Source organism: Dactylosporangium sp. NPDC000555, from assembly GCF_040300025.1.
Lineage (GTDB): Bacteria > Actinomycetota > Actinomycetes > Mycobacteriales > Micromonosporaceae > Dactylosporangium.
This window is the reverse complement of the sequence record NZ_JBEPDB010000039.1, coordinates 1-57,671: the sequence shown is the minus strand read 5'-3', so window position 1 is coordinate 57,671 and position 57,671 is coordinate 1. Positions and strand designations below refer to the sequence as shown.

52 protein-coding genes (1 of these 52 running past the window's edge) are annotated in these 57,671 nt (G+C 68.8%); 17 read left to right on the top strand and 35 right to left on the bottom strand.

Translation table 11 applies throughout. The features are described 5' to 3' along the window. Positions 1–61 carry the 5' portion of an ABC transporter permease gene (locus ABT297_RS23180; RefSeq protein ID WP_350553070.1) on the bottom strand. Its footprint begins 854 nt before the window's first position, so the window shows 61 of its 915 coding nt (coding positions 1–61); it begins with the start codon at positions 59–61; its stop codon lies off the left edge, out of view. Between the two features lie 17 nt (positions 62–78). Then, positions 79–1,026, bottom strand: coding sequence for an ABC transporter permease (locus ABT297_RS23175; RefSeq protein ID WP_350553068.1), 948 nt, complete (start codon positions 1,024–1,026; stop codon positions 79–81). Positions 1,027–1,196: 170 nt separating this feature from the next. Here ABT297_RS23175 and ABT297_RS23170 point away from each other — a divergent pair, with 170 nt between their 5' ends. Beyond that, positions 1,197–1,901: an IclR family transcriptional regulator gene (locus tag ABT297_RS23170; protein WP_350553066.1), complete on the top strand. Its 705-nt coding sequence runs from the start codon at positions 1,197–1,199 to the stop codon at positions 1,899–1,901. Between the two features lie 32 nt (positions 1,902–1,933). On the opposite strand, the gene ABT297_RS23165 is transcribed toward ABT297_RS23170, so the two are convergent. From ABT297_RS23165 to ABT297_RS23140, 6 genes are all read right to left on the bottom strand, one after another. Next, a complete protein-coding gene (locus ABT297_RS23165; RefSeq protein ID WP_350553102.1) occupies positions 1,934–3,238 on the bottom strand; it encodes an MFS transporter in 1,305 nt (434 codons plus the stop codon). A gap of 40 nt (positions 3,239–3,278) precedes the next feature. Beyond that, complete coding sequence (locus tag ABT297_RS23160) at positions 3,279–4,880, bottom strand: ABC transporter substrate-binding protein (RefSeq protein ID WP_350553064.1); 1,602 nt, start codon at positions 4,878–4,880, stop codon at positions 3,279–3,281. A 147-nt stretch (positions 4,881–5,027) separates the two neighbouring features. Then, positions 5,028–5,801, bottom strand: coding sequence for a FadR/GntR family transcriptional regulator (locus ABT297_RS23155; RefSeq protein ID WP_350553062.1), 774 nt, complete (start codon positions 5,799–5,801; stop codon positions 5,028–5,030). 65 nt (positions 5,802–5,866) lie between these two features. Beyond that, positions 5,867–6,793, bottom strand: coding sequence for an SDR family NAD(P)-dependent oxidoreductase (locus tag ABT297_RS23150; RefSeq protein WP_350553060.1), 927 nt, complete (start codon positions 6,791–6,793; stop codon positions 5,867–5,869). Between the two features lie 58 nt (positions 6,794–6,851). Continuing rightward, the gene (locus tag ABT297_RS23145; RefSeq protein WP_350553059.1) at positions 6,852–7,382 is read right to left on the bottom strand and encodes a nuclear transport factor 2-like protein; all 531 of its coding nucleotides are present in this window, start codon (positions 7,380–7,382) and stop codon (positions 6,852–6,854) included. Between the two features lie 736 nt (positions 7,383–8,118). Then, entirely contained in the window at positions 8,119–9,000 is an 882-nt protein-coding gene (locus ABT297_RS23140) for a LysR family transcriptional regulator (RefSeq protein ID WP_350553058.1), read from the bottom strand. 61 nt (positions 9,001–9,061) lie between these two features. Here ABT297_RS23140 and ABT297_RS23135 point away from each other — a divergent pair, with 61 nt between their 5' ends. Further along, entirely contained in the window at positions 9,062–9,907 is an 846-nt protein-coding gene (locus ABT297_RS23135) for an LLM class F420-dependent oxidoreductase (RefSeq protein WP_350553056.1), read from the top strand. Positions 9,908–9,947: 40 nt separating this feature from the next. Here the strand turns inward: ABT297_RS23135 and ABT297_RS23130 are convergent, their stop codons facing one another. From ABT297_RS23130 to ABT297_RS23100, 7 genes are all read right to left on the bottom strand, one after another. Next, positions 9,948–11,048 carry a Gfo/Idh/MocA family protein gene (locus tag ABT297_RS23130; protein WP_350553054.1) on the bottom strand — a complete coding sequence of 367 codons (1,101 nt, stop codon included), beginning with the start codon at positions 11,046–11,048 and terminating at the stop codon, positions 9,948–9,950. Next, positions 11,033–11,656, bottom strand: a complete 624-nt coding sequence (locus ABT297_RS23125; RefSeq protein WP_350553052.1) for a ThuA domain-containing protein — start codon at positions 11,654–11,656, stop codon at positions 11,033–11,035. Before ABT297_RS23125 ends, ABT297_RS23130 begins: the two co-directional genes overlap by 16 nt. A 174-nt stretch (positions 11,657–11,830) precedes the next feature. Further along, positions 11,831–12,661, bottom strand: coding sequence for an NAD-dependent epimerase/dehydratase family protein (locus ABT297_RS23120; protein WP_350553050.1), 831 nt, complete (start codon positions 12,659–12,661; stop codon positions 11,831–11,833). A 34-nt stretch (positions 12,662–12,695) separates the two neighbouring features. Further along, positions 12,696–16,673, bottom strand: coding sequence for a discoidin domain-containing protein (locus tag ABT297_RS23115; protein WP_350553048.1), 3,978 nt, complete (start codon positions 16,671–16,673; stop codon positions 12,696–12,698). Between the two features lie 67 nt (positions 16,674–16,740). After that, positions 16,741–17,646, bottom strand: coding sequence for a carbohydrate ABC transporter permease (locus ABT297_RS23110; protein ID WP_350553046.1), 906 nt, complete (start codon positions 17,644–17,646; stop codon positions 16,741–16,743). Next, positions 17,643–18,608 carry a carbohydrate ABC transporter permease gene (locus ABT297_RS23105; RefSeq protein ID WP_350553044.1) on the bottom strand — a complete coding sequence of 322 codons (966 nt, stop codon included), beginning with the start codon at positions 18,606–18,608 and terminating at the stop codon, positions 17,643–17,645. The genes ABT297_RS23110 and ABT297_RS23105 overlap by 4 nt, the downstream gene beginning before the upstream one ends. Then, positions 18,608–19,984, bottom strand: a complete 1,377-nt coding sequence (locus ABT297_RS23100; protein WP_350553042.1) for an ABC transporter substrate-binding protein — start codon at positions 19,982–19,984, stop codon at positions 18,608–18,610. Before ABT297_RS23100 ends, ABT297_RS23105 begins: the two co-directional genes overlap by 1 nt. 120 nt (positions 19,985–20,104) lie before the next feature. Between ABT297_RS23100 and ABT297_RS23095 the strand changes: the two genes are divergently transcribed. Beyond that, the gene (locus ABT297_RS23095) at positions 20,105–21,439 is read left to right on the top strand and encodes an enolase C-terminal domain-like protein (RefSeq protein ID WP_350553040.1); all 1,335 of its coding nucleotides are present in this window, start codon (positions 20,105–20,107) and stop codon (positions 21,437–21,439) included. A gap of 44 nt (positions 21,440–21,483) precedes the next feature. Here the strand turns inward: ABT297_RS23095 and ABT297_RS23090 are convergent, their stop codons facing one another. Next, the gene (locus ABT297_RS23090; protein WP_350553038.1) at positions 21,484–22,677 is read right to left on the bottom strand and encodes an ROK family transcriptional regulator; all 1,194 of its coding nucleotides are present in this window, start codon (positions 22,675–22,677) and stop codon (positions 21,484–21,486) included. Positions 22,678–23,037: 360 nt separating this feature from the next. On the opposite strand from ABT297_RS23090, the gene ABT297_RS23085 reads away from it, so the two are divergent. After that, positions 23,038–24,885 carry a sensor histidine kinase gene (locus tag ABT297_RS23085; RefSeq protein ID WP_350553036.1) on the top strand — a complete coding sequence of 616 codons (1,848 nt, stop codon included), beginning with the start codon at positions 23,038–23,040 and terminating at the stop codon, positions 24,883–24,885. A gap of 58 nt (positions 24,886–24,943) precedes the next feature. Here the strand turns inward: ABT297_RS23085 and ABT297_RS23080 are convergent, their stop codons facing one another. The 8 genes from ABT297_RS23080 to ABT297_RS23045 form a co-directional block, all read right to left on the bottom strand. Beyond that, positions 24,944–25,705, bottom strand: coding sequence for a 2-keto-4-pentenoate hydratase (locus ABT297_RS23080; protein ID WP_350553034.1), 762 nt, complete (start codon positions 25,703–25,705; stop codon positions 24,944–24,946). Beyond that, complete coding sequence (gene dmpG / locus ABT297_RS23075) at positions 25,702–26,760, bottom strand: 4-hydroxy-2-oxovalerate aldolase (protein WP_350553032.1); 1,059 nt, start codon at positions 26,758–26,760, stop codon at positions 25,702–25,704. The genes ABT297_RS23080 and dmpG overlap by 4 nt, the downstream gene beginning before the upstream one ends. A gap of 26 nt (positions 26,761–26,786) precedes the next feature. After that, entirely contained in the window at positions 26,787–27,665 is an 879-nt protein-coding gene (locus ABT297_RS23070) for an acetaldehyde dehydrogenase (acetylating) (protein WP_350553030.1), read from the bottom strand. Positions 27,666–27,824: 159 nt separating this feature from the next. Further along, entirely contained in the window at positions 27,825–28,814 is a 990-nt protein-coding gene (locus ABT297_RS23065; protein ID WP_350553028.1) for an ABC transporter ATP-binding protein, read from the bottom strand. Further along, positions 28,811–29,821, bottom strand: coding sequence for an ABC transporter ATP-binding protein (locus tag ABT297_RS23060; RefSeq protein WP_350553026.1), 1,011 nt, complete (start codon positions 29,819–29,821; stop codon positions 28,811–28,813). Before ABT297_RS23060 ends, ABT297_RS23065 begins: the two co-directional genes overlap by 4 nt. A gap of 23 nt (positions 29,822–29,844) precedes the next feature. Next, positions 29,845–30,648 (bottom strand): ABC transporter permease, encoded by an 804-nt coding sequence (locus ABT297_RS23055; RefSeq protein ID WP_350553024.1) that lies wholly within the window; start codon positions 30,646–30,648, stop codon positions 29,845–29,847. Positions 30,649–30,655: 7 nt separating this feature from the next. Continuing rightward, positions 30,656–31,600: an ABC transporter permease gene (locus tag ABT297_RS23050; protein ID WP_350553022.1), complete on the bottom strand. Its 945-nt coding sequence runs from the start codon at positions 31,598–31,600 to the stop codon at positions 30,656–30,658. Between the two features lie 8 nt (positions 31,601–31,608). Beyond that, the gene (locus tag ABT297_RS23045) at positions 31,609–33,126 is read right to left on the bottom strand and encodes an ABC transporter substrate-binding protein (protein ID WP_350553020.1); all 1,518 of its coding nucleotides are present in this window, start codon (positions 33,124–33,126) and stop codon (positions 31,609–31,611) included. Between the two features lie 239 nt (positions 33,127–33,365). Between ABT297_RS23045 and ABT297_RS23040 the strand changes: the two genes are divergently transcribed. The 8 genes from ABT297_RS23040 to ABT297_RS23005 all read left to right on the top strand — a co-directional run bounded on the left by ABT297_RS23040 (position 33,366) and on the right by ABT297_RS23005 (position 41,309). Further along, the gene (locus ABT297_RS23040) at positions 33,366–34,145 is read left to right on the top strand and encodes an IclR family transcriptional regulator (RefSeq protein ID WP_350553018.1); all 780 of its coding nucleotides are present in this window, start codon (positions 33,366–33,368) and stop codon (positions 34,143–34,145) included. Between the two features lie 174 nt (positions 34,146–34,319). Then, the gene (locus tag ABT297_RS23035) at positions 34,320–35,828 is read left to right on the top strand and encodes an MDR family MFS transporter (RefSeq protein ID WP_350553016.1); all 1,509 of its coding nucleotides are present in this window, start codon (positions 34,320–34,322) and stop codon (positions 35,826–35,828) included. A gap of 156 nt (positions 35,829–35,984) precedes the next feature. Then, the gene (gene hsaA, locus ABT297_RS23030) at positions 35,985–37,127 is read left to right on the top strand and encodes a 3-hydroxy-9,10-secoandrosta-1,3,5(10)-triene-9,17-dione monooxygenase oxygenase subunit (protein ID WP_350553014.1); all 1,143 of its coding nucleotides are present in this window, start codon (positions 35,985–35,987) and stop codon (positions 37,125–37,127) included. 38 nt (positions 37,128–37,165) lie between these two features. Then, positions 37,166–38,023 (top strand): alpha/beta fold hydrolase, encoded by an 858-nt coding sequence (locus ABT297_RS23025; RefSeq protein WP_350553012.1) that lies wholly within the window; start codon positions 37,166–37,168, stop codon positions 38,021–38,023. 37 nt (positions 38,024–38,060) lie between these two features. Further along, complete coding sequence (locus tag ABT297_RS23020) at positions 38,061–38,939, top strand: VOC family protein (protein ID WP_350553010.1); 879 nt, start codon at positions 38,061–38,063, stop codon at positions 38,937–38,939. After that, the gene (locus ABT297_RS23015) at positions 38,936–39,814 is read left to right on the top strand and encodes an HpcH/HpaI aldolase family protein (RefSeq protein ID WP_350553008.1); all 879 of its coding nucleotides are present in this window, start codon (positions 38,936–38,938) and stop codon (positions 39,812–39,814) included. Before ABT297_RS23020 ends, ABT297_RS23015 begins: the two co-directional genes overlap by 4 nt. Further along, the gene (locus ABT297_RS23010) at positions 39,811–40,806 is read left to right on the top strand and encodes an amidohydrolase family protein (protein ID WP_350553006.1); all 996 of its coding nucleotides are present in this window, start codon (positions 39,811–39,813) and stop codon (positions 40,804–40,806) included. Before ABT297_RS23015 ends, ABT297_RS23010 begins: the two co-directional genes overlap by 4 nt. After that, complete coding sequence (locus ABT297_RS23005; protein ID WP_350553004.1) at positions 40,803–41,309, top strand: flavin reductase family protein; 507 nt, start codon at positions 40,803–40,805, stop codon at positions 41,307–41,309. Before ABT297_RS23010 ends, ABT297_RS23005 begins: the two co-directional genes overlap by 4 nt. A gap of 83 nt (positions 41,310–41,392) precedes the next feature. Here ABT297_RS23005 and ABT297_RS23000 read toward each other — a convergent pair whose 3' ends face one another. Genes ABT297_RS23000 through ABT297_RS22975 form a run of 6 tightly spaced genes read right to left on the bottom strand, consistent with a single transcriptional unit; the run spans position 41,393 to position 47,944 of the window. Then, the gene (locus ABT297_RS23000) at positions 41,393–42,418 is read right to left on the bottom strand and encodes an aldo/keto reductase (RefSeq protein ID WP_350553002.1); all 1,026 of its coding nucleotides are present in this window, start codon (positions 42,416–42,418) and stop codon (positions 41,393–41,395) included. 38 nt (positions 42,419–42,456) lie between these two features. Further along, on the bottom strand, positions 42,457–43,797 hold the full coding sequence (locus ABT297_RS22995) for a 6-phospho-beta-glucosidase (RefSeq protein ID WP_350553000.1): 1,341 nt from the start codon (positions 43,795–43,797) through the stop codon (positions 42,457–42,459). A 4-nt stretch (positions 43,798–43,801) separates the two neighbouring features. Beyond that, on the bottom strand, positions 43,802–45,115 hold the full coding sequence (locus tag ABT297_RS22990) for an ABC transporter substrate-binding protein (protein ID WP_350552998.1): 1,314 nt from the start codon (positions 45,113–45,115) through the stop codon (positions 43,802–43,804). Positions 45,116–45,126: 11 nt separating this feature from the next. Further along, positions 45,127–45,954: a carbohydrate ABC transporter permease gene (locus ABT297_RS22985; protein WP_350552996.1), complete on the bottom strand. Its 828-nt coding sequence runs from the start codon at positions 45,952–45,954 to the stop codon at positions 45,127–45,129. 5 nt (positions 45,955–45,959) lie between these two features. Beyond that, entirely contained in the window at positions 45,960–46,880 is a 921-nt protein-coding gene (locus ABT297_RS22980) for a carbohydrate ABC transporter permease (RefSeq protein WP_350552994.1), read from the bottom strand. Next, positions 46,880–47,944 carry a carbohydrate kinase family protein gene (locus ABT297_RS22975; protein WP_350552992.1) on the bottom strand — a complete coding sequence of 355 codons (1,065 nt, stop codon included), beginning with the start codon at positions 47,942–47,944 and terminating at the stop codon, positions 46,880–46,882. Before ABT297_RS22975 ends, ABT297_RS22980 begins: the two co-directional genes overlap by 1 nt. A 176-nt stretch (positions 47,945–48,120) precedes the next feature. On the opposite strand from ABT297_RS22975, the gene ABT297_RS22970 reads away from it, so the two are divergent. Further along, entirely contained in the window at positions 48,121–48,474 is a 354-nt protein-coding gene (locus ABT297_RS22970) for a hypothetical protein (protein WP_350552990.1), read from the top strand. Between the two features lie 31 nt (positions 48,475–48,505). Here ABT297_RS22970 and ABT297_RS22965 read toward each other — a convergent pair whose 3' ends face one another. The 4 genes from ABT297_RS22965 to ABT297_RS22950 all read right to left on the bottom strand — a co-directional run bounded on the left by ABT297_RS22965 (position 48,506) and on the right by ABT297_RS22950 (position 52,082). Continuing rightward, a complete protein-coding gene (locus ABT297_RS22965; RefSeq protein WP_350552988.1) occupies positions 48,506–49,417 on the bottom strand; it encodes an NADP-dependent oxidoreductase in 912 nt (303 codons plus the stop codon). Between the two features lie 78 nt (positions 49,418–49,495). Further along, positions 49,496–50,080 carry a MarR family winged helix-turn-helix transcriptional regulator gene (locus ABT297_RS22960; RefSeq protein ID WP_350552986.1) on the bottom strand — a complete coding sequence of 195 codons (585 nt, stop codon included), beginning with the start codon at positions 50,078–50,080 and terminating at the stop codon, positions 49,496–49,498. 61 nt (positions 50,081–50,141) lie between these two features. Beyond that, positions 50,142–50,630: a pyridoxamine 5'-phosphate oxidase family protein gene (locus tag ABT297_RS22955; protein ID WP_350552984.1), complete on the bottom strand. Its 489-nt coding sequence runs from the start codon at positions 50,628–50,630 to the stop codon at positions 50,142–50,144. A gap of 15 nt (positions 50,631–50,645) precedes the next feature. After that, positions 50,646–52,082 (bottom strand): MFS transporter, encoded by a 1,437-nt coding sequence (locus ABT297_RS22950; protein WP_350552982.1) that lies wholly within the window; start codon positions 52,080–52,082, stop codon positions 50,646–50,648. Between the two features lie 98 nt (positions 52,083–52,180). Between ABT297_RS22950 and ABT297_RS22945 the strand changes: the two genes are divergently transcribed. Further along, complete coding sequence (locus ABT297_RS22945) at positions 52,181–52,675, top strand: winged helix-turn-helix transcriptional regulator (protein ID WP_350552980.1); 495 nt, start codon at positions 52,181–52,183, stop codon at positions 52,673–52,675. 70 nt (positions 52,676–52,745) lie between these two features. On the opposite strand, the gene ABT297_RS22940 is transcribed toward ABT297_RS22945, so the two are convergent. Then, positions 52,746–53,489, bottom strand: coding sequence for a DUF8817 family protein (locus ABT297_RS22940; RefSeq protein ID WP_350552978.1), 744 nt, complete (start codon positions 53,487–53,489; stop codon positions 52,746–52,748). A 450-nt stretch (positions 53,490–53,939) separates the two neighbouring features. Between ABT297_RS22940 and ABT297_RS22935 the strand changes: the two genes are divergently transcribed. The 3 genes from ABT297_RS22935 to ABT297_RS22925 are packed head-to-tail and all read left to right on the top strand — an operon-like array spanning position 53,940 to position 56,582. After that, complete coding sequence (locus ABT297_RS22935; RefSeq protein ID WP_350552976.1) at positions 53,940–54,701, top strand: ABC transporter ATP-binding protein; 762 nt, start codon at positions 53,940–53,942, stop codon at positions 54,699–54,701. Next, complete coding sequence (locus tag ABT297_RS22930; RefSeq protein WP_350552974.1) at positions 54,694–55,959, top strand: hypothetical protein; 1,266 nt, start codon at positions 54,694–54,696, stop codon at positions 55,957–55,959. Before ABT297_RS22935 ends, ABT297_RS22930 begins: the two co-directional genes overlap by 8 nt. A 35-nt stretch (positions 55,960–55,994) precedes the next feature. Then, on the top strand, positions 55,995–56,582 hold the full coding sequence (locus ABT297_RS22925; RefSeq protein WP_350552972.1) for a hypothetical protein: 588 nt from the start codon (positions 55,995–55,997) through the stop codon (positions 56,580–56,582). Positions 56,583–57,671 lie beyond the last annotated feature (1,089 nt).

Here is a 57,671-nt window from a genome sequence, read left to right as displayed (position 1 = left end):
TGGCCTTGGGCTCGGCGGAGCCTGGCGCGGGAACGTTGGAGACGTCGGGCTGGGTGGTCATTGTGGAGGCTCCCTCGTTCATGCGCCCTGATACCGGACTCGCGGGTCGATGAATCCATAGGCCAGATCAACGAGAGAGTTGATCAAGATGTAAGCCGCCGCGACGAAGATGACCGTTCCCTGCAACATGATGAAGTCCCGCTGGACGATCGACTGGACCATCAGTTGGCCGATACCCGGCGCCGCGAACAGCACCTCCACGATGACCGATCCGCCGATCAGCCGGCCGGTGTTCATTCCGGCCAGCGTGAGGAGCGAGAACGACGACGGCCGCAGTGCGTGGCGGAACAGGATGTACGGGGTGGACAGGCCCTTCGACTGGGCCATGGTGATGAAGTCCTCCTGCAGCGTCGCGGTCATGTCGCTGCGCAGCAGACGTTGATACACGGCCATCACCGGAAGCGCCATCGTCAGGGCCGGCAACAGCGCGTGGCTCAGGTTCTGGATCGGCGACTCGGTGAGGGGAACCCAGCCGGTCGGCGGGACCAGGCCGAGGCCGAGCGCCAGGTAGTAGATGAGCAGCACACCCAGCACGAACTCCGGGACCGACACGAGGCCGAACGCGGCACCGGTGGTGAGCCGGTCGAAGCGGCTCCGGGCCCGGTACGCGGCGAACGTGCCGAGCGGGATCGCCAGCGCGAGCGCGACGAGCTGAGCCAGGATCAGCAGCTCCAGGGTGATCGGCAGCCTGTTGACGATCTCTTCGACCACCGGGGCTCCGGTCCGGTAGGACTGCCCCAGGTCGAAGCGGAGCGCATCGCCGAGCCAGTTCGCGTATCGGACCAGGAAGGGATCGTCCAGCGCCAGGTCCGCGCGCACCGCGGCGATCGTCTCGGGTGTCGCCTGCTCGCCCAGGATCGCCACGGCGGGGTCGCCCGGAAGCAGCTCCTGCAACGAATACACCGCGAGCGAAACGATGAGCAGCGTGATGAGCGCCGTGGCAAGTTTCGTCAATCGGGAACGCATTGAGCACTCCTCCGCGTCTGGGGTCTACGCGCCCGAGGCGTCTGCGAGATCCTCCATCTATCGTGTTTCACAGTAAGATGGAGCGTGTCACTGAGTGATACAGTTGGTTGAGTGTAACGACGGTGTCTAGCGAGGTCAAGGGCGTTTTCGCCCACGAGGAAGGGACACGGATGTCGAGCGTCAAGCGGATCCAGGCGGTGCAGAACGCGTGCCAGGTCTTCGAAGCTGTCGCCGCCCTCGCGCCGGTCGGCGTCAGCGAGCTCGCGCGTGAGACGGGGCTCGACAAGAGCGGCGTGCACCGCATCGCGGTGACGCTGCACGAGGCCGGCTGGCTGCAACCAACCGCCGATCGGCCGACCCGCTGGCTGCTGGGCGGCAAAATCCTCGAGATCGCGCGTTCGGCCGCGCTCACCCAGACGATCGAGCGGGCGCGCGGGGCTGTCCGATCGCTCAGTGACAGCACCGGCGAGACCGTGCTCCTGGTCGCGGCGCAGGGCGGCAGGCTCGTCGCCGTCGACGTCGCCGGCAGCGCGGCGACGGTCGCGAGCATGGCCCGCATCGGCGACGTCATGCCCCCGCACGGGGCGAGCGCCGCCGCCTGGTTCGCCGCGCTTCCCGCCGGGGCGACGAGCGCCGCCGTCGTCGCGCCCGCCGACGAGCTCGATGCCGAGCTGATCGCCGCCGCACGACGTCGCGGGTATGCGGTCCACAGCGCCCAGGACGTCACCAGCATCGGCGCCGCCGTGCTCGACGCTTCGGGAACGCCGAGCGCCGTCCTGGTCATCCTCACGCCCGACTTCCGGATCTCCGCTCGCCGGGTGAGCCAGTTCGGGAAGCTCGCGCGCGCCGCCGCCGAGAGCGTCTCCGGCGGCTGACACGCCAACGGGCCGGCGCTGGCGGGTCGGCATCATCGGGTCTGCTCCGTCCCGAACGCGGCACCGGACGTCCGGCGCCGCAGCAGCATCGCCACGCCGAACGCGGTCAGCGTCAGCGCGAACACCACCAGCCCACCGGTCAGCCCGAGGATGCCGGCGACGAATCCCAGCAGCAGCGCGCCAACGGGAACCAGACCGCCCCAGGCCACGACGTACAGGCTCATCACCCGTCCCCGGCTCCCCTCCGCAACTGTCGACTGAAGAATCACGTTCAGCCTTGTCATGATCGAAAAATTCAACGCGGCCGCGAGTACCGCCAAGGCGAGCAGCAGCACGAAACTGGTCGTGATCGCCATCGCGGCCACCGCGACCGAGGTGACGACCATCTGGACCGCGACCTGCCGCACCCGGGGAACGGTCTTTCCGGAACTCGCCGCCAGAGCTCCAACGACCGCGCCCAATCCGGTTGCGCCGACCAGCAGCGTGAACTCCGTGTCTCCCCCGCCGAGCACGTCGTAGGCGAACACGGGCAGCTGCGCGACGTAGGTCGTCCCGAACATGGACGTCACCGCGACCATGACCAGCACTTGGAGCGCGGGCGGTCGTTCCCGCACATGTGCCAGTCCCTGCCGGATGCTGCGCCACGTCCGTTCACCACCCTTGAGCAACGGCTGCGGGGCCAACCGAAGCCGCCGGATGATCGTGGCGGCGATCAGACTGGTCGCGGCGTACACCGCGAACACCGGAGCGGCACCCCACACCACGAGAAGTGGGGTGGCCAGGACGGGGCCGACCACTCTGGCGACGTTCAGGCTCGCCGACTGCAAGCCGACCGCACTCGCCAGATCAGCCGGCGGCACCGCACCCGCCACGATCGCCTGAGCCGACGGCGCACCGATCGCCAGGAGGGTTCCGAGGACGAAGGCGAAGCCGTAGATCAACGGCAACCGCACCACGCCACCGGAGACCGCGAGGTAGCCGGCCAGAACCGCACACAGCACGCTGATCGCGGCCTGGCTGTACGCCACCACCTTCGCCCGCCGATACCGGTCGGCCACCACACCCGCCCAGGGTGCGATGAGGAACAGCGGGATCAGGTTGAAGAAGTACAGTAACCCCAGTTCCAGAGAGGCGTTGTGAGCGATTCGCGCGGTAAGCCACTGCAACGAGACAGAGGCCATCCAGAAGCCGAGTTGCGTCACACAGAAGCTCAACCAGAACCCGAGGAACGGCGGGTGTCGCAGGCTTCGCAGCCGCCCGCGGCTGGGCAACAGCGATCGGATCGGAGGCGGCCGGTCGCCCGGCCGCCCGTCACCGGACGCCTCAGCGCTTCCCATCGCGGTCAGCCGTCGGTCGGACGCGCCCGGCCGAACTCGCCTACTTCTCGAGCCACAGGTACGCCGGCTGATAGTCGACGGGGTTCCCGAGGTCGGCCTTGAAGCCATGAGCCTTCGGCTTGGTAATCACCGAGAAGACGACTCCCCAGTTCCACAACATCGGGAGGTCCTTCGCAAGCTCCGCTTCAAACCTGGCGTAGCCGGCCTTACGCTCTTCGAGGTTCAAGGTCGACCGAGCGTCCAGCAATGCCTTGTCCGCGGCCTCGCTGCAGTAGCTGAACACGTTCTGAGTCTTCGGCCCGTTGCAGGTGAACGCAGGGTAGTAGGCCACGTCAGGTTCTGACCCGCTCCTCGTCCAGCAGGCGATCTGATAGTCGCCGGCAAATACCTGGTTGACGAACTTGCCGACGTCCGGCGTGTCGAGCGTCACCGTCATCCCCACCTGCGTGAAGAGGCTCTGCAGGGTTTCGGCGAGTCGTCGCGCCTGCGCCGCCGAATGACAGCTCAGGGTGAACGAAAGCTGGCCACCATGCTCCGCCTTGTACTCGTTGACCAGCGCCCGGGCGCCCTCCGCGTTGAACTCCGGCCACTTGGTGGTGCCGGTATACCAGAAGGATCCTTCGATGAATGGACCCATCATCGCGGGCATCTTCCCCTGGAACTGGGTCTGATTCAGCGCGTTGTAGTCGATCGCCATCGCGACCGCCTTACGCAGACGCAGGTCGTCGAACGGCGCCCTGTTCGTCTGAAAGCCCACGCCAACGCCACCCACTCCACCCTTCGGCGAGTGGAGCCGCGCGATCTCGGGATTCGAAGCGGCCCAGTTGATCTCGAGCGGCTCGCCGAGCCACGCCGCTTCGAGTTGGCCTCCAGTGAATGCGGCTCGCCGAGTTTCGGTGTCGCTCATGGGCAGCTCTTGGAACTCGTCCAGATACGGCAGGCCCTTCTGCCAGTAATCTGCATTGCGCTTGAGAACCAGTCGCTGGTCCGGCTGCCACTCCGCGAACCGGAAGGCACCGACCCCGACAGCACTCTTGCGTCCATAATCCGCGCCGGCCGCGGCAACAGCGGCAGGAGAGGCGATCGCGCCCACCGCGGTTGTCAGCGTGCTCGGGAACGATGCGATGGGCATCTTCAGCGTGAACAGCACGGTCAGTGGGTCGTTGACGACCGCGGACTCGATGTCGCGGACATATGAAGCTGCCGCCGAGGCGTTGGCCGGATCCTGGTGGCGTTTGATGTTGAAGACCACGGCATCCGCGTCAAGTTTGGTGCCATCGTGGAACTTGACATCGGGACGAAGCTTCAACGTCCAGGTCTTGGCGTCGGACGACGAGAGCGCTTCGGCCAGGTACGGCGCCGGAATGCCTTTGTCGTCATAACGCATCAGGGTGTCGTAGATCGCGTTCATCGAAGGGTCCATGACCGTTCGCTTGATCGGGTCGTACTTCGCCTGCGTGCCCACCGACGCGTAGCGGAAGACGCCGCCGTACTGGGGCGGACCCGCGTCGGCTTCCGCGCTGGACGAGGCACCGTTCGGCGAGTTCGCGGAAACGCAACCCGCCGACGCCAGTGCAACAACAAGAACGCTTGCGAGCAACGAAGTTCGCTGTATCTTCACCCGCTCGCTGAATATGCGCATAGTCCGCCCCTTCTCGACGGTGAGCTAATGACGGCATGCTGGGCGAAATCGGCACATGCGGGCAGCCCGCTGAAGCGACACAAAGTGCCGCTCAGACGTACGAATGAGAAGGACGTATTCCAGCCGAACTGTAGCGGCTGTGTTACCTCAACATCCTGAGCCGTCCTTGGCGCCTCGATCGATCTCCATGTACGTAGGCCGGATCCGTTCGAGGTGCGCACGCATATGAGACTCTGCCGCGCCCGCGTCGCCTGCGGCGATCGCGTTGTAAATTGCAAGGTGGTCCGCCTCGACCTGGCGCCAGAACGTCGCTGGCACATCCTCACGGTCGAGCCGGGCTGTCATCACTTGGAAAATCGGGATAGCGACGATCTCGAGCAGCTCGTTCCCGGTGGCTGAAAGCACCCGGGCGTGAAAGCCGCGGTTCATTTCCAGACGGTGCGCGACATCGAGATTGTCACTGAAAACAGCGGTCTCGTGAATCAGCTTGAGGGCTTCCTCGCTCCTGCGGACGGCCGAGAAGCCGGCCGCAGGCACCTCGAGGAGGATACGAGCCTCGAGCAGGCTCGCTATGCTGATTTCCTCAGCACCCGTAAGAAGACCGATCCCGGTCTCCAGATGGGCGCTGATGCTGTCGAACGACGGATAGGCGACGAAGGTCCCCCCGCGGACCCCCCGCGTCGTCCGTACGAGTCCTTCGGAGGAGAGCTGGCGCAGCGCCTCCCTTATCGTGCTGCGGCTCACTCCGAAGAGCTCCGCGATTTCAGGCTCGATGGGAAGCTGGTTACCCGGTGCGAGGCGCCCGCTGATGATGTGTTCTCGAAGCTGGTGCGCCACCTGCTGGTAGGCGGGCAGGATCCGACGAGGCGCCAATCGCGAGATTGCCGCCGGTGTCTGTCGACTACCTTCGTCGCGGTTCATGCCGCACGCGCCCGCAGGGTCTCACCGCAGTGTTTCACCAGTTCCTCCGACGGACGCGTTCCTACTCACTCAGCACTGACCTTCCAGTCTACGCCAAGCATCTCGGCATAGAAATCCAGCTCGTCGCGTGCGCTGTCGAAGATCCGGAAGTCCTCGGCAGCCGTGATAGCGGGCATGTGCTCGGCCACATCTTCCACGGTCAACCGCCCTCGTTGGTTGAGCCCACGCGTCTCGGCGACGAAGATACGCGCGACACGCCCGCCGCCGACCGCGAAGATCTCGTGGGTCGTCTGCGCCTTCTCGTGCAGCAGCCAGGCGACGACGGGCGACACCAAGCCGGGCGGGAACTCTTCGCGCAGCCACTTCTGGAAGTCGGCGTCCAGCATTGTCTCGGTCATTCTGGTGTACGCGACGGGTGCGATCGCGTTCACCAGGATGTTATGGTGGCGGCCGATATTCGCAAGGTTGTGCATCATGCCGGCGAGGCCCATTTTCGCCGCCCCGTAGGCGAGGCTGCTGACGGGCACGTCGGGCTCCACGCTGTAGCCGAACAATCCAGCGCTCGAGGAGGTCAGGACGACCCGGCCATACCGCTGATCGCACATTACCGGCCACAACGGCTCGAGCACGTGGAACGCGCCCTTCAGGTGGATCCCGAGGACGGTGTCGAGGGACCAGCCCGCGCCGGCGTTGTGAACGAGGCCGTGGATGCTGCCAAATTGACTCAGCGCATCCGCGACGAGGGCGGCGCCGCCTTCCGGCGTGGAAATGTCATTGGTGTCGGCCACAGCTCGGCCGCCCGCATCGTTGATCTCGGCCGCGACGGCCATTGCGGGGTGTTGGGAGCGGCCGTTTCCGTCGAGCTCGACGCCAGGATCGTTCACCACGACCGTCGCCCCCCGCGCACCAAGCAGCAACGCGTGCTCACGGCCGAGCCCACGTCCTCCGCCGGTCACCACGATGACGCGGCCGTCGTACCGCAATTCGTCCACTAGGTGTCCTCCAATGCGCCAATACGCTACGTGTGTATCGTCAGGGGCCCGGTGCCGGCTACTCGACCTTGATGAGCTCGACGCGCTCGTCTCCGTAGATGTCCTCGCCCTTCATGAGGCCATCGGAGCTGAAGGGGATGATGACCGCGGAATGCCGGACGGTCACATAGGCCCCATGCACATCGATGCTCTGGCCCGGGTGGTTCTTGGCGAGGCGCTCGAGCAGGGCTCCGCGGACCACCACCTTGATCAGGCCATCGCCGAAAATGCCGTAGTCGTCGATGATGAACCGGTCGTAGGTCCGTTCGAGCTGGTTTGAGCCGGACTCGAAAATCTTGGTGTAGAAGTCGCGGGTTGCGGCATTCCCCACGAAGTGTTCCTGAGGGGTGCTGCCCCAGAAGTGATACTCGGGCTCGGGAACAAGCGTCCGCATGATGCGCTCGAGGTCGCCCTCGAGCTCTGCACGGATGTGCTCTTCGAGGACATCCAGCATGTTCAGGTGCTTGGGGTTCGTGATTTCCTTCCGCTTCCGCTCGATTCCGAGCAGCGACTTCAACGGGTCGATCGGCAGCTGGCTCTTCGTCGTCATCAGTGACTCCGTCTGGTGAGGACCATCCGAGTTCAGGCGAGATCCCTGGGTCCAGTCGTTCAGGCCCACGGCAGCGGCATGACGGCCGAAATGGCGTCGGCACCGCGCTGATGGGGATCTTGCCCGGCTTCAATCTGATGTCAGGCTAGCCCGCCGATCATGAGTCGGTCAAGACAACATCAGGTGTTTGGCGACTTGGTATACGGAGGCAGCTAGGTGGCGATGTGCACCCCGGCTTGTCACCCACGCCCTCCCCGTTCAGTTGGCTCTCACCAGGCAACATGTGAGACTTCGGCGCGCGACCGACACCTCCGCCGATCCCGGCTGGAGGCCCGCGAAGGCGCCATCTCGGCGGCGGCGTTAAAACAACAGATGTTTTGCTGATTTGACTCGAAGGGTTCGATCGCGGCTCGCGCGGGGGCCGCGCATGGCTCAGGTTGCGCGGCCGCATGCAACCAGCGATGCCTACCCCGCCGACTCGTACACACCTGGTCGCCACCACCCGGCCAGCCACGTCAAGCAGCGAGAGGCCAGCCCGCGCGAGCGGTGTGGCGACCGCCCGTGGCGCACGGCTGACGGGACCGGCCGCCGTCCCCGTGCTTACCGACCTGGGCTGATGACGAGGCGTACGTAGTCGGCGAGAAAGCCGAACGGGTCCTCGCTCGCGCTCAGCTCGGACTCGGCGGCTTCGAGCGCGTCCAGGACCTCGATGAGAGAGGTACCGCTGCCGGCGCTGTCACAGGCACCGGCAGCACGCCTCGGCGAACAGGCGGACGGCCTCGCGGTCGTCGCCGGTGCGCCACACCACCGCGAGGCGGCTCGGCGACAGCCCCGACACCGGGCGGAAGACGACGTCGTCGCGCTGGTAGATCTCGGCGTTGCCGGCGGCCAGCAGTGCCACCCCGTGCCCCGACGCGACCGCCTCGAACGTCTCGTCCGCCGTCTCGGCGGTCACCGCTACCCGCGCCGGCGCCGAGCGGTGCTCCTCGGCCAGCCAGAACTCCCGCAACGGCCCGGCCGACGCCGGCAGCGCCACGAACGGCTCGCCGGCCAGCTCGGCGAACGGCACCCGCCGGCGGCGGGCCAGGCGGTGCCCGAGCGGCAGCGCGACCCACCGCTCCTCGACCGTGACCACCCGCCACGACAGGGTGCCGTCCGCCGGTACCGGCAACCAGGCCACCGCCACGTCAACCTCCGCGGCGGCGAGGCCGGCGCTCGGGTCGGTCCACGGGATCTGCCGGAACGCCAGCCGCCAGCCCGGCAGCTCGCGGGCGAGGCGCCGGGTCACCGCCGGGATCAGCCCGCGGCCGATGCTGGTCTGGAAGCCGACCCTCAGCGCGCTGTCCGATGTGGACACCGCCGCCGCCACCGCGCGCCGGCCCCGGTCCCACTCCTCCAGCACCGCCCGGGCGTGTGGCAGCAGCGCGGCGCCGGCCGGGGTGATGGCGATCGCCCGGCGGCTGCGGTCGAACAGCCGCGCCCGCAGCGCCGCCTCCAGCTGCGCGATCTGCTTACTCAGCGCCGGCTGCGAAATGTGCAGCCGCCGCGCCGCCCGGGTGAAGCTCAGCTCCTCGGCGACGGCCGCGAAGTACCGCAGATCCCGCACGTGCGCATCCATAACCGAAGGTTATAGGAATGGGTCTTGGACGGCGCCGCCGGCGCGGCGCGACCATAGCCACGTGGAAATCGGCGTCACGGGACTCAACGCGAAGGCCACCATCGGGCCGGACGTAACGGTGCGGCTCGCCCGGCGGGCGGAGGAGCTCGGCTACCGCAGCTGGTGGGCGGGTGAGCATGTGGTGCTACCCAGCCCGCGCACGCCCGACTCGCCGATGGCGCCGACCGATCCGGTCCTCGACCCGCTGGTACACCTGGCGTTCGTGGCCGCCGCGACCAGCGAGATCGCCCTGGGCACCGCGATCGTCATCCTGCCGCAGCGCAACCCGGTGGTGCTGGCCAAGCAGGTGGCGAGCCTTGACGTGCTCAGCGGCGGCCGGCTGCGCCTCGGCGTCGGCGCCGGGTATCTGGCGCCGGAGATGACCGCCGTCGGGGTGCCGATGCGGGGCCGCGGCGAGCGGACCGACGAGTACATCGACGCCATGCGGTCGCTGTGGTACGACCCCGCCCCCGTTTTCCGGGGCCGTTACACCGCCTTTGCCGACGTCGACGCCCACCCCCGCCCCGCACACCCCATCCCCGTTGTCATCGGCGGCCACAGCCCCGCCGCGTTCCGCCGCGCCGTCACCCGCGGCGACGGCTGGTTCGGCAACGGCGACACCCCCGAGGACCTCGAACGCCACCTGACCGGCCTGGCCCGGGCCGCCCGGGAGCACGAGCGCGGCCCGGCCGCCCCGCTGGAGATCACCTGGATGCAGCTGCGACCGACATCGCAAGAGCAGATCATCCGGTACCGCGAACTGGGCGTCGACCACCTCGTCTTCTACCCGCTGCCGATCGAGGACCCCGACGACGTCGAGCGCTTTCTGGAGCGCTCCCGCACCGACTTCGACCGCGCGCTGCGCTGACGGGACCAACGACACAAACGCTGTCGTAGCCCCGCCCGGGCTACTCGCGGTCGGGCCGGGCGCCGAACGGGACCGGGGCGGGGACCGTGCACCGGCTGGTGACCTCGACCGCCGTGCCGGTCTCCGCGGCCTCCAGGATCCGTTCCATGACGTCGAGCACGTGGAAGGCCAGGTCGCCCGACGCGCGCGGCGGTGTGCCGTCGCGCAGGGACCGGGCCAGGTCCGCGACGCCGTAGCCGCGGGCCGCGTCGCGGTAGCCGGCGCGTTCGGGGACGTCGATCCGCTCCCCGGTCGTGGCGGTGAACAGCCGCACCGGACCGGCGAAGTGGTTCGGGTCGGGAACCGACAGCGAACCCGCGCTGCCGTACACCTCGATCCTGGGCAGCTGGGCGTCCCAGATGTCGAAGCTCATCATGAGCGTCGTCAGGGCGCCGCCGGTGTGCTCGAGGATGCCGCTCACGTGGGTGGCCACGTCCACCGGGAAGACGGTGCCGGCGCGCGGGCCGGCACCGATCTCACGTGTCGCGCGCGGGGTGGCGGACATGCCGGTGACCCGGCGGACCGGGCCGAGCAGTGTCACCAGCGCCGTCAGGTAGTACGGCCCCATGTCGAACAGCGGGCCGCCGCCGGGCTGGTAGTAGAACTCCGGCGACGGGTGCCAGCGCTCGTGGCCGGGGGTGACCATGAACGCGGTCGCCGCGACCGGGGTGCCGATGTCGCCGGCCGACAGGCTCGCCCGGGCCGTCTGCAGGCCGGTGCCGAGGACCGTGTCGGGTGCGCAGCCGACGACGACGCCCGCGCGGGCGGCGGCGTCGAGAACGCCGCGCGCCTCGGTGGTGCTGGCGGCCAGGGGCTTCTCGCCGTAGACGTGCTTGCCCGAGGCGATCGCGGCGAGCGCCACGGCGGCGTGGGCCTGCGGCACGGTGAGGTTCAGCACCACGTCGACCTTGTCGTCGGCGAGCAGCTCGTCGGGCGCTACCGCCAGGGCACCGGGAAGCTCCGCCGCCAGGGCGTCCGCGCGGCCGGCGTCGAGGTCGGCGACGCGGGTCACGGTGATGTCGGGCAGCCGGACGAGCGTGGTGGCGTAGGCGGTGCTGATCTTGCCCGCGCCGATGATGCCGACGTTCAGCGCGTCGCCCATGCCAGCCCCCGCGTGATGATCTCGTCGTGCTCGGGGACCTCGAGGTCCTCGAGGCGGTGACCGACGGTGGTGACGAACACGTTGCCGGCGCCCCACCGGGTGGTCCACACGACCGGCATGGCGACGCCGTCGACATCGGTGACCGCGTGGACCTCGATCGACGGGTCGACGTGCACCCGGTACTGCTCGGTGTGGACGGTGAACGGGCCGATGCCCGCGACGACGGGGTGATCTGACATTGGCCGCACCTCGTAGGTGATGAAGTCCGGCGGGTGGTGCACGAACTGGCCGCCGGTCATGCGCTGGTAGTCGGGGGTGCTGCGGAACGCGTCGATCATGCCGCCGTGCCAACCGGCGAAGCCGGTGCCCGCCCGCACGGCGGCGGACAGGCCGGCCAGCTGCTCGCGCGTGATCGTGCCCATCGTCCAGCACTGCACGATCAGGTCGGCGCGGCGCAGCAGGTCCTCGTCGAGGTAGACGTCGAGGGTCTCCGACGTGACGACCTCGGCGCCCCCGTCGCGCAGCCGGGTGACGTAGCGGTCGGTGACCTCGACGGGCCGATGCCCCTCCCAGCCGCCCCGGACAACGACCACGCTGATGGGACTCATGCCGTCACCTCCGCTTCGCTCCGGCAGCGGCATGAGCTGAACCTGCGCCCATGATGAGCGGCCCCTCCACTCCGCTCCGGACCGCTCACGCCGCCACCTCCGCTTCGCTCCGGCAGCGGCATGAGCTGAACCTGCGCCCATGATGAGCGGCCCCTCCACTCCGCTCCGGACCGCTCATGCCGTCCGCCAGGCGTGGGCCGGGGTGAAGTCCAGCAGATCGCGGCTCAGGTGGGTGGAGACCGGCACGGCGAAGCCTTCCAGCGGTTCGGTGACGAGGGATGTGGGATGGTGCTTGCTGATCAGCTCCGCCGTCGGCAGCAGTGCGGTGGTGTCCGGGGCGGTGACGGTGACGACGGCGTGGCCGTCGACCGGCCGGGTCAGGGCGGCGACGACCGCGCCGACGGCGTCACGGGTGTCGATCCAGCTCCACAGGGCGCCCCGGTCGCCGCCGGGGTCGGCCTGGACGTGCGCGAGGTGGTGCCGCAGCCGCTCGCCGGTGCCGATGAACGGGAAGCGCAGGCTCACGGCGGGGATGCCGTGGCGCCGGCTGACCGTCGCGGCGACGAGCTCACCGACGTGTTTCGACAGCCCGTACGGGTCGTCGCCGACGTACGGGTGGTCCTCGGGCAGCGGCAGCCGCAGCGGTGTCGCGCCGCGCCCCGACCACGCCAGCCCGACGGCGGACAGGCTGGACACGTAGACGATCCGGCCGACGCCGAGCTCGCCCGCGGCGTCCAGGAGGTGATACGTCGAGCCGACGTTGTTGTCGAAGACGTCCTCGTGCAAGGGGCCGGGAATGGCGGCGGCGTGCACCACCGCGTCAACGCCGGCGAGCAACCGGTCGAGGCCGGCGGGGTCGCGCAGGTCGCCGGTGACAAGATCGTCGGCGGGGCTCGTCCGCAGCGGCGCGCGGTCGTGGGCACGGACACCGTGGCCGTCGGCGTGCAGCCGCGCGACCAAGGCCTGCCCCAGCATGCCGCCCGCGCCGGTGACCAGGATCTTCACGGCACGCTCCTCAGCCGCTTCGTGTACGTCATGATCAGTTCTCCGGTGCGAAGGGTGCGAGGGGTGCGAGGGGTGCGAAGTTGGCGGTCAGCGCCAGGTCGCCGGTGACCGTGAACGTGTACTCCCGCGCGGTGGACACCACCGTGCCGCCCACGGTCCAGTTGACGAACCGGCGACCGGACGTGGCCTTGGCCGATGCGGTGACCTGGCCGCCGGGCTCGTAGAAGCCGGGCCGTGTGTCGTTGCCCTCCAGCCTGACGGTGCCGGCCCCGCCGGGAGACACCGACGCGGTGACGTTGTGCTCCACGATGTTGATCACCATCACGTTGTACAGCCGCGCCCGCCCCGCGACGGTGGTGCCGTTGTAGCGCATGAGGTTGACGATGGAGACGTTTCCGCCGGCGACCTTCACGGTGTAGCCGTCGGCCCCGAGGTTGTCGGTGCCCAGGTTGAAGACCCGCACGTCGCCGGAGTTCACGATGAGCCCGTTGTGCAGGCCGTAGCCGAACGCGTCCGCGACGGTCAGCCGGTTCGCGCCGTCGACGGTGATCAGGTCCGCGTACTTGCGTGTATAGCCGTCGATCACCTGCGGGAAGAGGTCTTTGCCCAGGACCCAGTTGGGCAGGTAAAAGCCGGTGCGGACGAACGTGTTGCCGTTGCTGAGCACGCCCTCGATCCGCCCGCCGTCGCTCTTGCCGACAGCGACGCCGTGCCGCACGAAGGTGCCCTTGATCTTCCGGACCAGGAAGCGGTCGTTGCGATACGTGGCCATGTCGATGGCGTTCCACGCGTTCGGCAGGCCGATGTTGACGGCGTAGGTGCCGCTGCCCTGGCCGCGGATGGCGTAGGGGTAGGGCACCAGGCCGCCCGGCGCCGCCGGGTTGTTCTCCGGGTAGAACGCGCGCAGGCCGCTGACCCCGGCCCGCTCGCCGCGCAGGGTGATCGCGGCCTGATCGGTGTCCGGGTTGGCGGTGTTGCGCCCGGCGTAGGACATCAGCACGGTACCTCCGCTGCGCCCGTCCTCGTCCCGGTTCGGCACCGAGGACGCACCGCGCAGCTCGACGCCGGCCGGCACGACGAGACGTCCTTCGAGCCGGTACCAGCCGGCCGGGAGGTAGACCACGCCACCACCGTCGCGCCGCGCACGATCGAGCGCGCGCTGGATGCCCTCCGTCGCGTCCCGCGCCGGGACGTAGCCGTTGCCGCGCAAGGTGTTGTACGGGGCCTTGCTCACGTCGTAGAGGACGTTGCGCTCGGGCTTGGCGACGGCGGATCCTCCGTCGTCGGCGGGCGGTGTCCCGGCGAGCTGGTACACCGTCCCCCGGACCGCGCCGACGAGCTTGGTGCCGGTGAGTTTGACGTAGCCGCCCCCGTTGTTCACCACCGCGGCCTGGCTGCCTTCCAGGTCGCTCGCGGCCAGCGCCAGTCCCCACCGCGAGTCGAACTGGTCGACCTGCAGGGCGGTGTCGGTGCGCAGCAGCCGTACCCGCTGGAAGATGCCGGTGAACTCGGCCCGCAGCCCCCGCACGATGTGGATGCCGATGTGGTAGTCCGCCGCGGACAGGTCGGAGAACTGGTCCCACTCCAGGTCGCCGAGGACGAACCCGGTGCCGTGCGCGCGGGTCCACGCGTCGAGCGCGGTCCGCCGCGGCGGGTTGTACGCCGCCGGTGCCTGGGCCCAGTAGTCGTTGCTCAGCTTGACGTTCTCCCACGTGCCGACGTCGGCGCCGTTGTAGGCCTCGACGCCTGCCAGCAGCGCCGTGCCCTTGACGTTGCGCACGGTCGCCGACTCGTGGGTCTGGCCGTTGCCGGGCGGGCGGCCCCGCTCGTCGCGCATGGTGCTGATGCCGATGCCGCGGTACGAGTTGAGCATGGTGACGTCGGAGACCGTGCTCATCATGTAGTTCTCGTCGCCGGCCCAGGCGCTGCCCGGGATCTCGAACGTGAAGTTGTAGGGCACCGGCGCGGTCGCGCTCTGCCGCGGGTAGTACGTGGTGACGCCCACGACGCCGGCGCTCCCGCCGATGCGGAACAGCACGGGGCCGTTGTCGCCGGCGGGGAGATCGGCGCTCACCACGGTGCCGTAGGCGCCGCGGCCCTGGTCCGGGTCGCGCCGGTCGCCGCGCAGCGTGCAGAAGGCCGGCACCTCGACCGTGTCGGTGACCCGGTAGGTGCCCTCGGGCAGCCAGACGGTCCCGCCGCCCGAGTCGTAGCAGTCGTACAACGCCGCCCGCAGCGCCGCGGTCGCGTCCTTCTTCCCCGTCGGGTCGGCGCCGTACGCGGTGGCGTCGAAGTCGGCGACCACCGCGTCGGTGGTCGGGTACCTGGTCCTGACCAGCGTCGGCGACGGCTCGACGGCACGCTGGTCGCGGATCTGGAAGCCGGCCACGTCGAAACCGGTGAGGCCGGGGGCGTAGCCGGTGAGCTTGAGCCGGACGTAGCGTGCGGTCGCGGTGGCGAACCGGGTCCGCGACAGGCTGTTGCCTCCCGGGGCTCCGGACCGGCCGGCGATGGCGTAGGCGGTGCCGTCGGTGGAGACCTCGACGGTGTAGTCGGGCGCGTAGGCGTTGCCCCACTGCACCGTCACCTCGTTGACCGGCCGCGCCGCACCGAGGTCGGCCCGCAGCCACTCGCCCTTGCCGCCGTTCCCGCTGCTCCACGCGGTCGCCGTGTCACCGTCGTTCGCCGCGGGCGGGCTCGAACCGTCGGCGCTGCTGCTGGCGGTGAGCGTGGCCTGGCGGGCCAGGTCGGTGTCGACGGCCGAGGCGCGGAACGCCCGGTAGGCGTCCTGCACCGCCCGCAGCGCCGCCGCCACCTGCGCCTCGGTGGCCGAGGCGTCGTCGAGCACGCGCTGTGCCTGTGCGATGGCCGTCGCGAGCGCCGGCTTGGAGCCTGGCGGATATTGCCCGTCGCGGGTCCCCTCGCGCGCCGCGTAGAGCGCCAGGTTCGCCGAGGCGACGAGGTCACGCAGGCCGGCCTTGACGTCGAGCCGGCGCGGAACGACGGTCACCCGCACGGCGGCCACCGTGAGCTCGACCGGGGAGCCGTCGTGGGTGAGGCGGAAGTCCGATCCGTTGGTGCGGTTGGTCAGGATGGCGTCGCCGAGGACGAAGTCATGGGACTTCCACGTCTGGCTGTCCCCGTAGGTGACGACCTCCGACGGCTTGAACTTGTCGCTGATCTCATCGCCGGGGGAATCGTAGTGCAGGAAGAGCGTGCCGCTACCCGCGTCGAGGTAGTCCACGCTGACCATCACGATGTCGGTGGTGTCGTACGCGTAGCTGTCGGCGACGTTCAGGTACAGGTAGTTGGTCGCCGGCGGTGGAGCGGCGGCGTTGGTCCGCCAGTAGCCGCGGCCGGCGGTCGTGCCGGTGACGAGGCCCGCCTCGTTGTCGCCGGCCCTCGGGCTGAGGCCGGTGTCGGTCGCGGTGGGGCCGAGGGTGGCCTGCGGTCCGGTCCTGGTGATCCGGACCTGGGCGACGGTGATGTCCGACGGGCCGCCGCCGGTGACCCCGGCGAGGCGCAGTTCGCCCGTGTCTCCGGCGCTGAGCGTGGCGCCGTCGAGCCCGACCGCCGCCTGCCGCCAGGCATTCGTACCGGCGAGGTCGGCGATCGTCTTCGTGTCGCCGGATGCGGTGCGCAGCGTCAACTGTCCGCTTCCGGTGTCGTGGTAGGTGACCACGACGACGATCGACGCCTGTGCCACGCTCGCCGCGTAGGCCGCGTCGGGCGTGACGCCAACATAGCTCGTGCCCGCGGCGACCTGCGTCTGCCAGTAGCTCCGGCCGTCCAGTGCGCCGGTGCGCAGCCCCGACGGGTCGTCACCGCCGCGCACCCGCACGCCGAGCGTGACCACGTCCGGACCGAAGTCCGCGCCGATGCCTCGCGGGTACATGACCGGGCCTGCCGCGGCGTGCGCGGCGCTGACGGGCACGAGGAGGGCGGTCGCCAGCAGGAGGACCGGCCAGATGAGGGACCATCGCTTGCTTCGGGGACGCCTGCGGGTTGTCACGGGTTGCCTCCGGGATCGTCCGATCTCAGCGTGTCGTTACCGGGGTGGTTCGCGGGCCGCTCGCCGATCACGCCTTCACCGCACCCATCAGGCCGTTGACGAAGTACCGTTGCGCGGCGACGAACAGGATGATCACCGGGATCACCACGATCAGCGCGCCGGCCATCAGGACGTTGTAGTGCTGCACCGCGCCGGACTGCAGGTTCTGCAGCGCGATGGGCAGGGTGAACGTGCCGGGGTTGTTGAGCGAGACCCGCGTGAGCAGGTACTCGTTCCAGGTCGGGATCGCGGTGAGGACGGCGATGGTGACCAGGACCGGCCGAGACAGCGGCAGGTAGATGGTGGTGAAGATGCGCAGTTCGCCGGCGCCGTCGACGCGTGCCGCCTCGCGCAACTCACCGGGGATGACGTCGAACGCGTTGGTCATCATGAGGATGGACAGCGGTGCCGAGCCGTTCACGAACGGCAGGATCAGCCCCCAGTGGCTGCCCAGCAGTCCGAGCTTGTTCTCCAGCAGCACGACGGGCAGCAGCACGGTCACCCCGGGCACGAACAGCAGCACCATGAACAGCCGGTACAGCGTCTTGCGCCCCGGGAAGCGCAGCACCGAGAACGCGTAGCCGGCAGCCGAGTAGATCACCAGCACCAGCAGCACGGTCAGCCCGGTGACCTTCAGGCTGTTCAGGAAGTAGTCGAAGAAGTGCAGCTCGCTCCAGGTCTCGGCGAGGGTCTGCAGGGTCGGCCGGTGCGGGATCAGGTTCCCGCCGGCCACCACCTCGAGCCGGTCCTTGAACGCGGCGGACACCATCCACAGGAACGGGTACAAGCTGATCGCCGCGTACAGCAACAGCAGCAGGCCGACCGCGACGCGGGCCAGCACGGTCGGCAGGGACCAGTGCACGCGCGCGCGGCCCGCGGCCCGGCCGGTGGCGGGCGCGTCGGCGGCGGTCGGACGCGCGGTCTCGGTACTCACGTGACCCTCCGCATGACTCGAAGGTTGACGGCGGCGAGGATCACCGCTGCGACGAACAACATCCAGCCCAGCGCGCTGGACAGACCGAGGGTCGGACCGAGCAGGGACAGGAAGGCCAGCCTGTACGTCTCGAGGCCGAGGACGTTGGTGTGGTCGCCGGGGCCGCCGTTGGTCATGACGAGGAAGGTCTGGAACCCCTGCAGCGAGTCCCGCAGGGCGAGCAGGACGATGATCGCCGTGATCGGCCGCAGCAGCGGCCAAATGATGTGCCGGATGATGTGCCAGGAGCCGGCGCCGTCGACGCGTGCCGCCTCGACGAGCGTCGGGTCCACGGCCTGGAGGCCGGCCAGGTACAGCATCATGGACACCGGAACCGACGACCACACGGTGATCACAATGAGGGTCGGCAGCGCGGTCGACGGGTTGCCCAGGAAGCCCTGCGGCTGTTGGAGACTGCCCAGCCCGAGCGAGCGCAGCAGCAGGTTGACCGCGCCGTCCGGTTGCAGCACGTACATCCACGCGAAGTACACGGCGATGCCGCTGGTCACCTGGGGCAGGAAGTACACCGAGCGGAGCACGGTCTTCAGCCGCCGCACCGAGTTGAGCAGCACGGCCAGCGGGAAGCTGACCAGTACGGTCAGGATCGGTACCGCGATCATCACCCACAACGTGTTGACCGCGGCGGTGCGCACCCTCGGCGCGTACCTGGGGTCGGCCCACAGCAGGTCGGCGTAGTTCTGCAGGCCAACCCAGCGCCAGTTCGGCGTGAAGCCGTTCCATTTGGCGAAGCTGAGCGAGAACCCGTACGCGATGGTGTAGGCGCCCATCACCGCGAACAGGATGACCGCCGGCGCCACGAAGGCGGCGCCCCAGGCCACTTCCGAGGGGCGGTACCTCGTCCTGCCGCGGCTCGGGGCCCGCCGGGTCGGCGACGGGCCCTTCGCGATCGTCGGTACAGCCATTACTGCTTGGTCCAGAAGGCGTCGATCTGTTTGGTCATCTCCGCGCCGATCTCCGCGGCGCTCTTCTTCTTCAGCGGGGTGTAGTCGATCAGCACGTTGGCGACGGGAGTGCCGTCGTATGCGTTGGGCTTGTAGGAGGTGTCACCCGGGTTGTACGCCGAGGGGCCGGAGCCGAACGCCTTGATCATGGCGCCCAGCGCCGGGCCGACCGCGGAGCTGGGGTCGGCGCCCAGGTTGGTCGGCGGGATGTCCAGCGCCTCCTTGGCGAAGGTGGCCGACACGTCCGCCTTGGCCAGGTACTTGAGCCACTGGATGGCGCCGGCCCGGTTCTTGGTGGTTGCCGAGACCGACATGCCGGTCAGCGTGAACGGAGCCAGGCTCAGGTCCTTGATGGCGCCGTTGGCCGGTGCGGGAACGGGAAACGTGATCACGTTGCTGGCGTCGAGCCCGTTCTGCGCCAGGAACGCCAGGGTGAACGTGCCGCCGATGTTGAACGTCGACTTGCCCTGGGCGAAGGCCAGGTCCGCCGCGTCGATGTCGAGGCTCTGCGTGCCGGGCAGCCAGTATGGGGTGATCTGGCCGTAGGTCTCCAGTGCCTGGACACCCGTCGGGGAGGAGAAGTTGCTGGCCTTGTCCTTGCCGAACAGGGCGTGGTACTTGTCGGCGCCGAGCATCCCGTAGGCCATGGGCTGCATGAGCCACTCCAGCCCGGTGGTGGCCGACTTGAGGCCGAGGGTGACGCCGCCGCTGGCCGGGTCCTTCGCCTTGACCTTCTCCAGGTCGGCGATGAACTCCTCCCACGTGGTCGGGGCGGCGGTGATGCCGGCGTCGGCCAGTCGCTGCTTGTTGGCGTAGACGATGCCGAACGTGCCGATCGTGAGGGGGACGCTCAACCGCTGGCCCAGCTGGATGCCCTTGGTCTTGGCGTCCTGGGCCAGCGACTTCTTGTAGTACTCATCGGTGACGGTGCCGTCCTGCTTGACCGCCGGGAGGTAGCTGTTCTGCCAGGCGTCGTCGACGTCCTTGGCCAGGTCGGTGAGGAGCCCGGCGGCGCCGAAGGTGAAGTCGTCGCCGTTGGTGTGCACCTCGAAGAGATCGGGCAGGTTCTTGGTCTGTGCCGCCGCCTGCACCTTGGTCACGTAGGCGTCGTCCGGGCCGTACGACTCGATCTTGACCGAGATGCCCGTCTCCTTCTGAAATCCTTCCGCGACCTTCTGCAGCGCCTTGACGTGGGGCTGCTTGAAGGTCCACATCACCAGTTCCTTGCCGGACGAGTTGCCGCCCGAGTCGCCGCCACAGGCGGCGGTGGTGGCGCCGAGTGCCAGTGCCACCAGGACGGCCAGCGCCGGCCGCCACGCGCGTCGTTCATGTGTCATCACGGTGCCGAGCCTTCGCGTCCGGGGCGCCATCGACATGCGCCGCTTAGTGCAGAGAAGCTAAATCGAATTGATGTACTGTGTCAACCACGTCACAGTGGCGAGAAGGTGGGCACCGCGATGAAACAATCACTGGACTCCGGCGGACCCGGCTCCGCGCAGGTCGACGTCACGACACGTGACGACCCGTCACCTGACGTGCTGGCGGCCGCGCCGTGGCCGGCGCCGGCCGGGGCCGCCCGGATCACCCAGGTACGCACCTTTTTGTGCGCGCCTCAGGGCTGCCCGTATCTCATCGTCCGCGTCGAGACGGACCAGCCGGGGCTGTACGGGCTGGGCTGCGCCAGCGACCCTCAGCGCACCCTGGCCGTGCGCGCCGTCCTGGACGAGTACCTGGGCCCGCTGGTGCGCGGCCGGGACGCCGGCGACATCGAGGACATCCACCGCCTGCTGCAGAACAGCGGCTACTGGCGGGGCGGTTCGATCGCTAACAACGCCCTGGGCGCCATCGACGTCGCGCTGTGGGACATCAAGGCGAAGGCCGCGGGGCTGCCGCTGTACTCACTGCTGGGCGGCCGGGCACGGCACGGCGCCGAGGCGTACACCCACGTCGACGGGGCGGACCCCGGGGAGATCGCGGACAAGGTGGACGCCGCCGCCGAGGCGGGTTACCGCCACGTGCGCGTCCAGGTGGCGGTGCCTGGCGTGGACACCTACGGCGCCGCGCCCGCGGGCGCCACGGAGGCTCGCCGCCGGGCAGACCGGCAAGGCACCTGGGACTCCCCCGCGTACCTGCACCACGTCCCGCCGTTGCTCGTCGAGGTGCGGCGCCGGGTCGGCGACGGGGTGGAACTATTGCACGACGTACACGAGCGGCTCACCCCCGCCCAGGCCCGGCACCTGGTCGCCGTGCTCACCGACGCGGGGCTGTACTTCCTCGAGGACGCGCTCGCGCCGGAGGACAGCGCGTACTTCGGCCAGTTGCGGGCCGCCGGCCCGGTCCCGCTGGCGGTCGGGGAGCTTTATGACGAGGTGAGCCGATACCTGCCCCTGCTGGAGCAGCGGGCCATCGACTTCGCGCGCGTGCGGATACCGACCCTGGGCGGGCTGACCCCGACCCGCAAGCTGGTCGCCGCGTGCGAGCTGTTCGGGGTGCGTACGGCGCCGCACGGACCCGGCGACGTCAGCCCGGTCGGCCAGGCGGCCAACATCGCGCTCGACGTCTCCACGCCGGCCTTCGGCATTCAGGAGGCGGCCCGGTTCCACGACGCCACGCTGGAGGTCTTCCCCGGGGCGCCGGTGCCGCAACGGGGCAGCCTGTACCCCGCCGAAGCACCGGGCCTCGGGGTGGACTTCGACGAGACCGCGGCCCGCCGCTACCCGGTGCCCCCACCGCTGCACCACGACCGCTGGGCTCTGTTGCGCGGCACCGACGGAGCCGCGCACCGGCCTTGACCATGCTCCGACCGGCGGCCGGGCGGCACCGGCCGCCGTGCCGGTCAGCCCAGCAGCAGCGACTGCGGCTGGACCGACAGGATCTGGTCGAGCACCAGGCAGGCGGCGCCGATCGCACCGACGTCGATGCCCAGCCCGGTCGTGGTGACCCGGGTCGGATGGATTCGCTCCACGAACGGGGAGCTCTCCACGATGCCCGGGATGATGGCCATGAACCGGTCCGCCAGCAGCGGCCAGATCGGCCCGCCGAACACGACCATCTCCGCGTCCACCAGCGTGGCGGCGGCACTGACCCCCCGCCCCACCCGGACCGCCCAGCGATCGATGATCTCGCCGGCCGTCACGTTGCCGGCCGACGCGTGCCGGCACAGGTGCCGCAGGCTCTGCTCCGCGTCACGCGGGCCGGCCGGCTTGAACTCCGGACCCAGCACCCCGTGCTCGATCGCCTCGGCGACCAGGGCGTTGGTGGTGCAGGCGGCGTAAAGCCCGCCGACCTCGCCGGCGTTGCCGGAGAAGCCGCGCAGCACCACGTCGTCCACCACCAGCCCCATGCCCGAGCCGGTGCCCAGGTAGAAGAACAGGAAGTTGCCCGTGTTGGTGGCCGCACCAGCCCAACGCTCGGCGACGGCCGCGGCGATCACGTCCTTGTCCAGCAGGACCGGCAGCCCGGTGGTCTCCGCCAGGTAGTCGCGCAGCCGCACCCGATCCCAGCCGACCAGCTCAGGCGGCGCTATGACCAGCCCGGACGTCACGTCCAACGGTCCCGGTGCGGCGATGCCCACCCCCAGAATCTTCTCCCGTGGCACCCCGGAGTCGCGCACGAGCGCATTGATCGACTCGCTCATCTCGATTAACGTGTGGTCCGGGTCGGCCGCCTCGGGCGTGGAACGCTGCGCACGCGCCACCACCTTGCCCAGCAGATCGAGCACCACGAAGGTGACCACCGCGGGATCGAGGTGGACGCCAACGGCATACCGCGCCTCCGCGTTGACCTGGAGCAGCCGCCGCGGCTGACCACTGCCCGAGCTCCGGGTGCCGGCCTCACGGGCCAGGCCGGTGTTCAACAGGCGCCGGCAGATGTTCGACACGGTCTGCGCGGACAGGCCGGTGGCCTCGACGAGCTCCACGCGGCTCAGACCGGCCGGCACCCGGCGGATCGCGTCGAGCACTACCGACTCGTTGAAGTCGCCCATCCGCGGCAGGTTGGTGCCACGCCTGGACGGCAACCGCTTGTCCACTGTCCTCCCATGACGGCCGATGTTGCGGACTTCCTCCATCAAATCGATTTAGCTTACCATTCATCGGCGCATGTCCCTCGGCCCGGCCGCCCACTGCGTCTTCGGTCGCGCTCACAGTCCGTCCATTGAGGTCATTGCCGCATGCTCGGCGGCCTCCCGAGCCAACGCTGTCTGCCGCCTGTCGGCATCGTCGGCGCCGGGACCGTCCGGCACAACCACGCCTCGGCCAGGTGGGGCTCGTGCATCCGGGTCAGAGTTGGCGCGCCGGCCCGCGAACGGCGAACGGTGCCGGCGCCACCTTGGCAAGCGTGCGATGCGGGTAGGAAGATGCGGGTAGGAATTGGACTAAGCTGGTTGAAAATGCACGTCGGTTCGCTGTCCCGGCTGGTACGACCGACACGCCCGCCCTGGTGGCTGGGTCTCGCGGTCGCCGCCCTGCTGATCGTGGTGGAGACCTTTCTGGTCTATCCGCTCCGGGCGATCATGACATCGTTCTCCCCGGGCATCATCTACATCGTCGGCGTGCTGGTGGTGTCGGTGGTGTGGGGACGGTGGCTCGGGGTGGCCACCGCATTGGCGAGCGCCGTGGCGTTCGCGGTCTTCCACGTCCCGCCCTTCGGCGGGCTCACGGTTCCCGACCTGCAGGACGTCGCCGGATTGGCGGTCTTCCTCATCGTCGCGTTGGCCACGAGCGCATTGGCGGACCTGTCCCGGCTGCGGACCGTCGAGGCCGAGGAGTCCGATCTCACCGCCGAGATGGCCCGCCTGCTGCTGCACGCGGACGATCTCGCCGCGGTACTGCCGGCGGTGGCGCGACGCATCGCGCGATCGCTCGAGCTGCCGGGCGCGGCGATCCACCTCGCCGTCGTCCCTGACGACAACCGGCACTCGGCGTTTCCGCTGCAGGCCGGCGCTGTCCGGCTGGGGACCCTGCTCGTGCCGGTCGACGTGCCGGAGCGGACGCTGCGGCGGCTGCGGGAGCGGGTCGTGCCGTCATTGGCGTCACTGCTGCACGCCGGATGCGAGCGTGCGGCAACGCTGGGCTCGCTGGAGGCGAGCCGGGAACGCCTGGGCCGGCTCGCCGCTGAACAAGCCGCATTAGGGCGGGTGGCGAAGCTCGTGGCATGCGGTGGCCGTCCGCCCGAGGTCTTCGACGCCATCACCACAGAGCTCCATGGCCTGCTGGGCGAGCACAGTACATGGCTGTTGCGCTACGAAGCCGACGGCACGGTCAGCGTCGTCTCGACCAACCTGTCCGGCCTGCAGCCGGATGAGATGCGCTGGCCGTTGCAGGGTGAGAGCATCCCGGCACTGGTGCGGGACTCGAATCGCTCCGCTCGGATGGACAGCTTCCAACACGCCACCGGTCCCGCCGCCGACCTCGCTCGCAAGCTCGGCGTCCGGTCCGCGGTCGGGCTGCCGATCGTGGTCGAGGGGCGGCTGTGGGGTGTGGCGGCCGTCGCGTCCGCCCGGCCCGAGCCGATGCCACCCGGCACCGAGGCGCGCGTCGCGGGCTTCGTTGGCCTTGCCGCCGCCGCCATCGCCGACGCCGACAGCCGGGCCGAGCTCGCCGCGTCCCGGGCCCGGCTGGTCGCCGCCGCGGACCAAGCCCGCCAGCGCATCGAGCGCAACCTCCACGACAGCGCACTGCAGCATTTCCTCGCGGTCGCGATGCAGCTCGGCGCCGCGCAGGCCGGCCTGCCACCGGAACAGGAGCAGACCAGGGCGGAACTGTCGCGCGCCCTGCGCAGCCTGAACACCGCCGTGGACAACCTGCGGGAGATCACCCGGGGCATCCACCCGACGTTGCTCGCCGCGGGCGGCCTGCCACCCGCGCTCAAGGCGCTCGCCCGCAGATCACCGGTACCGGTCGACCTCGACCTCGACCCCCGCACCGGCCCGCGCATGCCCACAGTGGTTGAGGTGGCCGCATATCACGTCGTGTCCGAAGCACTGACCAACGCGGCCAGACACGCCCGCGCCTCGATGGTGCGCGTCCAGGTGGCAACCCGGGACGGCACCCTGCACCTGTCGATCCGTGACGACGGCGTCGGAGGCGCCGACCCGCACCGCGGGACCGGCCTCACCGCCCTTCAGGACCGCATCGAGGCACTCGGCGGAAACCTCGCCATCACCAGCCCCACCGGCGGCGGCACCCTGCTGCTGGCCACCATCCCGACCGCACCCGCCCCCTGCGCTCCCGAATGACATCGGCGAGTCGAGCGGCGGTACGCGACTGATGCGTACCGCCGCCGGGGTCCGGCGATCAGCGGACGTCGAGGGTGACGTCGCCGAGGCCGGTGAAGCTCGCGGTGACCCGGTCGCCCGGGGCGACCGGCCGGGACGCGTGCAGGGAGCCGGTCATCACCACGCTGCCGGCGGTGAGGGTCTTCCCGAAACCGGCCAGCCGCCGGGCCAGCCAGGCGGCCGCGTCGGCCGGGTGACCCAGCGCGGCCGCACCCAGGCCACGGTCGACGACCTCACCGTTGACGGCCACCGTCACCTCCACCGCGGCGAGGTCGAGCCCGCTCAGCGGCGACGCGGGGCCCAGCACGTAGGCCCCGGACGATGCGTTGTCGGCCACGGTGTCCACAAGGGACAACTTCCAGTTCGCGATCCGGCTGTCGATGATCTCGATCGACGGGAACACCTGCGTGGTCGCCGCGAGCACGTCGGCGGCGGTGGCGTCGGCCGGCAGGTCGGCGCCCAGCACCAGCGCGATCTCGGCCTCGATCCGCGGCTGTACGAACTCGCCGGCCACCATCGCCCCGGGCAGCAGCATGTAGTCGAGCAGCACGCCGAAGTCCGGCTCGTCCACGCCCATCTGCTGTTGCATGGCCGTCGAGGTGAGACCGACCTTGTAGCCGTTGACCACCTGCCCGTCGTGGCGGAGCAGGTCGACGTTGATGGCCTGGATCCGCCACGCGTCGTCGACGGTGAGGTCGGGATAGGTGACCGTGAGCGGTTCGATCGGCACCCGGGTGCGGGTCGCCTCCCGCAACCGAGCGGCCGCCTCGGCGAGGATCACAACGCCACCGCACCGTTTCCGGCTCCGGCCGCCTTCTGCTCGGCGGCGATCTCGAGCGCGATGTCGAGCAGCAGGTCCTCCTGACCACCGACCAGCCGGCGTTGACCGGCTCGCAGCAGGATCTCCGGCCCGGGCACCCCGTAGCGTTCGGCGGCCCGGTTGGCGTGGCGCAGGAAGCTCGAGTAGACCCCGGCATAGCCCATCAGCAGGCTCATCCGGTCCACCACGGGCTCGGACTCCATCACCGGCCGCACCACTTCCTCGGCCGCGTCGATTATCTTGATCACGTCGATTCCGGTCCGGATCCCGATCCGCTCGCAGACCGCGGCCAGCACCTCGGTCGGGGTGTTGCCCGCACCGGCGCCGAAAGCCCTGGTGCAGCCGTCGATCTGCTGCGCGCCGGCCCGGATCGCCAGCAGCGAGTTGGCCACCGCCAGGGACAGGTTCTGGTGCCCGTGGAACCCGACCTGCGCGTCGTCGCCCAGCTCCGCCCGCAGCGCGCTGACCCGGTCGGACACGTCCTCCATGACCAGGGCGCCGGCCGAGTCGACCACGTAGACACACTGGCAGCCGGCGTCGGCCATGATGCGGGCCTGCTCGGCCAGCCGTTCGGGCGGGATCGAGTGCGCCATCATCAGGAACCCGACCGTCTCCAGGCCGAGATCCCGGGCGATGCCGAAGTGCTGCGGCGAGATGTTCGCCTCGGTGCAGTGGGTGGCGACCCGGACGACGCTCACACCCATGTCGTGCACCGCCCGGATGTCGTCCACGGTGCCCACGCCGGGCAGGATGAGGCAGGCGATCTTGCTGAAGCTCGCGTTGTCGACCGCGATCCGGATCAGCTTCTTCTCGTTCACCTTGGAAAACCCGTAGTTGAACGAGGAGCCGCCCAGGCCGTCGCCGTGGGAGACCTCGAGCACCGGAACCCGCGCCTCGTCGAGCGCCACCACCATGTCGCGCACCGACTTCTCGTCGAACTGGTGCGCGACGGCGTGTGAACCGTCACGCATGCAGCTGTCCGTGACTCGGATGTCGAGCTCTGCGGAGTAGGCCACGTCCGTTGTCCCTTTCTGGCGATCGCTCAGGCGCGGGCGGCGAGCATCGAGCGGGCGATCTCCTCGCCCACCTTCGTCGCTGCGGCGGTCATGATGTCGAGGTTGCCCGCGTAGGGCGGGAAGTAGTCGCCGGCGCCCTCGACCTCGAGGAAGATGGCGACCCGGCCGTCGAAGAACTGGGGCTCGGCGGTCAGCCGGTATCCGGGCACATAGGTCTGCACAGCGGCCTCCATGTCGCGCACCGAGCGGGCGATCGCGTCGGTGTCGGCATCGTCCGGAATGGACACGAAGACCGTGTCGCGCATGATGACCGACGGCTCGGCCGGGTTCAGCACGATGATCGCCTTGCCGTCCGCGGCCCCGCCGAGCCGGGCCACCGCGCTGGCGGTGGTGCGGGTGAACTCGTCGATGTTGGCCCGGGTGCCCGGCCCGGCGGCGAGCGAGGCCACCGAGGCGACGATCTCGGCGTACTGCACCGGCACGACCCGGGAGACCGCGGCCACCATCGGAATGGTCGCTTGGCCGCCGCAGGTCACCATGTTCACGTTGTCGAGTCCGATGTGCTCCGTCAGGTTGACGGTGGGCACCACGTAAGGGCCGATCGCGGCCGGTGTGAGGTCGATGGCCCGGATCCCCGCGGCCCGGTAGCGCGGCGCGTTCTCCTTGTGGGCGTAGGCCGAAGTGGCCTCGAACACCAGGTCCGGCTTCTCCTCCAGGCTGAGCAGCCAGTCAACGCCGCCGGCGGAGGTGGCCAGGCCGTGGTCGCCCGCCCGGCGCAACCCGTCGCTGTTCGGATCGACACCCACCATCCACCGCGGTGTGATGACCTCCGAACGCAATAGCTTGAACATCAGGTCGGTCGCGATATTGCCCGATCCCACGATCGCGGCAGTCAGCGCTTGCACTCGCCCTCCTGCGTGTCTGGTGCCCCCGGTGGCGCCGATGGGCTTCGATCCACGGCAAATTCTGTCGACATTTCCGTCCGTGCCGGGCCGGGTGTGCCAGCCAGCGGGATGCTTTCTCCAACGGGGAGAAACGCTCGAATCGGCGGTTCCGTAGTCGCCCTAGCCAACAATCGGCTGGTAGAGGTGGCAGGCCACGCTGCGTCCGCTGCCGTCGTCGGTCAGCGCCGGCGTCGTGGTCTGGCACACCGGCATCACCTGCGGGCAGCGACTCTGGAAGACGCATCCGGTCGGGCGGTTGGCCGGGTTCGCCGGCTCCCCGCTGAGGACCACGCGCTCCCGCTTGCGCTGCACCTCCGGGTCCGGATAGGGGACCGCGGCGACGAGGGCCTGGGTATAGGGGTGCTTCGGCAGCGCGGTCACGTTTCGGGCCGGCCCGCACTCGACGATCGTGCCGCAGTACATCACCGCCACCTCGTCGGCCAGTTGCTGCACCGCGGCCAGATTGTGGCTGATCAGCACGAACGAGATGCCGTGGGTGCTGCGCAGGTCGGCCAGCATCTGCAGGATCCGGTTCTGCGTCGACACGTCCAGCGCACTGACCGGCTCGTCACACAGCACCAGATCGGGGTGCAGGCAGATCGCCCGGGCGATCGCAACCCGTTGGCGCTGGCCTCCGGAGAGCTGCGACGGCATCAGGTCGGCCATCGACGTCGGCAGCCCGACCTGCTCGAGCATCTCGAGCACGGTGTCCCGGCGACTCGCACGGGCCCCGATCCGGTGCACCGCCAACGGCTCGGCGATGCACTCGGCCACCGTCATGGTCGGGTCGAGGGAGGAGTAGGGGTCCTGGAACACCATCTGCACCCTGCGCCGTGCCTGCTTGAGCTCCTCCCCGCGCAGGCTCAACAGGTCCACGCCGTTGAGCTTGACCGAACCCGAGCGCGCCGGTGCCAGCCGTACGATCGCCTTCGCGGTGGTGGACTTTCCCGACCCTGACTCGCCGACCAGGCCGAGCGTCCGACCTTTGTGGACGGTGAGGTCGATGGAGTCGACCACGTGCGAGACCTGCCGCCGGGATGGCAGCAGACTCCTGCGGGCGAAGGTGACTGAGAGGTCGCGAACCTCCAGCACCGGCGGCTGCGTGCTCACGCGCGGCTCCTTGTCTCGGCAAAGTCGAGCTCGTCGGTCCGGACGCACCGGGCCAGGTTGCCTTCGGGCAGGGAACGCAGCGGTACCTGCGCCGCGTCGCAGCGCTCCTCGTGGAACGCGCAGCGCGGCCCGAACCGGCAGCCGGTGGCATAGGTGCCCGGCCGGGGCATCGACCCGGGGATGTAGGCGAACGCGGGCGGGTCGATCTCGCCGTGCTGCACCATCCGGGGCGTCGCGGCCAACAGCCGTTCCGTATAGGGATGCCGAGGCCGGTGGAAGATCGGGACAATGTCGGCGGACTCGACGATCTGGCCCGCGTACATCACCACCACCCGGTCGCAGACCTCGGCCACCACGCCCATGTCGTGGGTCACCAGCAGCACGGCCGCGTGGTGCTGGGCGGCCTTCTCCCGGATCAGGCTCAGGATCTGCGCCTGCACCGTGACGTCGAGGGCGGTGGTCGGCTCGTCCGCGATGATGATCTCCGGGTTGCAGGCCAGGGCCATCGCGATGAGCACCCGCTGGCACATGCCGCCGGAGAAGTGGTGCGGATAGTCGTCGAGCCGACTCGCCGCGGCCGGAATCCCGACCTCGTCGAGCAGGCCGACCGCTCGCCGGCGCGCCTCGGCCCGGCCGAGCTTCTCGTGCCGGCGCAGGATCTCGGTCATCTGGTCGCCGACGGTGAAGGCCGGGTTGAGACTCGCCGACGGCTCCTGCGGGATCAGCGCGATGCTGCGGCCCCGCACGTCCTCGAGGTCGCGACGGCTGATCGCGGTCAGGTCCCGGTCGTGGAACCAGATCGCACCCGTCCGGACCCGCACGTCGGTGCGAGGCAACAACCCGAGCACCGACAGGCACGTCACCGTCTTGCCCGATCCCGACTCGCCGACCAGGCCCATGATCTCACCGGCGCGGACCGCGAACGACACGTCGGTGACCACCGGCAGCCACTTCTGACCGACCCGGGCGTCCACGTGCAACCGGTCGACCCGGAGCACCTCAGTCATGCCAGTCCGTCCTTCCACTGTGGTCATGCCCGCATCGCATCCCGCATCGCCTCGCCGATGAGGTTGAAACAGAACACACAGACGGCGATGGCCAGGCCGGGCCAGATCATCAGCAGCGGTTGGCGGTAGATCTGCTGCGAGGCGTCGCCCAGCATCGATCCCCAGCTCGCCGCCGGCGCCTGCACACCCAGGCCCAGGAAGCTCAGGCTGGCCTCGGCCAGCATCGCGAATCCGGCCGCCAGCGCCGCCTGCACGATGATCGGGGCGGCGATGTTGGGCAGCACGTGCTTGCGGATGATCCAGGACGTCGACGCCCCGATGACGTGCGCGGCGTCGATGTAGACCTCGCCGCGTCTGGCCACCACCGCACCCCGGGCCACCCGGATGAACCGTGGCACGAAGATGAACGCGATGGCGCCCACGGTGTTGACCGTGCCGCGTCCCATCGCGCCCAGCACGGCGATGGCCAGCAGGATCGGCGGGAACGCGAGATAGGCATCGGTGATGAACGAGATGACGCTGTCGAACTTCCCGCCGAAGTAGCCGGCGAGCATGCCCAGCACGGCGCCGATCAGCAGAGCCACCAGCACGGCGCCGGCGGCCACGACGAGTGACACCCGGGTGGCGTAGACCATCCGGCTGAGCACGTCGCGGCCCAGGGTGTCGGTGCCGAGCAGGTGTTGCGCCGAGGGTCCCTCCAGGCTGCGCATCAGGTCGCCCCGCAGCGGGTCGGCCAGCGGCAGCACCGGAGCCAGGATCGCCGCCAGAGCGAGCACGCCCAGGACGCTCAGCGATATCGCGACGGACGGTCGTCTCAGGATGGTCATCCGGGGGTTACCTCCGCGCTCTTGGGTTGAGCCAGATGTAGGAGAGGTCCACGAGCAGGTTGCAGACCACGACCACCAGCACCGCCGTCATCACGACGCCCTGGATCACGGGGATGTCGCGTTGCAACACCGCCTCGATGGCGAGCTGGCCCAGTCCCGGCAGGCCGAAGATCTGCTCGATGATGACCGCGCCACCCAGGATCGAGGCGATCTGCAGGCCGAGGATGGTCAGCGGCGTGATGGCGGCGTTCTTCATCGCGTGCTTGCCGATGACCACCCACCCCCGCAGACCCTTGGCCCGGGCGGTCCGTACGTACTGCTGGTCGAGCACGTCGACCAGGGCGGTACGCAGCTGCCGGGCGATCTCGGCCGTCATGGCCAGTCCGATCGCGATCGAGGGCAGCACCAGGCCGCGGGCCCAGGCGACCGGGTCCTCCGTCGGCGGGGTGTAACCCGACGCCGGCAGCCAGCGCAGGTTCACCGCGAACAGCAGCACCAGCAGCAGGGCGATCCAGTAGCTGGGCAGCGCCACCGAGACGGAGGTGAACGCGGTCACGACCCTGTCCACAATGGACCCACGCCGCACCGCCGCCAAGATGCCCAGCGGCACCCCGGCGAGCAGTGCGACCAGCAGGCCACCGATCGCCAGCGAGATGTCCACCGGCAGCTTCTGCACGATCAGATCGGTGACGGTATCCGCGCCACCGTAGATGGAGTGTCCGAAGTCGCCGGTGACCACGCCTCCCACCCAGTCGAAGTACTGGGTGATGACCGGTCGGTGGAGCCCCAGATCGGCCCGGATCTCGGCGATCCGTTCCGGTGTCGGCGCGTCCCCGGCGAGGGTGATCGCCGGGTCGCCGGGCACCAGGTAGGTGAGCGAGAACGTCGCCACCGAGACCAGGATGAGGGTGGGGACCAGCCGGACCAGCCTGCGCAGCAGCGTCTGCAGCATGGGTTATCTCACTGGGCCAGACCGAGGTTGATGAACCGGGTCGTGGTGTCCACGGGGAACTTCTCCAGACCCTTCACCTTCGGCTTGGCGATGTAGGAGCGCTGCGGGTAGAACAGCGGGATCACGGCGGCCTCCTCCATGACGGACTTCACCATGGTGTGGATCGCGGCATCGCGCTGGGCACCGGGACGCAGCGTCGCTTCGTACATTGCCTGGAATTCCGGCTTGAGCCATTTGTGGGAGCCGTTGAGGCTTCCGTCCGGGGCGAGCAGTTGCTGCAGCGCCAGGGATGGGTCCGTCACGCCGGAGTAGGCGCCGAACGTGCAGTCGGTTTTGCCCTCGATGAAGTAGTTCTGGGTGACCGCCTGGTTGGTGGCCGTGGTGTAGTTCATCTTGATGCCGACCGCGGCCAGCTGCTGCTGCACGGCAGCGGCGATGTCCGGGAAGGCGTTGGAGTTGGCCAGCTCGCAGGTGAACGAGACCTTGTCGGTCAGCCCGGCGCCCGCCAGCAGCTCCTTGGCCTTGTTCTGGTCGTAGGTCCAGTACGGGGACTTGAGGTCCTTGTTGTGGGCGAAGTAGTTCGGCGGGAACGGCTGCTGGTAGTCCGAGGCGTAGCCGAACGAGAGCCGGTCGATGATGGACTTGCGGTCGATGGCGAGGTTGATCGCCTGGCGCACCGCCGGGTTGCCGAGGTCGCCCTTGCTCCAGTTGACGAAGATGCCGTACCACGTGAACGTCGTCTGCGGGTCCACGGCCACGCCGGCCCTCTTGGCGCTGTCGATGGTGGCCGCGTTCATGTAGGTCGCGTCGAGCTGGCCCGACTGGAACGACGAGAGCCGGGTCGCCTCGGCCGGCTGGATTGTCATCTCCAGCGTCTTGATCTGGACATCCTTGACGTTCCAGTAATCCTCGAAGCGTTCGTAGACAATGCGGTCGTTCTGCCGGGAAAGGGTCACCTTGAACGGGCCGGCGCCGCACGGCTGAGTCTCGAGTGAGGCGGCGGTCAGCACGCTCGGGCAGACCAGGGCGCCCGCGCGGTTGGCGAGCACCGACGGCAGGTAGGCCGCCTGGCTCTTGAGGGTCAGCTTGACCGTCTTCGGGTCGCTCACCGTGACGTCGCTGATGACCTTCAGCAGCGGGGCGGCGAGCATGCCCTGTCCGGAGATCGCGGCGTCGAGGTTGGCCTTCACGGAGGCGGCGTCCACCGCGCTGCCGTCATGGAACTTGGCTCCGTCGCGCATCGTCAGGGTCAGGGTCAGACCGTCGGGGCCGAACTCCCACTTGTTCGCCAGGCCGGCGACCACCTTGCCCTCGGGGTCGGTGTCGAGGATTCGGTCATAGACGGGAAAGATCGCTAAGTTGTTGTAATCCTGGGCAAGCTTGTGCGGATCCCACGTTGTCGGTGAAACGGAGAAGCCGAACCGCAACGTCGCGTTGCGGTCAAAGGGTGTCGTGGTTGTGTCACCGGTCGTCGAGGCTCCGCCCGAGCTGCACGCCGCGGCGAACGCCGCGGCCACTCCGATCACCAGAAGCGATCGAATCCGAGTTCGCATTTGCAACCTCCGCGCAACAGGGCTTCCAAGGCCGGTCGCAGAAGCGTCTTCTGAGACGGGCCTCCAGGGTGCCCCGAGTTTCCACGAGCTCAGCCGTGGTGCACATGAAGGTTCCCGGCCAGCGGCACGGGTTCTGAGCGCTCGCCATCTGCGTGTTACGACAGCGTAACGACCCCGCAACACAAGCCAGGATGTGGTTTACCCTCCCGAAGATGCGGAGCCAACCCGATCAGAGCAACGAATCCGTGCTGCAGCGCGCCAACGCTCTCCTGGGTGCGTTCGGGCCCCGGCACCGGCACCTGACCCTGTCCGCCATCGTGATGCGCACCGGTCTGCCGAAGTCCACCGTGCACCGCACCGCCAAGCAGATGATGGAACTCGGCTGGCTCACCTACGAAAGCGGCCGCTACGCGCTGGGCACCCGCATCTTCGAGCTCGCCGGGCACAGCTCCATGCGCTACGAGCTCCGTGAGACCGCTTTGCCCTACATGGAGGACCTCTACGAGAGCACCCACGTGAGCGTGCACCTGGCCGTGCACAAGGACCTCGACGTGCTCTACGTGGAGAAGATCCGGGGCCATGACCGCATCACGGACCTGTCCCAGGTGGGCGGGCGGATGCCGCTCTACTGCACCGGCCTGGGCAAGGTACTGCTCGCCTTCTCGCCGGTGGACCTGCTCGACCGAGTGATCAGTCATGGCCTCGTCGGCCGTACCCAGGCCACCATCACCTCGCCGATCCGGCTCCGCCGCGAGCTGCAGACCATCGCCGCCAACGGCTTCGGCTTCGACCGCGAGGAGGCCAGCGTCGGCGTCAACTGCGTCGCGGCCCCCATCTTCGGCTACGACCGCAAGGTGGTCGCCGCCATCTCGGTCACCGGCCGGGCCAGCCGCACCCGCATGGACGCCCTCGCCCCCGCCGTGACGACCGCCGCCCACGGCATCTCCCGCACTCTCGGCGCCGGCCGGATGGCGCTCGGCCTCGCCACCTGAGCCCCTGCTCGGATCGGGCCGCCCTGTGGACGACACCACACTGATGGCCGCCCGACCGTTACACCTGGTCGGCCGGTGCCGCGGCGTCATGAGCGGTCCGGCTCCCGGGCGAAGTGTGCCGGTGGTCGGAACGGGGCCGGGCCGAATGGCGCCCGGTTCGGCAGGCTGACCCCCGTGAAGAACGCCGCTCCCCTGTCGCACCGCCAAATCATGGTGGTGTTGCTCGGGTTGATGTCGGGCATGTTCGTCGCCGCGCTGGACCAGAACATCGTGACCGCCGCCCTGCCGACTATCGTGTCCGACCTCGGTGGCCTGGCCCAGCTGTCCTGGGTGGTCACCGCCTACCTGCTCGCGTCCACAGTGGCCACTCCCATCTACGGCAAGCTCGGTGACCTCTACGGGCGCAAGCTGTTGTTCCAGGCCGCCATCGGCATCTTCCTGGTCGGCTCGGTGCTGTCGGGGCTGGCCGGCTCGATGAGCCAGCTGGTGGCTTTCCGCGCCGTGCAAGGCATCGGCTCCGGCGGCGTCATCGTCGGGGCCCAGGCCATCATCGCCGACCTGGTGGCGCCCTCGTTGCGGGGACGCTACCAGGGCTACATCGGCTCGGTCTGGGCCTTCGCCTCGGTGGTAGGGCCGCTGGTGGGTGGCATTCTCACCGAGCACCTGTCCTGGCGCTGGGTGTTCTACCTCAACCTGCCCATCAGTATCGCCGCGCTGGTGGTGTCGTCGGTGGTCCTGAAGCTGCCCCGGCGACGACCGTCGGCGCGTATCGACTGGCTGGGCGCGGCCCTGCTCTCGTCGGGCGCCGGGGGCATCGTGCTGCTGACCACGTGGGTCACCGGCGGCCGCTGGAACCCGGCGGGGCTGTTGGTGGGCGTGGTGGGCCTGATACTGGTGGTGCTGCTGTTCGTGATGGTGCAACGCCGGGTGGCCGAGCCAGTGTTGCCGTTGCGGCTGTTCGAGTCATCGGTCTTCCGGCTCGCCTGCGGCATCGCGTTCCTCGTTGGCTTCGCGACACTCGGGGCGGTCACGTTCCTGCCCTTGTTCCTCCAGATCGTCGACGGCGAGACGCCGACGGTCTCGGGGCTGAAGATGGTCCCGGTGATGACCTCCCTGGTGCTCGCCTCATTCCTCACCGGCCGGCTGTTGGTGCGGCGGGGGCGGTACAAGGTGTTCCCGGTGGTGGGCACGGCGCTGATGACGTTCGGCCTGCTCGTGCTGTCCACAATGGAACCTGACACACCCTATCCGGTGCAGGCGCTGGGCATGGCGGCGCTGGGCATGGGGCTCGGCACGGTGAACCAGATCCTCATGCTGGCCGGACAGAACTCGGTCGGCGAGGCCGATCTGGGCGTCGCCACCTCCACCATCCAGTTCGTCCGGCAGATCGGGGCATCGGTCGGGGTGGCGTTCTTCGGCGCCATGTTCGCGGCCAGGCTGGAAAGCACGTTGCCCGAGCCGTTCGGCGGCGACGTGGCCGACCTGACCCGCGACCAGATCGCGGCACTGCCGCCGGGACTGCGTTCCGACCTGGTAACGGGTTTCGCGGCGGCGCTGCAGGACGTGTACCTATGGGCGACCGCGGTGATGGCGGTGGGGTTCGTTGCCACGTTCTTCATCCGGGAGATTCCGTTGCGTACCAAGGCGAGCGCACAGGTGACCGGCACCGTCGCGCCCGACTGACCGACCAGTGAGATCACCATAGGCGGCCTCGCGCGCCAGGTCCAGATGCGGCGAGCGCGCGGAGCCGGGGAATGTGCCGCTGGTCGGCACCACTGCTGGACAAGATCGCAACTTCGCAGGAAGAGTGGGCACACAGCCCTCGAGGAGGAGGTCGGGATGAACCCGGAAGACCTGCTGGACAAGACCCGCGCCATGGCCCCGATCCTTCGCGAACGTGCGTTCGACGCCGAGCAGGCGCGCCGCGTTCCGGAGGAGACCATCGCCGAGCTGAGGTCCGCCGGCCTGTTCCGGGCGTTGCAGCCGGCCGCGTACGGCGGTCTTGAGCTCGACCCGCGGGTCTTCATGGAAGCCGCGATGATCATCGGATCGGCCTGCCCGTCGACGGGGTGGGTGTTCTCGGTCGTGGGAGTGCACAACTGGCAGGTCGGGCTCATGCCGCGCCAGGCCCAGGAAGAGGTCTGGGGCACCGACCAGGACGTGCTGATCAGCTCCTCCTACACCCCGCGCGGCAAGGTGGAGATCGTCGACGGTGGCTACCGGCTGTCGGGCCGGTGGTCGTTCTCGTCCGGCTCCGACCACTGCACCTGGGTCATCGTCGGCGGCGCCGCGACCGAACCCGACGGAACGGTGCGCCGGCTGTGCTTCCTGCTGCCCCGCACCGACTACACGGTCGAGGACGTCTGGCACGTCGCGGGCCTGCGCGGCACCGGCAGCAACGACGTGGTGGTGGACAACGCTTTCGTGCCCGAGCACCGCACCCACGCCTTCACCTCGGGCAGCGAGACCAGCGCCTCGCCCATCTTCGCGCTGCCGTTCGGCGCGGTGTTCAGCTGGGGCATCACCGCACCACTGCTGGGCGCGGCCCAGGGCGCGCTGGACGAGCACATCGCCTGGACGGCCGAGCGCACCCGCATCTCGAAGGGTTCACGGGTGGCCGAGGAGCCATTCTCCCAGGCCCGGGTCGCCGAGGCGGCCGCCGAGCTCGACGGCGCCCGGCTGCAGATGATGCGCGACCTCGGCGAGATGGTCGACCTCGCCCGGGACGGCAAGGAGATCCCGCTCGAACTGCGAGTGCGCTGCCGCCTGGACCAGGTGCGGGCGACCCAGCTCGCCGCCTCGGCCGTGGACCGGGTGTTCACCAACTCGGGCGGCCGGGCCCTGCACGAGCGCAACCCGATCCAGCGGGCCTGGCGTGACATCCACGCCGGCAGCCTGCACAACAGCAACGTCGCCGAGCCGATCCTGATGGCCTACGGCGCGATGAGGTTCGGCCTGTCCGTGGCCGACCAGGGCTTCTGATCCACCACCCACCGTCCCACCGCCAGCAGGAGGAAGCGATGCCGGACGCGCTGTATGACAAGACCACCCGTACGACCACGTTCAACGGGCACCCGCTGCACTACCACGAGCTCGGCTCGGGAACGCCGCTCATTCTGCTGCACGGCGCGGGCCCCGGCGTCTCGTCGTGGAGCAACTTCTCGGGCAACATCTCCGGCTACGCCGAGCATTTCCGCACCATCCTGGTCGACATGCCGGGTTTCGGGAAGTCGGGCCACCCGGCCGAGTACGACCGCAGCTACCTGCAGTACGCGGCTGACGCCGTGGCGTCCCTGATGGACGAGCTGGGCCTGGAGTCCGCGCACCTGCTGGGCAACTCGCTCGGCGCCTCGGTGGCGGTGCGGTTCGTGCTGGCCCACCCGCAACGGACCAAGCGGCTGGTGCTGATGGGTCCCGGCTCGGCGCTGTCGATCGGCCTGTTCGCGCCGCGGCCCAGCGAGGGCATCCGCCGGCTGATGGAGTTCACCCTCGCCGCGGACAAGACTCCCGAGAAGATGGAGGCGTTCCTGCGCTCCATGGTCTACGACCAGAGCCTGGTGACGCCGGAGCTGATCGCCGACCGCTTCCAGACCGCCATCGACCCGGCGGCCGGGGCCGGGCTGAAGGCCATGCAGGTCGCCAACCAGAAGTTCCACACCGAGGGCGAGCTCTGGCGCGAGGCCCACCTGATCAAGCACGAGGTGCTCATCACCTGGGGCCGCGAGGACCGGGTGCAGCCCCTCGACGGCGCATTCGTCGGCTTCCGCCTGCTGGAGAACGCCCGCCTGCACGTGTTCCCGAAGTGCGGCCACTGGGCAATGATCGAGCAGCGCGAGGAGTTCGAGCGCATCACCAAGGACTTTTTCGCGGCCGGCTGAGCCGCTCTCTCCGCCTGAACCGAAAGGAACTCTAGCTTTGGACATTCATAGCCTTGGATATGTACGCCTCGAGTCCACCGTGGTCGACGAGTGGCGGACCTTCGCGCACGACGTGCTCGGCGCCGTCGCCGTCGACACCCCGGACGGCGGCCTGCACATCCGTCTCGATGAACGGCCGATGCGCATCGCCATCATCCCGGGCAGCCGCGACCGGCTCATCGCGTCGGGCTTCGAGGTCCGCGACGGTGCCACCCTGGCCGCGGCCGTGGCGGAGCTGCAGGCCGCCGGAGTCGCGGTCAAGGAAGGCTCCGCCGAGGAGGCCGACGCCCGGAAAGTGGAACGGTTCGTCGCGTTCGACGACCCCAACGGCAACCCGGTCGAGATCTTCTTCAGCCCGGTCGTCGACGGCGACGACGCCCAGCTGCCGTTCGGCGGTGGCTTCCTCACCGGGGCCCTCGGCATGGGGCACGTGGTGCTGCCAAGCGCCGACATCGAGGCCGCGTTCGACTTCTACACCCGGGTGATGGGCTTCCGCCACCGCGACTCGATGGCGGTGAAGTTTCCGAACGGCATGACCGTGCGGCTGCGGTTCCTGGGGTGCAACCCGCGCCACCACACCATCGCGCTCACCCAGACGCCGTCGGAGCAGGGCATGCGGCATTTCATGCTGGAGGCCGACAGCATCAAGACGTTCGGGCGCACCTTCGCCCGGGCCCGGGAGGCCGGCGTGCTCAAGACCGAACTAGGCCAGCACTCCAACGACGAGGTCCTGTCGTTCTACCTGTTCTGCCCGGGCGGGTTCGAGCTGGAGTACGGCGTGCAGGGCCGCCACGTGGACGACTCGAGCTGGCTCACCCGGGACCTGACCGCGTTGAGCTACTGGGGCTACTGGCCCGTCACGAAGCCGGCGGCATGATGATGGACGGTCACCTCAACGGCGCGATCCGGGCCCTGGAGGAGGGCCGGCCGGTGCTGGCGTCCTTCTCCCCCGCCGACCCGGGCAACGCGCAGGCGTTCGCCAACGGACCCTACGACGTGGTCGTGTTCGAGATGGAGCACAACCCGTACTCCACCGCGGCGCTGCGAGACAGCCTGCAGTACCTGCTTGACCGCAAGGGCATCCTCGAGCGCGGCGACCCGTCGCCCACGGTCACCCCGTTCGTCCGGGTGCCGGCCAACGGCTCCGAGATGAACCAGTTCCTGGCCAAGCAGGCCCTCGACGCGGGCGTCTACGGCATCATCTTCCCCCACGTGAGCACCGTCCAGGAGGCCCACAACGCCGTCGCCGCCTGCCGCTACCCACGACCGCCGTCCGCGCCGCGCTACGAGCCGGCCGGTGTGCGTGGCGACGGCCCGTTCGGCGCCGCCCGTTACTGGGGCATCGACGTGATGGACTACTACCGGCGGGCCGACACCTGGCCACTGGCCCCGGACGGCGACATCTTCGTGGTCATCATGTGCGAAGAGGTCAAGGCCATCCGCAACCTGCCGGCGATGCTGGCCGAGGTCCCCGGCATCGGCGCGGTGCTGATCGGTGAGGGGGACCTGAGCCAGGACCTCGGGTACCCCCGGGCCTACCAGCACCCCGAGGTGGAGGCCGCGATCGCCGACGTGCTGGCGATCTGCAACGACGCCGGGGTGCCGGCCGGTATCCCACACGTCACACCCGCCAATGTGGAGAAGCGGCTCGAGCAGGGCTTCCGGTGGCTCATGCCCAACCCGGTGCGTACCAACCAAGCGGCCGACATCGCCAAGGCCTGGTTGGCGAAGAGGAAGGAGGACACGCCATGATCGTCGACGTGCACGGCCACTTCACCCAGGTGCCGGTCCAGCTCGACGCCTACCGCGGCCGGCAGATCGGGCAGCTGAGCCGCCCTCCCCGAGGCAAGGGCGACCCGGGCATCTCCGACGACTTGCTGCGCGAACACCTGCAGCCTCACGTCCGGGAGAACCAGGAACGCGGCATCGACAAAATCATCTTCGGCCCGCGCGCGGGCCTGATGGGGCACGAGTTCGGTCCAGAATGGATCAGCCGGCACTGGACCGAGATAAACAACGACCTCATCGCCCGCGCCTGCGCCATGTACCCCGACATGCTCATCCCTGCGTTCCAGCTGCCCCAGAGCCCCGGCGTGGAACCGGCCGCCAGCATCCCCGAGCTGGAACGCTGCGTCGCCATGGGTTTCGTCAGCCTGCAGCTCAACCCGGACCCGTCCGGCGGCATCGCGCCGCTGAGCCCGTCGCTGTCGGACCGCTCCTGGTATCCGCTCTACGAGAAGATGTGCGAGCACGACCTGGTCGGGTTGATCCATGCGGCCAACACCCGCAACCCGCACCTGCACATGAACGGCGCCCACTACGTCAACACCGACGTGGCCGCCGTCGTCGAGTTGACGACGTCCCGGGTCTTCCAGGACTTCCCCCAGCTGAAACTTGTCATCCCGCACGGCGGTGGCGGCATCCCGTTCCACTGGAACCGGATGCGGGCCATCCATGTCGGCGCTCGGCTGGCGCCGTTCGAGGAGGCCGTCCGCAACATCTACTTTGATCTGTCCACCTACGACGCCGAGTCGATCGAGCTCACCATCAGGAAGATGGGCGTCGACAACGTCATGTACGCGAGCGAGATGTGGGGCTCGGCCCAGTTCATCGACCCGGAGACCGGCCGGAAGTTCGACGACACCGTCGACATGGTCACCGGCATCGACTGGCTCAGCGACGACGACCGGTACAAGATATTCGAAGGCAACGCCCGGCGGCTCTACACCAGGGCGAAGCTGTGAGTGCCCCGGTCGTGGACAATAGCGCGATCGCGAATCCCGCGGTCTTCCGTCGCATCCTCGGACACTTCTGCACCGGCGTCGTCATCATCACCGGTTATGACGTCGGCCCCGTCGGCATGACCTGCCAGTCCTTCTCGTCCCTGTCCCTGGACCCGCCGCTGGTCATGTTCAGCCCGGCGCGGACCTCCACCACGTGGCCACGGCTGCGGGAGACCGGCACCTTCGCGGTGAACATCCTCTCGGCCGGACAGCAGCGCCTCAGCCGGGCCTTCGCCGTCACCGGCGCGGACAAGTTCGCCGGTGTCGACTGGCACCGCGGTCACACCGGCTCGCCCATCATCGACGGCTCGATGGCCCACATCGAGTGCGAGCTGGCCGCCATCTACCCGGGTGGCGACCACGACATCGTGATCGGGCGGCCGCTGGCGGCGGGCGAGGACCCATCCCTCACCCCGCTGCTGTTCTTCCGCAGCAGCTACGGCGCCTTCGAGCCCGCCGCCTGATATCCGGGCGTGCGGCGGCGAGGAGCGGCTCGGCGCCGCCCTCGCCGCCCGCCGGGCCACCAGTCCGCTGCCGGCTGAGTCTTTCAGGAGCGGCGCTGGGCCGGATCGGTCAACGACGCCGGCTCGTATCCGGCGTCGGCGGGGTTGATGGTGACGCCGGGCGGCACGATCTCGTCGATGCGGTCGAGCACGTCGTCGGTGAGCGTGACGTCGACCGCGCCGAGCTGGCTGGTGAGGTGGTCGAGGGTGCGCGGTCCGATGATCACCGAGCTGACCGCAGGATGCCGCAGGGCGAACGCGAGCGACAGGTGGATCAGCGAGAGTCCGGCCTCGTCCGCCAGGCCGGTGAGCGCCTCGACCGCCTCCCGCTTGCGCTGGTTCGCCGGCAGCGCCGGGTCATGCCGGCCGGGCTGGCGGTCCAGGCGGATCGACAGTGCGGGTTCGGGCTCGCCCTTGCGGTACCGGCCTGAGAGCCACCCGCCGGCGAGCGGGCTCCACGGCAGGACGCCGAGTCCGTACTTCCGGGCGAGCGGCAGCACCGCCCGCTCGGCGCCGCGGGCCAGGATCGAGTACGGCGGCTGCTCGGTGACCGGCCGTTCCCGGCCGCGCCGCTCGGCTGTCCACTGTGCCTCGACGATCTCGTGCGGCTCGAAGGTCGACGTACCGAAGTAGCGGATCTTGCCCTGGTGGACCAGGTCGGACAGGGCGGCGAGGGTCTCGTCCAGGTCGGTTTCCGGCTCGGGCCGGTGTACCTGGTACAGGTCGATGTGGTCGGTGCCGAGCCGGCGCAGGCTGGCCTCGACGGCCCGGTGGATCCAGCGCCGCGAGTTCCCCTTGTGGTTGACCTCATCGCCGATGGCCGCGTGCTTCGTGGCGAGGACGACGTCGTCGCGTCGCCCGCCGGCGATCGCCTTGCCGACGATCACTTCGGACTCGCCCTGGGAGTAGACGTCGGCGGTGTCGATGACATTGATCCCGGCATCCAGCGCGGCGTGGATGATCCGGATGCCGTCGGCGTGGTCGAGGTTGGCGTTGGCGCCGAAGTTCATCGCGCCGAGGGTGAGCGGGCTGACGTGGACTCCGGTCCGGCCCAGGAGGCGATATGACATGCGTGTCCCTTTCCGAGAAATATCCGGCGGTCGGAGCCCTACCGCAGGTAGGCCAGCTCCAGGAAGTGCGACCGGTAGGTTTCGAGCAGCCGCCGGGCGACCGCCACCGAGTCGACGAGCGGGTGGGTGGCCATGGCGCGCAGCGCCGAGGTCCACGAGCCGCCGGCCGCCGCGTCGAGGACGGCGCGCTCGCTGGCCTTGACCGAGCAGACCAGCCCCGCCGCGTGACCGGGCAGCTGCCCCACCGGGGCGGGCCGCGCTCCCCGCGCGTCCACCGTGCAGGGCACCTCGACGACCGCGTCGTCGTCCAGCATCCCGAGGGCGCCCCGGTTGCGCACGTTGAGGATGAGCGTCGCCGGCTCGTCGCTCGCGATGGCTCGCATCACGGCGAGGGCCACGTCCTCGTAGCCGCCGGCGGTCCCGGTATCGTGCGCCGCCGCGGCGAGGCCCGCCGCCGTACGGTTCTCGGCCATGTAGGTGGCGTCCCGCTCGGCGCGCACACCCTCCCATGTGGACAGTGGGTCGGCGGCCGGGTCGGCGAGCGACGCATAGCACCCTCGCTGCTGGTCGAGCAGGAACGCGCCGCGTGTCTGCGCCGCGTCCCGTGCCGCGGCGCGGGTCTCCCGGTTGCTGTAGTAGTAATGCAGGTACTCGTTCGGAACCGCGCCGAGAGCCCGCAGCCAATCGGCGCCGAAAAGCCTGCCCTCCTCGAACGAGTGGAGTGCCACCTCGTCGGCGAGCAGGTCCGGCAGCACATCCCGCGCGCCGACGTGGACGGCGAGCAGCCAGCCGAGGTGGTTGAGCCCCGCGTAGTCCAGCCGCACCTGGTCCGGGTCCGCACCGAGCGCCGCGGCGACCCGGCGGCCGAGCCCGGCGGGGGTGTCGCAGATGCCGACCACCCGGTCACCGAGATGCCGCGTCATGGCCTCGGTGACCAGGCCGGCAGGGTTGGTGAAGTTGATGACCCAGGCGTCCGGCGCGGCCGCGGCGATCCGCTCGGCGATCGCGGTGGCGACCGGGACGGTGCGCAGTCCGTACGAGATACCGCCGGCGCCGACCGTCTCCTGGCCCAGGACACCCGCGGCGAGGGCGACCCGTTCGTCGATGACACGGCCCTCGAGACCACCCACCCGGATCGCGACGAAGACGAAGTCGGCACCGGTCACCGCCGCGGCGAGGTCGGTGGTCGCGGTGACCCGCGGCGCGCCGGGCACGCCGCGGGCCTGCGCCGCCAGGACCCGGCCGATCGCGGCCAGCCGGGCGGCGTCCGTGTCGTGGAGGGTGACCTCGGTGATCCGATCCTCTGCGACGTCGGCGAGGAGCGCGCGATGGATGAGCGGCACCCGGAATCCGCCGCCGCCGAGGATCGTCAGTCGCATTCCGCTATCCCTTGATGGCCTTGTTCGCCGCGTCCTGGGCCTTCTTCAACCCTTCGCCGACACCGAGCTGGCCGAGGAAGATCTGTTGCAGGATCGGGTCGGCCGCGGTGCCGCCCGCGCCGACCCGCGGACCGACCGGGGCGGGGAACGTGGTACCGACGGACGAGTCGAGGAAGGGTTTCAGGTCGACGCCGGCCTTCTGCCAGTAGTCGACGAAGGCCGGCTGGGCGGCGGTGACGCCGGGGAACGCAAACCCGCCCGCGGCGATCGGCTTGATCCCGTCCGCCGTGCCGATCCACTTGAGCACTTTGACGGTGGCGTCCTTGTGTTTGGTCTTCGCCGAGGCGACGGCCGCGACGCCGTGCACGACCCCGACCCGGCCCGCCGGGCCCTTCAGCAGGGGGACGAGGCCCCAGGCGAAGCCCGCGCCATCCTTGATGTTCTTGAGGTTGTACGGCCCGGACTGGAACAGGGCGATCTTTCCCTGCGTGAACAGCTGCAGCGCCTTGTCGTCGTTGGTGTTGGTGTCCGCCGCGGATGGTGCCACGTGGTGCTTGTTGATGAGGTCCACGATGTACTGCACCGCCTGGACGGTCTTGGGCTGGTCGGCGTAGTCGAACGTGTCGCCGTTCTGCCAGGTGCCGCCGTTGGATCCGACGAAGTTCCACACGATGCCCTGCGAGTCGAGCGCGGCGTTGAAGCCGAACTGGGTGATCTTGCTGGAGTCGAAGCCCGGCTGATCGGCGGTCCTGCCGGCCGAGTCGACGGTGAGCTTGCGGGCCGCCGGCAGGAACGTGTCGCCCGCACCTGCCGGATCCCAGGTGAGGCTCGCCGGGTCGACCCCGGCCTTGGACACCAGGTCCTTGTTGTAGTACAGCGCGATCGAGTCCCACAGCTGCGGCACGCCCCACAGCTTGCCGTTGCGGGTGTAGAGGTCGACGACGGACCGGGTCCACTCCTGCTGTTGCGCACCGAGATTGTCGTCGATGGGCAGCAGCTGGCCGCTGTCGGCGTACAGCCCGAAGTTGGAGGTGTTGGTCCAGAAGATGTCGGCGGCGGTGCCCGAGGCGATGTCGGTCGGCAGCTTGGTCCAGTAGTCGGCCCACGGCACCAGCTGGACGTCCACCTTGATGTCGCTGTTGCGCTTCTCGAACTCGGCGAACGACTCGCGGTACGCCTTGGCGACCTGCTCGTCCCAGAGCCGGAAGGTGACCGTCGTGGCACGGCCGGATGACGACGCGCCGTCGCCACCGACGGCGCAGCCGCCGGCGGCCAGCGCCACCGCGGCGAGCACGGCGAGCAGCCGATGCGTTCTCACGCTCGATTTCCTCATTTCATGCCGGTGATGGTGATGGATCTGACGATGTGCCGCTGAAAGGCCAGGAACAGCACGAGCAGCGGCAGCGTGGCGAGCGTGGCGGCGGCCATGACCAGGGTCCAGTTGCCGTTGTACTGGCTCTGCAGGGCCGCCGTGGCGACCGTGAGCACCCGCCAGCGCTCGCTGCTGGTGATGACCAGCGGCCACAGGAACTCGTTCCAGTGGGTGACCACGGTGATGATGGACAACGTGGACAGGATCGGGCGGCTCAGCGGCAGGATCACGTGCCACAACGCGCGGAGGTGTCCCCCACCGTCAAGCCGAACCGCGCTGATGAGGTCCTCTGGGATACCGCGGAAGAACTCCCGCAGCAGGAAGACGGCGTAGGGCGAACCGAACAACGACGGCAGGACAATGCCCCAGAAGGTGTCGCGCAGCTCGAGCCGGCTCAGCATCGCAAACCGCGGCACCAGCGTGGCCACGAAGGGCACCATCAGCGTGGACAGGTAGATCCAGAACATCGCGTCCCGCCCGGGAAAGCTCAGCCGGGCGAACGCGTACGCGGCCAGCACGGAGCAGACCAGCTGCCCGAGGACGACGACGATGACCACCTGGACGGTGATGACGAGCGGCGGCACCAGGGTGTGCTCGCCGACGGCGAGTGCCACGTAGTTCTGCCCGGTCACGGGCGAGGGCACGGCCAGCGGCGACTGCCGGGCGAACTGCTGAGGCGTCTTCACCGAGGTCTGCACGCTCAGCAGATACGGTGCGAGGGTCAGCACCGCGCCGACCATCAGGGCCAGGTAGGTGGCGGCGTTGAGCACAACACGTCGGTGCACGGGCCTCAGCTCATCTCATAGGTCGTGCGCCGGCGGAAGTACACCTGCTGGGCGAGCGTCACGGCGGCGAGCAGAACGAACAACACCACCGACATCGCCGCGGCGCGGCCCATCCGGAACGAGGTGAACGCCTCCTTGTAGATGGCCGAGGCGACCACCTCGGTACGGCCGGCCGGGCCGCCCCTGGTCATCGCGTACACCGTGTCGAAGACCTGAAAGCTGCTGATCACCTGCGTGGTGAGCACGAAGAACGTGGTCGGGCGCAGCAGCGGCAGCGACACCCGCCAGAAGCGTTGCCACGAACTCGCTCCATCGACACGCGCCGCCTCGTGGTACTGCTCAGGGATGCCGGCCAGTCCGGCGAGGAAGAAGAGCGCGACGTAGCCGACGTTCGTCCACACGGTGACCGTCGCGACCGACGGCAGCGCCAGCACCGGGCTGGTCAGCCACTCGACGCGGCGCCCGAGCAGCGCATTGACGGCGCCGTCCGACGGATCGAACAGCCATCTCCACACCACGCCGAGGGCGAGCGGCGCGGTGAGCCACGGCAGCACGTAGACGGCGCGGAACCAGGTGGATCCGGGCAACCGGCGGTGCAACAGCAACGCGACGCCCAGGCCGAGCGCGACCTGCACCGGAATCACCAGCAGCACGAACGAGACGCTGACCACGAGCGAGCGGCCGAATGCCGGGTCGGTGAGCACCGACCGATAGTTGTCGGCTCCGACCCAGTCGGCCGGGCTGACCAGGTCCCACCGGTGCAGGCTGATGCCGACGACCACGACGATCGGCACGAGCAGGAAGCCCACGACGCCGATCAGGCTCGGCAGCAGAAAGGCATATCCGGTCGCCGCCCGGCGCCATCCGTGTCGCCGCGTGGCCGGCGCCGCGACCCGCTTCCGTCCGGCATCCACAGCGATGTCCATCAGGCCACTTCCGGCACCCGCGCGATCGTCGCCGTCGCCCGCCTCGGCGACCGGCACTCGCCCTGGGGAATCATGTCGTCGAGGAAGCCATACTGCGCGGCCAGTTCCGCCTCGCTGGACGCGTTGTGGTGACGGGCCGCCCGGCGCCGCGCCGCGCTCCACCAATCGGCGATGTCGCCCCAGCCGGGCGCGGACAGCGAGCCACCGAAGTGCTGGACCGACAGCGCCGCGGCGAGGTTGGCGAACGCGAGCCGCTGCCGCAACGGCAGGCCCCACAGCGTCGCGGCGATGAAACTCGCGGTGAAGACGTCTCCGGCACCGGTTGGGTCCAGGGCGTCCACCTCGATCGCGGGTGCGCTGACCACAAGACCGGTGTCCGAGTCGATGGCCAGCGCGCCGTCGGATCCGCAGGTCACCACGGCCACCGGCACCCGATCGGCCAGCCCGTGCAGGGCGGCCCGCGGGGTCTCGGTGCGCGTGTAGTGCATGGCTTCGGCCGCATTGGGCAGAAATGCGTGACAGTCGTCGAGCACATCCAGCGCGGCGACCGACCATGCCGCACTGGCGTCCCAGCCGACATCAGCGAAGACCAGCGCACCCGCGTCCGTGGCCCGGCGCACCCATGGTGCACGCTCGTCGCCGAGACTGACGAAGGCGCTGCGCGCCGTGGGCAGGTCGGCGACGAGGCCATCGGCGTTCACGGGCAACGGATGGCCGTGGGTGACCATGCTGCGGTCCCGGTCGTAGACGAGCGAGACGGTCACCGGGGAGTGCCAGTCGTCGAGCCGTCGCGCGGGCGAGAGGTCGAGGCCCTCCTGGTCGCTGAGGACCTGCCAGCAGAACTCACCGTATGCATCGGTGCTGAGCGCCGTGCCCAGGCCGGTGCGCAGGCCGAGCCGCCCGGCCGCGACCGCGAGGTTGGCGATGCCACCCGGGCTCGAGCCCATCCCGGGCGCCCACGCCTCGGTGCCCGGCGCCGGAAGCTCGCGCAGTCCGGTGAAGACGATGTCGAGGAAGACAACGCCAGAGACGAATAGGTCGAGCTGCCCGTCATTGCCCAACACACGGCAAATGATAATCCGACTAACGCGATCGGTATAGTGGGATATACCGCATCGTTACCGCGCCGGCACGTCGGCGCGCCTCATCGGCTGCGGGGAGGCGTGTTCGTCCGAGAACCTTCACAGGAGCAACACACGGTCGTCCCGGCTTCCGCCGATAGCGTTGCTAGCGTGAGCCGGTGGTCGCCGATACTTCACGTCCGTCACGTCTGAGCGGCTGGTGGGCCTGCCTTGTGGGCGGCGCCGTCATGGCGTCGTTGCTGGTGTTCCTCGACCCGATCCTCCACCAGCAGGATTGCCCGAACGCAGGAGGGAACGGAAACGCGAGCGCGTTCGCGAACTCCGACTGGGACTTCTACCTGCCGCTGGTGATGATCGGCTGGGCGTTCCTCGTCATCATGGAACAGGCACTTCCGGTGACCTGGCGCGGGCGCAGTCGTTTGAACGCCGCGGTCCGGGCGGCGACCGCCGTCGCCGTGTCACTGTCGGGCTCGTGCTGGCTCTTCCTCCAACTGGCGACGGTCTGCCGCTGACTACGCTCCGCGCGTCGGAGCCGTCAATAGGTCACGGCATGGTGAGGACGACCTTGCCGCGGACGTGGCCGGTCTGGACCTCGTGATGCGCGTGGTGGGCTTCGGTCAGGGGGAACGTCGCGTGGATCGGTAGCTGCAGGCTGCCTTGGTCGTACAGCGTGACCAGCTCGCGCAGGGCCACGGTCGATCGGCCTCCGACGCGTTGAATCCCGTGCGTTCTGGCAGCTTCGGCATCAACGAGGGTGCCGATCCGGCCATGGTCCGGCACGAGAGCGAGGGATACGGTGATCGCCTCGCCGCCGATGGCATCGAGCGCGGCGTCGACTCCCGCCGGCGCGAGTGCGTGGACCCGTTCGACGAGGCCGTCTCCGTAGACGACCGGTGTGGCGCCGAGCGAGCGGAGATAGTTGTGGTTGCGCTCGCTGGCGGTGCCGATGACGGCGGCGCCCCAGAGGCGGGCCAGTTGCGTGGCGATGGTGCCGACTCCGCCGGCGGCGGCGTGGATCAGCACGGTGTCGCCGGCACGGACGACGATTTGTCGCAGCGCCGTGTGCGCGGTTTGCCCGACGGCGGGCAGGCCGGCAGCTACGGTCCACGGTATCCCGGCGGGTTTGGCTACCACGTCCGCGGCGTCGACGACGACGTATTCGGCGTAGCACTGGCCGGTCGCCGACCCGAGGACGTGGTCGCCGACCGCGAAGCCGGTCACCTCGTCGCCGACCTGGTCGATGATTCCGGCGTACTCGTTGCCGATGCGGGATGGGAAGTCGACCGGCATGGCGGCGGCGAAGTCGCCGCGGCGGAGTTTGACGTCGACCGGGTTGACGCCGGCGGCCTTGACCTGGACGCGGACCTGGCCCGCTGCGGCGGTGGGCGGGTCGATGTCGATCGGGCGCAGAACTTGCGGGTCGCCGTATTCGGCGAAGACGATCGCGATGGCCATGGGAATGCTCCTGGATTGTGCCGGGTCAGGCTGGATACGACCAGCAGTGTGGCCGCGGCGATGTTGGCGGCGTCCGGGTCACGGAGCCTTCCTTCGCTGTCTTGCCTTTTCCAGATCGTCTGAGGCCGGCGAGGTCAAGGAGGGTCCGCCGGCCGGCGGCAGCCCCTGACGGATGCCGGTGAACAATTGGGCAAGGTCAGCACGCTGCCGGGTGGTGAGTCCGCCGAACGCCATCCGCTCCAGATCGGACCAGATCTCGCGGATACGGGGGCACAGCCGCCGGCCCTTGCTCGACAGGCTGACGATCATCGTCCGCTTGTCGGTCTGCGACGAGGTGCGCGTGATCAGGTCGGCGCGCTCCATCGCCTGCAGGGTGTTGGTGACGGTGGATCGATCGCGGCCGAGGAAGTAGACGATCTCCGACTGCGGTGTGCGCCCATGCTCCTGCAGGAACAGCAGGACCAGCTCCTGCGGGGCGACCAGGTCGATCTGTTGCAGCATCGCGGTCGCGATCGCGGCATGGGCTCGTACGAGCTGCAACATGAGCGAGCTCAACGGCGCCTCGGCCACGCTGACGCCGACGTGCGGCGGCCGGCTGCCCGCCGCACCGGGTTCCGTGGTCACAATCTCACCCCCGCCACGTTGTTGGCATGCCAGCAACATAGCATGCTGCTGGCATGCCAACGAATTCTGACGGGTCCGTGGTCAGCGTGGCGTGCAGCCGTCAGTCGGCGTCGGGCGCCCGCCAGATGCGGCTTTGCAGGTCCCTGCCGCGGATGACCTGGATGCGCCAGGGGTTCAGCCGCAGTACGTGCAGCTTGGGGTCGGCCGGGCCGCCGTGCCAGAAATTGCCGAGGTCATAGCCGACCCCTGTTGGGCTGCTCCGCTCGTACAGCTGCCACACGTACTGCTTCGTCTCGATGTCGTGCACCCACTCGGTAACCGTGTCGATCGCCACGGCGTTTTGTCGAGGACTCCAGTACGAGAAGGTGGCGTGCGGGTTGTTGGCCAGATGTGCCGCCTTGACCGGCGTCTTGTACGTCGCCAGCCAGCCCTGCGGCCCCTGGTCGAGCTGCTCCCACACCGCGATCAGCACCCGGGCTCGCGGGCGGCCCTTGGCGTCGACCGTGGTCATCGTGGCGTAGACGATCTCCCGGAGGTACGCGTTGAATTGGCCCTCGATCATCGAGAACGTGGGAACTGTGGTGGCCATCGCTGCCTCTCTTGGTCAGGCCGGAGTGTGGGCAGTCGCCGGGGTCGGCGCCTGAGGCGTCGCGGCATTGCGGCGCAGACCGAACGCCGTGATGAGCGCGGCCAGGACGGCCGCGACCGCCGGCAGCACCAGGCCGTTGCGGATCGCGTCCAGGCTGAGGCCCTCTGCGGCCTCGGCGCTGACCGTGGCCATGCTCAACGCGGTCACCGCGGATACGCCGAGCGCCATGCCGAACTGCATCGAGGTGTAGAGGAGGCCACCGGCAAGACCGTGCTCCTGTTCGTCGACACCGTCGGTGGCCGCCATGGTCAGGGGACCGTAGGACAGTGAGAAGCACAGGCCCAGCAGCAGCATGCTCGGCAGCATCGCCGCGTACGTCCAGTCCGGCGCGACAGGCAGGAACAGCGTGTAGGACAGCACGGCGCAAAGCATGCCGCCGAAGAGCACCCGTACGTTGCCGAACCGGTTGACCAGCCACGGCGTCAGGGTCGGGGCGAGGATGGTGTCGATACCGACCACCAGCATGGCCAGACCGGTCTGCAGCGCACTCCAGCCACGCAGCTCCTGCAGGTAGAGCGTCACCATGAACTGGAACCCGGCGAACGCGACCATGAACAGCAGCGCACCCAGGTTGGTCCGCACCAGCGCAGCGGAGCGCAGGATCGCGAGCCGGACGAGTGGGTTGGTCGAGCGTCGCTCGATCAGGACGAAGATCCCCAGGAACGCCGCGCCGGCCGCGACGACGGCCACGGTCGTCCCGAGCCCTTCCCCGCCGTTCTCCAGCCGCACCACACCGTAGGCGAGCAGCAACATCGCGGCGGTGACGCTCGCCGCGCCGGCGAGGTCGAAACCCTGCGTCTGCCGAATCTCCGGCACGTCGTCGGTGAGCAGGGCAAACGCGGCGAACAGGATCAGCGCGGCGAGGATGACCGGGGCGAAGAACACCCACCGCCAGCCGGCCGACACCAGCAGGCCGCCGGCGACCAGGCCGAGGGAGAAACCACCGGCGGCGGTACCGGCGTACACGCCCAGGGCCCTGGTGCGCTGCGGGCCATCCGGAAAGTTGGTGGTGACCAGGGCCAGCCCGGCGGGGGCCATGAACGCGGCAGCCACCCCGGTGACGAAACGCGCCACCAGCAGCATCCAGCCCTCCGTGGCGAAACCACCGAGCCCGGAGAAGGCCAGGAAGACCGCCAGCCACAGCAGGAACATCCGACGCCGGCCGAGCAGGTCGGCCGCCCGCCCGCCCAGCAGCATGAACCCGCCGTACCCGAGCACGTAGGCGCTCACCACCCCGCTGAGCACACCGGTCGACAGCCCGAGATCCTCCCTGATGGCCGGCAGCGCCACATTCAGCATCGCGACGTCGATCCCCTCCAGGAAGATCGCCCCGCACAACACGAACAACACACCCCACGCCCGCGCGCCCATACGGCTGCCCGACGTCGACATCCCCGACTCCTCTCGAAGGGCGAACAACCCTCCGGTACTCCCAGCGCATGCCGGTTCCTTCTTGTAACCGACAGCATCGTCAGGCACCATCGGTTGGTATGGAAGACGGAACTTTCCGGTCCCTCGGTGACTGCGGGGATACCGGCGCTGACTACGACGTCCTTCAGTGGGACACCCGCGTGGACTGCGAGGTGCGCCAGATCCTCGACCGGATCGCGGACAAGTGGTCACTGCTCGTCATCGCGCTGCTGGACCGACGCAGCCTGCGCTTCACCGAACTGCGGCGCATGATCGACGGCATCAGCCAGCGAATGCTCGCGCGCACCCTCCGGCACCTGGAACGTGACGGGCTGGTCACCCGGACGGTGTACCCGACGGTCCCGCCCCGCGTCGACTACGAGCTCACCGCACTCGGCACCACCCTGCACCAGACGATCCGGGCACTGGTCACCTGGACCGAGACGCACCAGAACGACATCGCCGCCGCGCGTTCGGCGTACGACAAGCGCGCCGCCGCGGAACAGGCCCAAGTCCAACGCGAGGCAGCCGAACGCGACGCCATCGCCCGAGAGGTCCTCGCGGGCCACCGTTGACGCCGGCTCGGCCCGCCGGCGATCGGTCCGCCGGCGGGCACCCTCTGTCCGTAATGGCGGCGGCGATGCGTCACGTCGTGGCGGGCATCCACCGCTCGAGCAGTGTGGGGTCGGCGACGGCGGACTCGACCTGACGACGCTCCTCCATGGTGAGGGCCAGTTGCCGCAGCCTGGCTCCCCATTCCGGCACTCGTTCCGGCTCTTCCAGCACTGTCGACAGCTCGATGAGCACGGCCAGCGCCACCGCCCGCTCCACGGCCGACGCGCTGTCGCCGTGGCGACGCAGCCCTGAGTTCAACGCGCGGAACGCCGCGAGGTCGTCGTGCTTGAACTCGCGCAGGATCCGCGCGTTGTCCAAGACCCGGGCGAGCCCTTGAAGCTGCTTGGATCCTCCGTACTCCAACTCCGCCGGCTCGTCGCGCTGGATGAAGAGGATCGAGTTGCCGGACGGGTCCATGACGGTAAACCGTGAGGCGCCGGGCCGGTACCGGGTGATCCGGGGCAGTCCCTTGGCGAGCACCTTGCCGTAGGTGCGGCGCATCGCTTCGGTGAATGCCGCGTGGTACGGCGCGACCGCATCGACCATCACCAAGCATCCGCCGGTCTTCTCCTGGGACGGGTCCACGCCGCTGGGCGCGTGTCCGTAGTGCAGTTCGAACCCGCTCCACCGGAACGCCAGGTACAGGTAGGGCTTTGTCTGCTCGTACGTCACGGCGAAGCCCAGGGCGCGCCAGAAGGCCAGGGTCACCTCCGGCGCGACGCAGGGGAGCAATGGCACGGTGGTCTCGTTGGGCTGGACACTTCCGTCACGCATGGATTGCACCTCATCGTTCGACGGATCGGCGACACCGTAGTCTGCCAAATCCTCGAACACTGTGCACATGCACAAAAATCGACGATCAGTGCCGGGTCGCCCGGGGGAATCTCATCCCCAGGCACCCACAGATCCGGACGTAAACCTCTCGATTTACCCGGCTCGTGCCGCTCAGATGTTCGTACATCTACTACCGTCAGGCCAACTTCAGCAACGGCGATCGCGGCGTGCAAGGGGACTGCAGGAACGGGCCGGGCTCGTACTGCAAGTGGACGGTCAGCTCCAGCGGCAATGAGACTTCGGACGAGCGGCAAGCCGTCGGCCGCTGAGATCAAGGGCCGAAGAGTCGAGTTCGTCCTTTACGCGATATTCGCCGAGCTATAGAGTGTGGGACCGCCGGTGGGTGATACGCGCCGGCGGTCATCTGCGTCAGCCTGGTTGAGGGTGTCGATGAATCTCATAGTGCATGATGTTGTTGCCAGTTATGGACGAAGGGTCGTTCTCGATGGGCTGTCCTGGCAGGTCAGCGCCGGTGTCACCGGTCTTCTGGGGCCGAACGGCGCAGGGAAGACCACCCTCCTGCACTTGATCGCAGGCATCACCACACCACGCCGGGGCACCATAACAGCGATAGGGACTGACGGCCAGCACAACAGCAAAGACAAGGGATTCGGAAAGCGGATCGGGTTTGTGCCGCAACACTTCACCTTCGCGGCCGAAATGAGCGTGCGAGACACGATAAGCTACGCCGCCTGGGTAAATGGAGTACCGCGAAGAGCCTGCGGTGCTGCGGCAGGTCAGGCTCTCGATAGGGTGAACTTGAAGGAACGCGCCGACACGAAGGTGAGGACTCTGTCTGGCGGGCAGCGGCAGCGTCTCGGTGTTGCTACGGCTCTAGCGCACGAGCCTGAGCTGCTCATCCTCGACGAGCCTACTGTTGGCTTGGACCCGGGGCAGCGGCTTAACCTGCGAGAGGTGATCGCCGACATCGGGACACGATTGCCCGTGATCCTTTCGACCCACTTCGTTGAAGATGTGACTCACCTGTGTCAGAGGGTGGGCATTCTTGCAGGGGGGCGGATGGTTTTCGATGATGCGGTGGAGAAGCTGGCCGCGCTGGTGGCAGACGCGAGCGTAGACGTAGGGCTCGGGTCACCCTTCGAGCGAGCGTATGCGGGAATCATCGAGCGGTTAGGCGGCGACAATGCCTGATCGACGCGTCGGAATTTTCTGGCCGCTTGGTGCGCCCTTCTACGTCCTTGCCGGCCTGGCGGTATTCGGGCTCACCTTCGCCACCGTGTTCCAGATGCTGTCGTGGCCCTACCAGGAGTGGGCCGGTACGTCAGCATTGTTTCACCAACGACTGGACCTAACCGGGCCCCTGGTGGCGTTCCTGGGCGCCTACCTCGGCGGTCGACTGACCCCTCCCACGCGACCATTCGCGCTACCAAAATTTCCCCGCGATCGCGGTCAATTCCTCGCACAGAATCTCGCCCCACTGGCCGCGGTCGTCACGGTCGGGTATCTGCTCGCGCTTGCTCCCGTTCTAGCTATGACGCTACGCTCAGCAACCTACGGCACTCTGGACCTGGCTGTCGCTGCCACAGGTCTGTTGGCCCTAAACGCGTTCCTCATCCTCGGGTGGCTTATCGGCCTCATCGCGCGATCGGCCTTCATCGCACCTGCCGCGTTCGCTCTCGCCCTCGTTACCACATTCGTCGGATACTCCGGCGACACGTTCGCGGCCGTGGCACCGGTTTTGCACATCCCACCGAGTCTCGGCTTCCACGAGGCGCCGACGTTGGTCATCTTCCGAATCGCGTTCATTGTGGTGCTCAGCCTCATCGCACTCGCTGCCGCCGACGGGATTCTCTCGCACCGCCGGTTTGACCGCCAATGGCCCGCACCAAGCCGGGCGCTGATCTGGCTGGTGCCGCTGGCGTTCCTCACTGTCGGCGTGGCCAACAAGCCAGCCTTGTTCGTCGAGGACGCGTCGACGCCAACCGTATGCGGCGCTGCCGCAGGAATGAAGGTCTGTGTCCATAAGGGCCACGAGGCCCAGCTCGCTGCACTGGTGGGAGCAATAGAGCCCATTGTCGCGGTCGTGGGAACAGAGGGATTCCCTTTTCGGCAGGTGTACGATCGCGCACTCAAGCTTCCCTCACTGAGCGCGGATGAGGCCACAACATTCTATTACGACCTTTCTCCAACTCTGGATATCGTGTCGTCGCGATCGGAATTCGTCTTTATCTCCGCCGGGGGGAACGCGTGCCTATCGACATTCGGCCTGAATAGCAACAACGATCAGACGCGGACCATGAGAATGCTGGAGAGCCGTCTAGAGGGGGATCATTCGACAGACCGGGCCGGGCGCTTCGCCTCCATGTCCGATGCCGAGCTGAAAGTGTGGATCGAGTCTCACCGCTCGCAGGTCCGCCAGTGCGCGATCATGGGCGACGTGACACCTTGAGCGCGTCCATACTTTTCGCTTCACGATCAGGTAGATTGTTCCTCGTCACCTCGGCCATTCTCGGCATTGCGTCCGCGATCGTTTCACGACGTGGTTTCAAAATCGATTTCGCCCAGGCGTATTTGCCCGTAACGATGAGACTACCGGAACTTGGTGCCGTCCTGCTGGTCAGCCTCGGAATCGTGATCCTGCGTCCAAGATTGTGGATTATTGATCGACTGGGTCTTCCCCGCCGCAGATGGGTCCCTTCGGCGTTCGCCCTGGCTGCCGGGTTCGTCGGCCCCCAGCTCATCCTTGCAGCCTCAACCCTCGTCGCAATGCCGGCCGGGGACTACCCCCGCGTGGCCGCCAATGTTTTGTTTTTGACGGCGCTTTCATTCTGCGTAGCCCCCTACCTCGGCGCCTTCGTCGCAAGCGGCCTGGTCTTGATGCTATACTTTTCGTTGACTATTGCTTCACAAATGGAACCCGCTATCGCTTCATGGTCTCCGCTCGCAGTCTCGACCGATCCAGGTGGACGGTGGACTGTGGCAACAACTGCGGGCCTTGTCGCCGTAGTGGTCACCGTTTCAACACTCGGACGCGTCCGAAGGACTTGGGGCGCTGACCTCGAGCTCGCCTAAGCTACGTCCGGCCCCTCGTTCTGGTTCAGTCCGAGGAGGCTTGACCGCCCCGAGCCCTGAACTGTCACGCCTCCCTCGCCGTCAAAATCGACCGGCAGCGTGCGCTTCTGCCGCGAGCGCTGGTCGGCGGCAGGACCATCGTCATCACAGCTTCCTGTCCTGCCGAGAAGTGCGCATCCAGACTTCGACTGTGTCGCCCTTCGCCGGTGACGATCTCCCTGACATCTCCCCGGACGTCCTGGAATCCGCGGCGGCCGACCTCACATCCGACGACTCGCACCGAACCCCTGACCGGAATCCTCACCGCGTTATGCGCAGCGCTCGCCCCCCAGCACCACCCGGCCAGCCTCAACACGCCGATGCTGCAAATAACCCAGCACTGCTCATTAGGGTCTTTTGTTCAGCTGGACATAAAGACCCCTGCGGCGTTCCCTTCGTCCGGTGGGTCAGGGTTCCGTCGGGCATCCGCATCGGCGCCTTGAGCCAGCACTCCACATACAGCATGACCCACGGCTGGGTCGTGTGCCGCGCCACCGCCTTGGCGTTCGTGTTCGCAGGAGGTGATCTCAGCGAGAACTGCGTAGGTCTCGGTTCTCGAATTGGGTGAGCACGAGCGCGGCGACATGGGCCACCAGTTTCTTGGGCACGTCGACCATGGCACGGTATGTGATCACGTGGAGTCCTCACCGTGGAGAAGGATCCGGGCGTGTCATCCAGATTTCGCAGGCATCCTCGTTGAGATCACCTTGATATGGACTGCCGTTCGGGGCGGTGGTTTCGGCCGAATTCTGAGATAATTGTATGCATGGGGCAGCTGGGATTGTTTTCAAGAGCGGAGTTGGCTGCCATGCGTGACCGAACCAGGTCACGTCGTTATTCTCCGGCGAATGAGCAGTTCCGCCGGGAGCACGCACGGCATCGAGACTGGGGCCTCGCCAGAAGGCACGCCGAGAAACTCCGCCGTCTCCGCGGCGACACCCCGCCAGCGGTCAGCGACCAGCGGGACGGCTCGGTGCACGGCTCGGTGCAGGGGCCGGTGCCGCCCTCGCCACCTCCGCCGCCGGTCACGCCGACTGACCAGGCACAACG

Excerpts from the sequence above, each read along its gene's own strand:
- ABT297_RS23175 (WP_350553068.1), bottom strand. The coding sequence starts at position 1,026 with ATGCGTTCCCGATTGACGAAACTTGCCACGGCGCTCATCACGCTGCTC.
- ABT297_RS23170 (WP_350553066.1), top strand. The coding sequence starts at position 1,197 with ATGTCGAGCGTCAAGCGGATCCAGGCGGTGCAGAACGCGTGCCAGGTC.
- ABT297_RS23165 (WP_350553102.1), bottom strand. The coding sequence starts at position 3,238 with ATGGGAAGCGCTGAGGCGTCCGGTGACGGGCGGCCGGGCGACCGGCCG.
- ABT297_RS23160 (WP_350553064.1), bottom strand. The coding sequence starts at position 4,880 with ATGCGCATATTCAGCGAGCGGGTGAAGATACAGCGAACTTCGTTGCTC.
- ABT297_RS23155 (WP_350553062.1), bottom strand. The coding sequence starts at position 5,801 with ATGAACCGCGACGAAGGTAGTCGACAGACACCGGCGGCAATCTCGCGA.
- ABT297_RS23145 (WP_350553059.1), bottom strand. The coding sequence starts at position 7,382 with ATGACGACGAAGAGCCAGCTGCCGATCGACCCGTTGAAGTCGCTGCTC.
- ABT297_RS23140 (WP_350553058.1), bottom strand. The coding sequence starts at position 9,000 with ATGGATGCGCACGTGCGGGATCTGCGGTACTTCGCGGCCGTCGCCGAG.
- ABT297_RS23130 (WP_350553054.1), bottom strand. The coding sequence starts at position 11,048 with ATGGGCGACGCGCTGAACGTCGGCATCATCGGCGCGGGCAAGATCAGC.
- ABT297_RS23125 (WP_350553052.1), bottom strand. The coding sequence starts at position 11,656 with ATGAGTCCCATCAGCGTGGTCGTTGTCCGGGGCGGCTGGGAGGGGCAT.
- ABT297_RS23105 (WP_350553044.1), bottom strand. The coding sequence starts at position 18,608 with ATGGCTGTACCGACGATCGCGAAGGGCCCGTCGCCGACCCGGCGGGCC.
- ABT297_RS23100 (WP_350553042.1), bottom strand. The coding sequence starts at position 19,984 with ATGACACATGAACGACGCGCGTGGCGGCCGGCGCTGGCCGTCCTGGTG.
- ABT297_RS23095 (WP_350553040.1), top strand. The coding sequence starts at position 20,105 with ATGAAACAATCACTGGACTCCGGCGGACCCGGCTCCGCGCAGGTCGAC.
- ABT297_RS23085 (WP_350553036.1), top strand. The coding sequence starts at position 23,038 with ATGCACGTCGGTTCGCTGTCCCGGCTGGTACGACCGACACGCCCGCCC.
- ABT297_RS23060 (WP_350553026.1), bottom strand. The coding sequence starts at position 29,821 with ATGACTGAGGTGCTCCGGGTCGACCGGTTGCACGTGGACGCCCGGGTC.
- ABT297_RS23055 (WP_350553024.1), bottom strand. The coding sequence starts at position 30,648 with ATGACCATCCTGAGACGACCGTCCGTCGCGATATCGCTGAGCGTCCTG.
- ABT297_RS23050 (WP_350553022.1), bottom strand. The coding sequence starts at position 31,600 with ATGCTGCAGACGCTGCTGCGCAGGCTGGTCCGGCTGGTCCCCACCCTC.
- ABT297_RS23040 (WP_350553018.1), top strand. The coding sequence starts at position 33,366 with ATGCGGAGCCAACCCGATCAGAGCAACGAATCCGTGCTGCAGCGCGCC.
- hsaA (WP_350553014.1), top strand. The coding sequence starts at position 35,985 with ATGAACCCGGAAGACCTGCTGGACAAGACCCGCGCCATGGCCCCGATC.
- ABT297_RS23025 (WP_350553012.1), top strand. The coding sequence starts at position 37,166 with ATGCCGGACGCGCTGTATGACAAGACCACCCGTACGACCACGTTCAAC.
- ABT297_RS23015 (WP_350553008.1), top strand. The coding sequence starts at position 38,936 with ATGATGATGGACGGTCACCTCAACGGCGCGATCCGGGCCCTGGAGGAG.
- ABT297_RS23010 (WP_350553006.1), top strand. The coding sequence starts at position 39,811 with ATGATCGTCGACGTGCACGGCCACTTCACCCAGGTGCCGGTCCAGCTC.
- ABT297_RS23000 (WP_350553002.1), bottom strand. The coding sequence starts at position 42,418 with ATGTCATATCGCCTCCTGGGCCGGACCGGAGTCCACGTCAGCCCGCTC.
- ABT297_RS22995 (WP_350553000.1), bottom strand. The coding sequence starts at position 43,797 with ATGCGACTGACGATCCTCGGCGGCGGCGGATTCCGGGTGCCGCTCATC.
- ABT297_RS22980 (WP_350552994.1), bottom strand. The coding sequence starts at position 46,880 with ATGGACATCGCTGTGGATGCCGGACGGAAGCGGGTCGCGGCGCCGGCC.
- ABT297_RS22965 (WP_350552988.1), bottom strand. The coding sequence starts at position 49,417 with ATGGCCATCGCGATCGTCTTCGCCGAATACGGCGACCCGCAAGTTCTG.
- ABT297_RS22960 (WP_350552986.1), bottom strand. The coding sequence starts at position 50,080 with ATGTTGCTGGCATGCCAACAACGTGGCGGGGGTGAGATTGTGACCACG.
- ABT297_RS22955 (WP_350552984.1), bottom strand. The coding sequence starts at position 50,630 with ATGGCCACCACAGTTCCCACGTTCTCGATGATCGAGGGCCAATTCAAC.
- ABT297_RS22950 (WP_350552982.1), bottom strand. The coding sequence starts at position 52,082 with ATGTCGACGTCGGGCAGCCGTATGGGCGCGCGGGCGTGGGGTGTGTTG.
- ABT297_RS22945 (WP_350552980.1), top strand. The coding sequence starts at position 52,181 with ATGGAAGACGGAACTTTCCGGTCCCTCGGTGACTGCGGGGATACCGGC.
- ABT297_RS22940 (WP_350552978.1), bottom strand. The coding sequence starts at position 53,489 with ATGCGTGACGGAAGTGTCCAGCCCAACGAGACCACCGTGCCATTGCTC.
- ABT297_RS22935 (WP_350552976.1), top strand. The coding sequence starts at position 53,940 with ATGAATCTCATAGTGCATGATGTTGTTGCCAGTTATGGACGAAGGGTC.
- ABT297_RS22930 (WP_350552974.1), top strand. The coding sequence starts at position 54,694 with ATGCCTGATCGACGCGTCGGAATTTTCTGGCCGCTTGGTGCGCCCTTC.